Below are 57671 nucleotides of genomic sequence, written 5' to 3'. Positions count from 1 at the left end.
GATGATCTTGAGCCGCCGGTGCCCGAGAGCGATGGGCCCTTGCGACCAGACCCCGCTGTCGTCCGGGCCCCGGTCGCTCATCGTCGCCGCCATGCGCTCCACCGCCGCGACGTCGGCCCGTGAGCCGTCACGGCGGAACTCCCCAGCCAGTCCGCACATGCCAGGACATGCTGCCAGAGGTTGTTGCAGTCCGCCTGTTGAGCCGATGTCAGGACGGCCACCGATTGATAAGACGCCCCGCCCGTCCGCCTGCGGCGATGAGCAGTGTCCCTTTTCGTCCGTTCACCGGACGGTTGAGCCGATTCGGCAGGGTGCCGCGATGTGACAAGAACCGCTGCCGCGGTCGTGGCGTGGCCGGGCCGGTGGTCGCCCCCGGCGGGTGGCCTGAACCGACTGGTGGAAAGCCCCCGATCGTACGACCGGCATCGATCGAAGATCACTGTGGTGCATATCACTATCGGCCGTGATGGCGCAGGTCGGGGCGCCTTGGGGCCTTGAGCAGCATCAATTCGATTGAGTTCCGTGCTGTCGGTCGTTCGGTGGATGCCAGTTCATACTATCGGCGGCTGCGGATCTTCGAAGGGTGTAGTTCTCTGATCACTCCCTGTTCGATCTAGGAGGATCAGTGGAACCAAGAAGATCCGTCTGGGGCCCAGTGTCCCGGATCCCACGGCTGTCCCGTGGCCGGGGCGGCCGGGCGCTGGCGGCCGGGCTGTCCGTGCTGCTGGCGGCCACCATGGCCGATTGGGTCGCCGCGCCTCCGGCTGCCGCGTCACCGCAGCCGGCGACCACGCCCACCTCGCCCGGGCCTCAGGTGCTGGAGCGCCCGGACGAGGCGGCGGCGCTGGCGACGGCCCGGTTGACCAGGAAAAAGGTCCACATCACCGGGATGACGTCGGAGACGTCTGACTTCTGGGCGTATCCCGACGGTCGGGTGGAGGCGGAGGTCCACCTGGGCCCGGTGCGGATCCGGGACGAGAAGACCGGCGGCTGGAAGCCGGTCGACTTCTCGCTCGCGCCGGAACCTGACGGGTCGGTCGCGGCGAAGGCTCACCCGGCCGACCTGCGTCTCTCCGGTGCGGCGGGTGCCGGAGTGCACGACCTGGTGACAATGTCGACCGGCAGCGGGACGGTCTCTCTGGGTTGGTCCGGCCGGTTGCCGGCGCCCGTCGTGGAGGGCACGAAGGCCACCTACCCAGAGGTGCGTCCCGGCGTCGACCTGGTGGTCGAATCCACTCGGACCGGCTTCGAACAGTTCCTGGTGGTGAAGAACCGGGCGGCGGTCGCCCAGGTGAGCGCCCTCTCCCTGCCCCTGCGGAGCAAGGGCGTGGCGCTAACCGACGACAAGCGCGGCGGCTTCGAGATCCGGAACAAGGGCGGCGCCGTGGTGGGTGTCTCGCCCCAGCCGGAGATGTGGGACGCCCAGGTCGACCCGAAGTCGGGTGAGCGGGTGCGCCGGGCGAAGGTTGCCAAGAAGATCGGTGCGGCGAAGGCCGGTCGGCTGGCGATGACGCTGACGCCGGACGAGCGGTGGCTGGCCGATCCGAAGACCGTCTTTCCGGTCACCATCGACCCGGCGGTCACCCTCAAGCCGAACTACGACGCCTTCGTGCAGTCGGACTACACCTCGGACCAGTCGGCTGCCACTGAGCTCAAGCTCGGCACCTACGACAGCGGCACCACCAAGGCCCGATCGTTCCTGCGCTTCGACGGTCTGGACTGGCTGAAGGGCAAGCAGGTGCAGGCCGCCACGCTCTACCTGTGGGAGCACCACTCCTGGTCCTGCACCGGCCGGCAGTGGGAGACCTGGGAGACGTTGCACGCCAGCACCTCCACCCGGTGGACCAGCCAGCCCACGTGGGTGAAGAGGCTCGGCTACACCTCGTCCACCAAGGGCTACAGCTCGTCCTGCGCGGCCGGTTGGGTGAACTCCTCGGTGACCGGGGCGTTCGCGGACCACGCGAGTGGTGCGACCTGCTGCACGGTGAACGTTGGTCTGCGGGCCACCTCCGAGACCGACAACCTGGCGTGGAAGAAGTTCAACTCGATGGAGGGGGCGAACGACCCGTACGTCACGCTGACGTACCAGTCACCGCCCACGGTCAGCGCCCGGGCCACCGTGCCGTCGACGACGTGCGCGACCGGGTCGAGCACCCCCTACCTCAACTCCAAGACGCCACAGCTGCGGGCGCAGGTCAACGACGCCGAGGGTTCGCAGGTCAAGGCCGAGTTCGAGTGGACGACGGGTGGCGGCACCCGGATCGGCGGCGCGATCGTCGGCCCCGGCGCCTCCGGATCCTGGCTGTCGACGTCCGTGCCCGCAGGCGCATTCAGCGAGGGCAGCACCTACTCCTGGCACGTGCGGGGCAACGACGGTCTGGTCAACGGGGCGTGGAGCAGCTACTGCGCCTTCATCATCGACACGACCGCGCCGTCGGCCATGCCGTCGGTGTCGTCGACCGCATACCCGAGCGGCCAGTGGGCGGGCGCGGCCGGCACGGCCGGCAGCTTCACCTTCGGCGCCTCCGGCGTTGCCGATGTGGCCGCCTACGAGTATGGGCTGAACAGCAACCCGCCGAACCAGACGGTCAACGCGGCGACGCTCGGCGGCAGCGCCACGGTGTCGATCACGCCCACCGCGGACGGTCCCCAGACGCTCTACGTGCGCTCCCGGGACCGGGCCGGCAATCAGTCCGCGATCCGGACGTACACCTTCAACGTGGGTTCCGGTGCGGTCACCGCGCCTAAGGAGGGTGACGTCACCGCGGCGAAGACCGCGATCACCGGTGTCGGCCAGGCGGCGGCGACCGGCGTGACCTACCAGTGGCGGCGGGGCGACGCGGACGCCTGGGTGGACATCCCGGCCGGTCACGTGACGGTGGCGGCCGGTGGTGGCGCGGTCACCTGGCCACTGCCCACCAGCGGCGGCGGTGCCTTCCCGAAGCTGAACTGGGACGTCGAGGCCACCCTGGCGGCGGCCGACGCCGAGTCGATCCCCCGGGACGGGCCGCTGCAGGTGCGCGGCACCTTCGCCGGCGGCACCGGTGGCACCTCCAGCCCGATCCGGATCAAGTTCGACCGCACCCAGGCGTCGGCGGAGTCCGAGCAGATCGGGCCCGGGTCGGTCAACCTGATCACCGGCAACTACACCCTGTCCGACACCGACGTGTCGGTGGACTCGTTCGGCAGCGACCTGACCGTCGCACGCTCCTACAACACCCGCCGCGCCACCGAGACCGACTCGGCGAACATGTTCGGGCCGGGCTGGGTCTCCGGTGCGGTCGTGGACGAGGCCGACTCGCCGTACACCTCGCTGACCGTCTACGGCTCGCTCGTGCAGGTCGGGCTGCCGGAGGGGGACACGATCGGTTTCAGCAAGCGCACCGCTACCGCCTTCGACCCGGAGATCGGGATGGAGGCGCTGAAGCTGGCCTACGACAGCACCGGCGACAAGTACACGCTGACTGACGAGGACGGCAACAGCGTCCTCTTCACCCGGGTGACCGGCACTGCGGCAGGGAAGTACTTCCCGACCTCGGTGAACGTGCCGGGCAGCAACCAGACCACCACGTTGAGCTGGGAGAAGGTGACGATCAACAACAAGGAGATCGTGCGCCCGACCCGGATGCTGGCACCGGTGCCGGACGGGGTCAACTGCGCCACCCTCACCCGGGGCTGCCGGGCCCTGACCTTCACCTACGCGACCACCACCACCGCCACCGGCGGCAATGACACCACCTGGGGCGACTACACCGGTCGGGTGAAGGAGATCTCCTTCACCGCCTGGGACCCGGACCTGCCCACCCCCGCCATGCGGGCCGTGCCGATGGCCCGGTACACCTACGACGACGCCGGCCGGCTGCGGGCCAGCTGGGATCCCCGGCTGGACTGGAACGACGCCGGCACCACCCGGCACCTGTGGGACACCTACAACTACAACCTCGACGGCATCCTGTCCTCGGTCACCCCGAACGGCCAGGAGGCGTGGCAGCTCAGCTACACCACCATTCCCGGTGACCCGGGGCTTGGCCGGCTGAACAAGGTGAGCCGCTCGGCGCTGGCCGCCGGCACGGCGGTCACCAGCGTTGTCTACAAGGTGCCGGTTTCCGGTGCCGGCGCACCCTACGATCTGTCGGCGGCACAGACCAGCCGGTGGTACCAGACCGAGGCGCCGACCGATGCCACGGCGGTCTTCCCGGCCGACCAGGTGCCGGACGGCAGTCCCTCGGGCGGCAGCCTGCCGTCGTCGTACGAGCGGGCCACGGTCACCTACCTGGACGCCAACGCCCGCAAGGTCAACACCGCCGCTCCGGGCGGCCACATCGACGCCGCCTGGTACGACCAGCGGGGCAACACGGTGCGGACGTTGACCGCCGGCAACCGGGACCGGGCGCTGAACGCCAGCTCCACCGACGACGCGGCAACGGAGACCGGACGCGCCCGCGCCCTGTCCAGCCTCAACACCTACTCGTCGGACGGGCAGCGGCTCACCAGCACCTGGGGGCCGGAGCACGACGTGACGCTGCCGGACGACACCGTGGTGCGCGGCCGCCAGATCACCCTGAACACCTACGATGAGGGGGCGCCGACCACCGGCGGGCCCTACAACCTGGTCACGACGGAGAAGGTCGGCGTCCGCTGGTACCCCAACGGCGTCGAGACCGACTCTGACCTGCGGACCACCACCACTGCCTACGACTGGACGCTGCGTCAGCCGACCGTGGTGACGGTGGACCCGTCCGGCCTGGCGCAGGCCACCCGGACCACCTACGACCCGATCACCGGCCTGGTCACCTCGACCACGGCCCCGGCCGGCGGCACCAGTACCACCACCCCGGCCACCCGTAAGACGGTCTACTACCGGGCCACCTCCGGCTCCGGCTACACAGAGTGTGACCTGAAGCCGGAGTGGGCGAACCTGCCCTGCCGGGTCCAGCCCGGCGGCCAGGCGGCCTCCGGGCCGGAACTGCCGGTCACCGTGACCACCTACGACATGTTCAACCAGTCGCGGGTGGTGACCGAGAAGACCAGCGCCGGCACGCTGCGGACCACCACCACGACGTACGACGGCGCCGGGCGGGCGTACGAGACGTCGGTGACCGCAGCTACGAGTCTGGGCACCGCCGTCCCGGTCACCCGCAACGTCTACGATCCGGCCACCGGGCAACTCCTGCGCACCCAGTCGGTCGTGGGCGGCACGGTCACCGCGCAGGTGATCCGGGCGTACGACACGCTCGGCCGGCTCACCTCCTACACCGACACCGATGGCAACGTCTCGACCACGACCTACGACCTGCTGGGCCGGACGAAGACCAGCCACGACGGCAAGGCTCAGCGGACCTACACCTATGACGGCGGCACCGAGCGGCGCGGCCTGCTCACGTCGGTCGACGACACCCAGGCGGGTGTCTTCTCCGGCAGCTACGACGCCGACGGCAACCTGGTGTCGGAGACCTGGCCCAACGGCGTCCAGGTCAGCATGGAGGTCGACGAGTTGGCCACCCAGGTCGGCTTGACCTACGTCAAGCCGGGCTGCGCCGCCGCCGACTGCACGCTCTACAACGAGTCGGTGACGGAGTCGGTGCACGGGCAGTGGCGGGAGCACGTCTCGTCCTTGTCCGAGCAGAGCTACGGCTACGACCAGGCCGGGCGACTCACGAGCATCAAGGACGTGCTGGGCGACCAGTGCACCACCCGCTCGTACGGCCTGAGCTCGTCGTCGAACCGCAACTCGGTCACCGAGTACGCCCCGGCGTCCGACGGCTCGTGTCAGACCACGACCGCGGCGTCTTCGCGGACGTGGACGTACGACACGGCCGACCGGGTCAACACCACCGGATACGTCTACGACACCCTCGGCCGGACCACCACGGTCCCCGCGGTCGACACCGGCAACCCGGCGGGTGGCAACGTGACCGCCACGTACCACGTGACCGACCTGGTCGACACGATCAACCAGAACGGTCGCACCACCGACTACACCCTCGACGTCACCGGCGAGCGGGTCCGCTCCTGGACCGACAACGCCTCGGGCACGGCGGTGCAGGCGGTCAACCACTACGACGGAGACGACGACAGCCCTTCCTGGACCCAGGAGACGGCGGACAGCTTCACCCGACCGTTGTCCGGCCTCACCGGCATGGCGGGCATCTTCGACGGCGGAAGCGGCGAGGTCGCCTGGCACCTGACCAACCTGCACGGAGACCTGGTCGCCGAGCTGGACAACGCCGGTGAAGGGCTGGCCCGCACCACGGAGGCCGGCGAGTACGGCACCCCGCGCAACGCGGGCGACGTCGGCACCGAGCGGTACGGCTGGCTCGGAGCCAAGCAGCGGGCCGCGGATGCTCCCTCCGGGATCGTGCTGATGGGTGTGCGGCTGTACAACCCGACCACCGGCCGGTTCCTGCAGACCGACCCGGTCCCCGGCGGGAGCTGCAGCGCCTACGAGTACGGCTGCGGCGATCCGGTCAACTCGTTCGACCTGGACGGCAAGAGGTGGTGTTGGAAGGTCTGCGGATGGGGTCGGAACTCGGTCTGGCGAATGGGGTTCTATGGCACTCGTCTGGCGGGCCATGCAGCCGGCTTCTACGGCGGTTACAAGGAGTTCCGCGGTGGATACCGGGCGATACGTTCGGGGTACAGGATGTACAAGTCCATCAAGAGGAACGGCTACAAGGCGACCTTCCGCCCATTCCGAGCCAAGAGTAGGTGGAGGTATATGGCGGCCGGACTCGCATCCTGGATGGGTTACCACGACTTTATGACCGACTGGGGCGGTTTCCGTCGGGCCTCCGGTGACACCACTAGGGCAATCGGTCGCCACGCGTGTAACGGAGTTCGTGGCGTGAAGCGGTGGGTCAGTCATGTGTCCGGGGGAAGGGTGTACACAAACAGCAGTTCATGCAGATAGAAGGAAGCAGGCATGGGTGACGGTAGGGGAGTCTGGAAGGCGGTAGCGGATTTCTTCGATCCGGCCGATGTGAACCCCGCTTACGTGGTGATCTGGTTCCTGGTGGCCGCCGGGTTTGTGGCCAGCCATGATGAGCTGCATTACCAGCTCCTGGGTGGCGCGTTGATGCTGCTCGCAGGTGTGCAGCTCGTCCGCATGGCGTGGAGGAGGCTTCTCCGGAAGAAGTTTCGCCGAAGGGGTGGCGAGGCGGCTTATCAGGACGGCTCCGCCGATGAATAGGGCGGCGGCGTCCGCCTTCCAACCGATCGGTCTGAGTCGGTAGGGCGGAGGGCGACGCGACGACTGCCGTTCGCTGAGATCGAGGGTGGGTCCGGTGTCAACCTCCGGCCCCACCCTCGATTCACGCCTCCTAAAGGGCGGATGTCGATGCTTGATGGCCGGGTGCCTGACGGCGGTAGTGATCGCCCTGTTGGTGATGGCGGCGTTGCTGGCGTGCCTGCCGGGCGACCCCGATGGCTCCCCGAAGCGGACCCGGAGGGCGACGACGGGAAGTTGCCGCCGGAGAGCGAGGTCCTCTGGAAGGCGTCGGGTCTCCGGCAGCCGGGGTCGACCGGACCCTTCGTGGTCGGCGACACGACCAACTGGGAGAAGGCCAGCCGCTGGTCGGCGCGCTGCCCAGGAGCTTCCTGATCTCGGGCGAGACGACCCGGCGGCTGGCCTCGTCCCCGGTGGACCAGTCGGTCCGCAGCAAGCTCGGCGAGGGACAGGTGCTGATCGACGGGACCATCGGCTCGCTGGCAGCACTGTCCCAGAAGTGGGACTGCTGACCGCAGTCCGCGATCAACGGAGGCCTGTCGTACTCGGCGGTCGCCTTCAGACGGGAAGACCCGTAGCCAGGGCTACCGCCGACGGCTGAGAAACTCAGCGTGGGCCCGGTCCATCGACCGGGCCCACGCTCGGTCACGTCGCTCAGCCGGCGGTGCGCGCCACCCCGACCGGGCAGCTCAGCCCGTTCGGCCCGTGGTTGCAGTACCCGTTCGGGTTCTTCGTCGGGGCGAGGTACTGCTGGTGGTAGTCCTCGGCGAAGTAGTAGTCACCGAGCGGCGCGATCTCCGTGGTGATCTCGCCCTTGCCGGCCCGCGCCACGATCGGCGCGAACGCGTCCCGGGACGCCTGCGCGGTGGCCAACTGCTCGTCGGCGGTGGTGTAGATCGCCGAGCGGTACTGGGTGCCCACGTCGTTGCCCTGGCGCATGCCCTGGGTCGGGTCGTGGTTCTCCCAGAAGACCTTGAGCAGGTCCTCGTAGCTGATCTTCGCGGGGTCGTAGACCACCTGGACCGCCTCGGCGTGCCCGGTCATCCCCGAGCAGACCTCCTCGTACGTCGGGTTCGGCGTGGTGCCACCCGCGTAGCCGGCGGAGGTGGTGATCACCCCGGGCAGGGTCCAGAACAGCCGCTCCGCACCCCAGAAACAGCCCATGCCGAAGACGGCGACCTGGGAACCCTCCGGGAACGGACCCTTCAGGGTCGACGGCAGCACCTCGTGCCGGTCACCGATCGGCATCGCGATCGGGCGACCCGGCAGGGCCTGGTCGGGGGTGGGCAGTTCGGCCTTCATACGGCGAAGGAACACGGTGGGTCTCCTTTCGTACCTCTTCCGCCTGCAACGCCGCCGGACCCCGGTTCCTTACCCGGGCCTGGCGGAATCAGGCGGCGTCGGGTCACAGGGCGGCGGCGACCCGGTCGGCGTACCCCTGCGCCTCGGTGTCGTCGGCGTAGCGGGTACGCGGCCAGAAGAAGCCGCGCAGGCCGTCGCCCTTCGTCCGGGGCACCACGTGGGTGTGCAGGTGCGGGACGGACTGGGACACCTTGTTGTTCATCGCCACGAACGTCCCACCGGCCCCGAGCCCGGTCTCGACCGCCACCGCGAGGCGTTGCACCAGGCGGAAGTAGCCGGGCAGCGCGCCCGCCGGCAGATCGGAGAGGCTGATCAGGTGGCTGCGCGGCACCACCAGCACGTGGCCCTTGAACACCGGTCGGGTGTCCAGGAAGGCGACGCCGTCCGGCTCGTCGGCCACCCGGAACGCGGGCACCTCGCCCGCCACAATCCCGCAGAACAAGCACCCGTTCACCGACCCAGGCTAGGCCCTGCGCCAGCGGCCCGCCGGCCGCCGGAGCCTGCCTTCCCGGTCATGGCGATACGACGCAAAGGTCTCGTCGTCCAGTTCGTCGATGGCGCCCAGCCGGTCGGCCAGCTCCTGCAGAGAGAAGCCGACCGTGTGCCGGGCGCCCAGCGCCTCCAGCTCGGGCCAGCGCAGCCGGTCGTTGGCGGCGTGGATGTCGATGTAGTCGCGGTGAGCGGCCCGGTCGTGCAGCGCCCTGACCTTGAGGCCGATCGCGTCGTCGAAGGCGAGGACCGGCCCGATGCTCAGGGCCGCCGGTGGACCGATCGCCTCCTTCAACAGGTCCACCTCGCACGCCGTCGTCTCGCCGGACACCAACAGCCGAGCCATCCGGTTGCCGGCCTCGATGACGCGGCAGCGGAACCCGGCCCCGACGTAGGCCTCCGCCAGCCGAGCCGCCACCGCCTGTAGCGGTAGGGCCGTCGCGGTCGCGAAATCGATGTCCCTGGACGGTCGGCTGAGCAGGTTGTGCGCCGACAACGCGTAACCGCCCGCGAGCACCAGCCCGAGATCGTCGCCGGCTGCAAAGCCGACACGCAGCAGCCGCTGGTGCGCCTCATCCATGATCAGACGGCCAGCTCCGGTAGGCGCCGCTCCCAGAGCGCGATGAGACGACGAGCGGTGAGTCGTCGGATGCGTGGCCAGTCTCGGCGCAACAGTGCCGCGTTGACGTATCGGATGATGTCCTCGCGCTGGCCGCAGTCCATCAGCGTCCGGTAGAGCGTCAGCCGCTGTCGAGGATCGGCCACGTCGAATTCGCTCAGGCCCGACCAGCAGAGCCGCAATGGAAGGGTGACCCTGCCCTGGTCCGGGCCGGCCAGCAGCCCGAGGGACTCCGGAATCCGGTCAGCGATGCCGTTCATGCGGGACGGCAGCGGAGCGGTGTGGGTCACCGAGCAAGTATGGCCCACCCCTCCGACAGGCCGCCGCCACGACCCGCGGCCGGGTTCCGCCCGCCCCGGCGGACCGGCGGACTAACGTCTCGGGAATGAGTCACGGCTTCGAGACGCTCGCCATCCACGCCGGCCAGGACCCCGAGGCCCGCACCGGCGCGGTGATCCCACCGATCTACCAGACCAGCACCTACGCCCAGGACGCCGTCGGCGCGCCTCGGCACGGCTACGAGTACAGCCGCTCCGGCAACCCCACCCGGGACGCGCTCCAGGAGTGCCTCGCCGCCCTGGAGGGCGGCCCGGTGGCACTCGCCTTCGCCAGCGGCCTGGCCGCCGAGGACACCCTGCTGCGCACCGTCTGCAAGCCGGGGGACCACGTGGTGATCCCGGACGACGCGTACGGCGGCACCTACCGGCTCTTCGCCCGGGTCGCCGAGCGCTGGGGGCTGGACTACACCCCGGCCAAGGTCTCCGACACCGACGCCGTGCGGGCCGCCATGCGCGCCACCACGAAGATCGTCTGGGTGGAGACGCCGACCAACCCGCTGCTCGGCATCGCCGACATCGCCACCCTGGCCGCCGTCGCGCACGACGCCGGGGCGCTGCTGGCGGTCGACAACACCTTCGCCTCGCCGTACCTGCAGCAGCCGATCGCGCACGGCGCGGACGTGGTGGTCCACTCGACCACCAAGTACATCGGTGGACACTCCGACGTGGTGGGTGGCGCGCTGATCGCCGCCGACGCCGGCCTCGGCGACGAGCTGCGCTACCACCAGAACGCGATGGGCGCGATCAACGGGCCCTTCGACGCCTGGCTGACCCTGCGCGGCATCAAGACCCTCGGGGTACGCATGGACCGGCACTGCGACAACGCCGAGCGGATCGCCGCGTACCTGGACGGGCACGCCAAGGTCGCCGAGGTGATCTACCCGGGCCTGCCCTCGCACGCCGGTCACGAGGTGGCCGCGAAGCAGATGCGCCGGTTCGGCGGCATGATCTCCTTCCGCGCCTCGGGCGGCGAGGAGCACGCCGTGGAGATCTGCAACCGGGCCAAGCTCTTCGTGCTCGCCGAGTCGCTGGGCGGCGTCGAGTCCCTGATCGAGCACCCGGGCCGGATGACACATGCAAGTGCTGCCGGCTCGCCGCTTGAAGTTCCCGGCGATCTCGTGCGACTGTCTGTCGGCATCGAGACGGTCGACGACCTGCTCGCCGATCTGGAGCAGGCGCTGGGCTGACCGCTGGCTGGGGAGGGTGGCCGTGCAGGACATCATGCCGACCTGGGTCGGAGCGACCGCCAAGCAAATCGCCCGGGGCGTACGCCGGGGCGATGTCTCGGCCACCCAGGTCGTCGCCGACCACCTGGACCACATCGCCCGGGTCGACGCCGACCTCGCCGCGTTCCGCACGGTACGCGGCGGGGAGGCGATCACCGAGGCGGAGAAGGTCGACGAGCAGGAGGACCTGGCCAACCTTCCGCTGGCCGGGGTGCCGGTGGCGGTGAAGGAGAACACCGCCGTCGCCGGCGTACCCACCTGGAACGGCTCGGCCGCCGTGCGTACCGGCATCGCGGAGGCCGACCACGAGGTGGTCCGGCGGTTGCGCGGCGCCGGCGCGGTGATCCTCGGGGTGACCCGGATGCCGGAGCTGGGCCTCTGGGCCCTCACCGACGACGAGTCCGGGATCACCCGCAACCCGTGGGACACCCGCCGCACCCCCGGCGGCTCCTCCGGCGGCGCCGCCGCCGCGGTGGCCGCCGGGCTGGTGCCGATCGCGCACGGCAACGACGGGCTCGGCTCGATCCGGATCCCGGCGGCCTGCTGCGGCCTGGTCGGCCTGAAGCCGGGCCGGGGCGTGATCCCCACCCAGCTCGGCGCGGAGGACTGGTTCGGCCTCACCGAGCACGGGATGCTCACCACCACGGTGGCGGACGCCGCGGTCGGCTTCCAGGTACTCGCCGGGCGCCGGGCCGACAAGCTGGTCCCGCCGCCGCGGCTGCGGGTCGGCGTCTCGCTGCGCTCCCCGGTGCGCGGGGTCTCGCCGGACGCCCCCAACCGGGACGCGGTGGCAGCCGCCGGCCGGCTGCTCGCCGCCGCCGGCCACGACACCGTCCCCGCCGACCCGGTCTACCCGACCGCGCTCGGTCTCCAGGGCATCGCGACCTGGTTCGCCGCGGCCGCCACCGAGGTGCGCGCCGCCGGGATCGCCCGGCGTGACCTCCAGCGGCGCAGCCGCCGGCACGTCGCGCTCGGCGAGTGGGCGCAGCGACGGGGGTACGTCCGGGAGGCCGACCGGGCCGCCTGGCGCGAACGCTCGATCAACTTCTTCACCGACCACTCGGTCGACCTGCTGCTCACCCCGGCGCTGGCCGGCCCGCCGCCGGAGGCCGCCGCCTGGTCCGCCCGGTCGTGGGTGGCCAACATGAAGGCCAACATCCGGTACGCCCCGTACGCGGCGCCCTGGAACATCGCCGGCCTGCCGGCCATCGTGGTGCCGGTCGGCCGGCGCCCCGACGGCCTGCCCGTCGGCGCGCAGCTGATCGGTCCGCCCGGCTCGGAGCTGCTGCTGCTCTCCGTCGCCGGGCAGTTCGAGATGCAGGCGCCGTGGTCCCGGCACGCCCCCGGCTATCCGCGGGTCGGAACGGGGTCGCCGGCCGCCGCATGATCGTCTAGCGTGTGCGCGCACCCCCCTCGCCGCACCTCCCTGGACGGTCCCCATGCTCTGCCAGACCTGCGGGGACGCCACGTCCCCGAGCTTCAACGAGTGCCAGAACTGCTACACCCCTCTCGGGCAGCCGGCGGTCACGCCGGGGCTGGAGACCCACGCCGTGCGCGGCATCGGCCTGGCCGCCTCGATCGCGGTCGGTGTGGCCGCCGCGTTCTACCTGCTGTCCGCGCTCGCCCCGGTGGCCGGGATGGTGCTGGCGAGGCAGGCCGAGCGCGACGGCGACAGCGACGTGCTCTTCGGGGCGATGCTGTTCGAGGTCGCGGTGAGCCTGCCGTTCGTGGTGGCCTACCTGACCGCCGCCGTGCTGGTCATCATCTGGACCTGGCGGGCGCGCAAGAACATCGACGCCTTCCCCGGCGCGCTGCCCGTCCTCGGTCAGGGTTGGGCGATCGCCGGCTGGCTGGTGCCGTTCGCGAACTTCGTGGTGCCCGTCCGGGTGGTGGCCAACATCGCCCGGGACAGCCTCTGGCGCCGGAGCACCCCGTGGCTGGTCGTCGTCTGGTGGGCGGCGTGGCTGGTCTTCAGTCTCGGCGAGCGGCTGTTCAGCCGCAAGAACGACCTCGAGTACGCCCAGCTCCCGGAGACGGCCGTCGACCACGAGGACTTCCAGGCGTACGTGGACTACTACCAGGGCGCCCTCGGCCGCAACGCGATCCCGGCGATCGCCTGCGTGGTGGCCGCCGCGTCGTTCATCGTGCTGATCCGGAAGATCTCCGCCGCCCAGCAGGACCGGATCGCCCGCGCCACCCCGGCCTGGCCGTACGCCCCGGGGACCCCGGTGCCCGCCGGGTTCGCCCCCGGCGCGTTCGCCCCGCCGCAGCAGCAGCCGCAGCCGGTGGCCGCGCCCGCGCCGCAGGCCTCGGCCGACACGCCCCCGGCGTCGCCGCAGGTTCCCCCGGTGGCGGGTGGCACGATCGGGGCATGACGGAACTGGTCGGTCTCGCCGACGTACGGGCCGCGCGGGAACTGCTCGCCGGCGTCACCCGCACCACCCCGCTGGAGCCCTCCCGGCCGCTGAGCGCCAAGCTGGGCGGCCCGGCGTGGCTGAAGTGCGAGAACGTGCAGCGCGCCGGGTCGTACAAGGTGCGCGGCGCGTACGTGCGGATCTCCCGGCTGAGCGAGGAGGAGCGCGCCCGGGGCGTGGTCGCGGCCAGCGCCGGCAACCACGCCCAGGGCGTCGCCCTCGCCGCCGGCCTGGTGGGCGCCCACGCCACCGTGTTCATGCCGGTGAACGCGCCGCTGCCCAAGGTGGCCGCCACGAAGGGGTACGGCGCGCAGATCGAACTGGTCGGCAACACCGTCGACGAGTCCCTGGTGGCGGCGCAGACCTACGCCGAGCGGACCGGCGCGGTGCTGATCCACCCGTTCGACCACCCCGACGTGATCGCCGGTCAGGGCACCGTGGCGCTGGAGATCCTCGAACAGTGCCCCGACGTGAAGACGATCATCACCGGGGTCGGCGGCGGTGGCCTGATCTCGGGCATCGCGGTGGCGGCCAAGGCGCTGCGCCCCGACGTACGGGTGGTCGGGGTCCAGGCGGCCAGCGCGGCGGCCTTCCCGCCCTCGCTGATCGCCGGCGAGCCGGTACGCCTGCCGTCCTTCGCCACCATCGCCGACGGGATCGCGGTCGGCCGGCCGGGGGAGATCACCTTCACCCACGTCCGCAAGCTGGTCGACGAGATCGTCACGGTCTCCGAGGAGGACATCTCCCGGGCGCTGCTGATGCTGTTGGAGCGCGGCAAGCAGGTGGTCGAGCCGGCCGGCGCGGTCGGCGTGGCCGCGCTGCTGGCCGGGGTGGTCGAGGTGGAGGCGCCGGTGGTCGCGGTGCTCTCCGGCGGCAACATCGACCCGCTGCTGATGCTGCGCGTGATCGAGCACGGCCTGGCCGCGGCCGGGCGCTACCTGCGGTTCACGGTGCGCTGCTCGGACCGGCCCGGTCAGCTCGCCTCGCTGCTCACCGAGATCGCCGAGCACCGGGCGAACGTGGTCGACGTGGAGCACCAGCGGGCCAACCCGCACCTGCGCCTCGGCGAGGTGGAGGTGGCGCTGTCGGTGGAGACCCGGGGCGTCGAGCACTCCGACACGCTGATCAGCGCCCTGCGGGCCAGCGGCTACCAGGTGGTCTTCGCGGCCGAGGCGTGACACCGGCGACGGTGCCACGCCTCGGGGCGTACGCGATGGGAACCGCCGGGTCGCGCGGACCCGGCGGGGCCGGTCTCAGCCGGAGAACGGCTCGAAGCTGACCACGGTCACCTTGATGTCGGCGCCGCTCGGCGCCGTGTAGGTGCAGGTCTGGCCGGGGCGGCCGCCCAGGATCGCCTTGCCGAGCGCCGACTCCGGGCTGTAGACCGTCAGGTCGGTGGTGGAGGCGATCTCCCGCGAGCCGAGCAGGAACGTCTCGGTGTCGTCCTGGTCGTCGTCGAAGTAGATCGTCACGACCATGCCGGGCGACACCGAGTCGGCGGTCGGCGCCTCGCCGACCTTGGCGGTGCGCAGCAGCTCCTTGAGGTAGAGGATGCGCCCCTCGGCCTTGCCCTGCTCCTCGCGGGCGGCGTGGTAGCCACCGTTCTCCCGCAGGTCGCCCTCCTCGCGCCGGGCGTTGATCTCGGCGGCGATGACCGGCCGGTTGGCGATGTGCTGGTCGAGCTCGGCCTCCAGGCGGTCGTACGCGTCCTGGGACAGCCAGGCGGCGGGCGCCTCGTTGTCATTGGTGGACACAGGCGTACTCCTCGATCGTGCGGAACTGGCTGACAGGTGAGTTACCAAGTTACCAGTGCGGCACACCCGCGGGTGTCGTCGATCACCCCAGCGCCGGTACCCGACCGGTGGTCCCCGGCCGGCGGGTCAGCCGGCGGGCCGGCAGCGGACGACCTCGCCGATGAAGGGCCGCGCGGTGGTGGTGATCCGGTGCTGGGCGGTGGCGTGCCGCGCGCCGGGCCGCGCGCTCACCGCGACCTCGTCCCGACCCACCTCGGCACCGTCGTGGGAGCGGGCCCGCAGCACGCACACCGCGGCGCCGCCCTCGGGCAGGGTGACCCGGAAGTCGACCCGCACCCCGGAGTCGGTGAGGTCGGTGTAGGTGATCACTTCGGCGTCGTACGCCGGGTCGCCGTACCGGGCGTAGAGCTGCGCCGCGACCAGGGCCATCCCGGCGACCAGGGCGGCCGCCAGCAGCCAGACCAGCAGCGGCCGGCGGCGGCCCGGCTCGCGGCGGCGGCCGTACCGCCCGGGCGGGAACGCGGGCGCTCCCGGGGTGATTGTGGCGTGCGTCTCGGTCACCGGCGGGTATCTCCTGGCGTTGTTGTCGGAAGCATCGGCAAGAATGGGAGAGTTCCACGCTCCCAGCCCGTCCTGTGGTCAAGGATGACAGGTCGGCGCCGGCAGGGTCCGGCACGGGGGAGGATTCCGGCAGGTCAGCCGGGCGGCCCGGGGTGGGCCGTCGGCCGGCACAGACGAGGAGCGCCCACAGTGGCAGAGCAACTGCGTCTCATGGCGGTGCACGCGCACCCCGACGACGAGTCGAGCAAGGGCGCCGCGACCATGGCGAAGTACGTCGCGGAGGGTGTCGACGTCCTGGTCGTGACGTGCACCGGCGGCGAGCGGGGCAGCGTGCTCAACCCGAAGATGGACCGGCCCGACGTCTGGGCCAACATCGGCGAGATCCGCCGCGCCGAGATGGACGCCGCCCGGGCGATCCTCGGCGTCGAGCAGGCCTGGCTCGGCTTCGTCGACTCGGGGCTGCCCGAGGGCGACCCGCTGCCGCCGCTGCCCGAGGGCTGCTTCGCCCTGGCGGACGTCGAGGTGGCCGCGGGTCCGCTGGTGCGGCTGATGCGCGAGTTCCGTCCGCACGTCGTCACCACGTACGACGAGGAGGGCGGCTACCCGCACCCTGACCACATCATGACCCACAAGGTGAGCGTGGCGGCCTTCGAGGCGGCCGGCGACCCGGAGCGCTACCCGGAGCTCGGCGAGCCCTGGCAGCCGCTGAAGCTCTACTACGACATCGGCTTCTCCAAGGGCAAGATCATGGCGCTGCACGAGGGCATGCTCGCCGCCGGCCTGGCCTCCCCCTACGAGGAGTGGCTCAAGCGCTGGGACGACCGCCCCGACAAGGGCCCGCGGATCACCACCCGGGTGGAGTGCGCCGACTACTTCCCGGTCCGCGACGACGCCCTGCGCGCCCACGCCACCCAGATCGACCCGGACGGCTTCTGGTTCCACGTGCCGATGGAGCTGCAGCGGCACGCCTGGCCCACGGAGGACTTCCAGCTGGTCCGCTCGCTGGTCGACAGCCCGCTGCCCGAGTCGGACCTCTTCGCCGGGGTGCGCGAGACGGCCCATGCCCGCTGACCGGGCGGGGAGCTACGCTGAAACCCCACCGCACATCGGAGAAACACCATGCTGACCGCCGCTGCCCAGGTGCTCGCGGAGAACAACTTCGGTGACACCCGCACGGGTGGTCTGGCCGGGCCGATGGGCCTCTTCCTCATCCTGCTCCTGGCCGCCGCCACCATCCTGCTGATCCGCAACATGAACGCCCGGCTGCGCCGGCTGCCCGACCGGTTCCCCACCCAGGGGCAGGCCGACACGTCGGCCACCGATCCGGCGGGCGGGACCCCGACGCAGGATTCACCCACCGACACGCCCAACGGCCACCAGCAGCACCGAAACGGCTAGTCGGAGCGTGATTCACGCCGATCCGGGTCGTCAGCCCCTGTTGCGACCACCCGGATTGGCTTAGCCTTCCGCCGGGGGGACCGAAAAGTCCCTGAGCCGTGCGCGGGAGGGCGCGCCATGACCGTCGCAGCAGCGTCCGTCCCGGGCATCCCCCGTGTGCCGGCGGACGGAGCGGGCCGGTGACGTCCGGCCGGGCCGGCGACCAGGTCGACCGGCCCGATCCGGGCGGCACGCCGCCACGGGTGCTCCTGCTGGTCACCGCCGTCACGCTGACCGCCTTCACGGCGGTCCTGATCGGCCTGACCGTCCCCGTCACGCTGCCGCCGGACGATGCTCTTCCCGCCGCCGCGCGGTTCGGCATCGCCCTCGCCGCGTTCGCGGTCGCCCAACTGGCCCGGCTGAGGTTCCGCACCCCCACCGGCATGGTCAGCATCACCTGGGGCGAAGCCGCGCTGATCGTCTGCCTCTACCTGGTACCGGCCGGGTGGCTGCCGGCCGCGGCGCTGCTCGGCACCGGCCTGGCCTGGACGGGGATGTCCCTGGCCGTCGACCGTCGGCCCCCGCTCGAGGTGCTGCGGATCGCCGCCTCGCTGACCGCCGCCACCGCGCTCGCCGTCGCGGTCGCCACCGCGCTCGGCGCGCCGCTGCTGGCCGCGCCCACCCCCGGGCTCGCGCTCGCCCTGATCGCCGGCTCGGTGACCTACCTGCTCGCCACCGCCTGCCTCGGCGGCGCCACCCTGGCGCTGCGGCACGGCGTCGCCATCGGCCCGCCGGTGCTCGCCGCGCTCCGGGGCAAGCTGCTGATGTTCGTCGGCAACGTCGCGGTCGGCCTGGTCGTGGTCGCCCTGGTGGAGGCCGACGCCCGCTGGCTGCTGCTGCTCCCGCCCCTGCTCTGGCTGCTCCAGCAGACCTACCGGCACCGGCTCCGGGCCGACCAGGAACGGCGGGACTGGCGGGCCTTCGCGGAGGCGACCGCCGCGCTGAACCAGCTCGACGAGCGCGGGGTGGCCAGCGCCGCGGTGACCGGCGCGCTGACCCTCTTCGGCGCCGAGCTGGTCGACGTCGACGTGGTCCGGGGCGACGGCCGCTGGCGCCGGTACCGGGGGGACGCCTCCGGCCAGGTGCGCGACCGCGAGGTCGGGCCGCCCGCCCCGCCGTCCACCGCGGAGCACGAGCTGGCCCGCCCGCTGACCGTCGGCGACGTCGAGGTCGGCGAGCTGCGGGTCCGGTTCCCCGCCACCGCGCCACCGAGTGCCCGCGAGCGGGACGCCGTGGCCGCCTTCTCCGACGCCCTCGCCGCCGCGCTGCACGACGCGGCCACCCACCGGGAGCTGCGGCTGGTCAGCGCCCGGTCGTCGTACGAGGCGGTGCACGACGCGCTGACCGGGTTGGTGAACCGGGCGGCCATGCTCAGCAAGGGCGACCAGGCGCTGCGGCAGCTCGCCCACGACCACCCGGTGGCGCTGCTGCTGCTGGACATCAACCAGTTCAAAGAGGTCAACGACACCCTCGGACACGCGGCCGGCGACCAGTTGCTGCGGCTCACCGCCAACCGGCTCGGCACCCTCGCCCGCCCGGGCGACCTGCTGGGGCGCCTCGGCGGGGACGAGTTCGCCCTGCTGCTGACCTCGGTCCCGGTGATCGGCGACCGGTCCGCCCCGATGGCGTACGCGCTGCGCCAGGCCCGGGAGATCGCCGAGCGGCTGGCCGCCCCGACCGAGGTGGCCGGGGTGCGGATGTCCGTCGAGGTGTCGGTGGGAGTGGTGGTGGCCGGGGCGGGCACCGCCGACCTGACCGAGCTGCTGCGCCGGGCCGACATCGCCATGTACCAGGCCAAGGAGGGCGGCGGCAGCGTCGCCGCCTACGACAGCGCCCGGGACGCCGCGAGCACCGATCAGCTGGCGCTGCTGGCGGAGCTGCGGGAGGCGTTGCAGGCCGACGACCAGTTGGTGCTGGCCCTGCAACCGGCGGTCGACCTGGCCACCGGTGCCCCGACCGGCGTGGAGGCGCTGATCCGCTGGCGGCACCCGCGCCGCGGCTGGCTCGGCCCGGCCGACTTCATCCGCCCGGTGGAGAACAGCGAGCAGCTCGGCGCCTTCACCCGGTACGTGCTGGACAAGGCGCTCGCGGTGGCGGCCGACTGGGCCCGGGAGGGCCTGGACGTGCCGATCTCGGTGAACCTGTCGGCCCGTAGCCTGCTCGATCCCCGGCTGCCGGCCGAGATCGCCGACGCGCTGCGCCGCCACCAGGTGCCGCCGCAGCGGTTGGTCCTGGAGATCACCGAGACGGTGGTGATGAGCGAGCTGGAGGTGATCGACGAGGTGCTGGCCACGGTCCGCGCGATGGGCGTGCAGCTCGCCGTCGACGACTTCGGCACCGGCTTCTCGTCGCTGACCTTCCTGACCCGGATCGCGGTCGACGAGCTCAAGGTGGACCGCTCGTTCGTGATCCGGATGGCCGAGTCGCCGGAGGCCGCGGCGATCGTCCGGACCACCGTCGGGCTCGCCCACGAGCTGGGGCTGCGGGTGGTCGCGGAGGGGGTGGAGACCGCCGAGCAGCGGCTCGCGCTGGCCGAGCTGGGCTGCAACGCCGCCCAGGGCTACCACTTCTTCAAGCCGATGCCGGCCGACAAGATCGGCGCGGTGCTCGGCACGCTGCGCGAGTCGGCCGAGTCGAACGTCTTCCCGCTGCGCGCCGACGGCGCCTCCTGACCCACCGGCCGCAGGCTGCGGCGGGTCGCGGTGTCCGGACAGCGGAACACCGCGACCCGCCGCGACCGGTTCCCGGCTGGCGTCAGGCGCGGGGGAGGACCTCGCCGACGACGGTCGGCAGCGCCGCCCAGTCGGCGGAGACGATGCTGGCGTGCGCCGCCGCCAGTTCGGCGACGCGGGCCCGGGCGGTGTCCGGGTCGGTGTTCCCCACCTTCGGCGGCACGTTCTGCGCGTCGGTCATCACCAGCAGGTAGTGGTTGGTGGCGTACCAGGAGGTGTCGATGCCGCCGCCGACGTACGTGCTCGCGTCGCCGTCGAAGACGACGAACCACGGCCGCAGGCTCACCTCGGTGTAGCGGGTGCGTGGGTCGCCGGCCTGGGCGTTGTGCACGGCGGGGAACGCCTGGGCCCGGGCGAGGGTGCCGGCCGACGCCAGCCCGGCGAGGTGACGGGCGTACTCGACGTCGGTGCGGAGCGTGTCGGTGGGGTTGCCCTCCTCCACGGTGCCCGGGATCAGCTCCACGAGCACCTTGCCGGCGAGCTGTTGGCGGGTCGGCCAGGCGTCGGCCCGGGCGGCGGCGTCCAGCGAGGCGTACCCGCCGCGCAGGTCGACCGGGCGGAAGACCCGGTCGCCGAGCCGGGCGGCGAGCAGCGCGTCGAGCTGGACCGGTCCCTGCCCGGTCCGGGCGCTGAAGCCGGTCTTCAGCTCCAGCTTGAGTTGCACCGGCCCGGCGTCGGGGTGGGCGCCCAGCCAGAGCCGGATGTCGTCCAGGCAGTGTTCGAGGTTCTTGTTGCGGGTGCCGGTGTAGAGCTGCGCGGCGCTGGTGGCGGCGACGCAGTTGTTGTCGTTGCCGAGCGGGTTGGAGTGGCTGACCCGCCACTGGCGCGTGAGCACGTCCGGCCAGACGTCCAGCTCGATCATCCCGGGCCGGGCATCGAGCGCCTGCGCCAGGTAGGTGTAGGTGCCGCGCTCGTACGCGTTGTGGGTGCCGACGGCCGTGGTCCCGGAGATCCGGGTGGCGGGGTCGACGGCGGCGACCGCGGGTTGTCCGGTGAGGACGACCGCGAGCACCGCGACCGAGGTGAGTACGGACAGACGGGATCCGCGCATGCGTGCCTCCTCGCGAGGCCGGCGACGATCGCCGGCATGCACAGATATAAATAGATGAAAGTGAACTACGGAAGGCCCCGTGATTGCCGTCGGTCCGACCGGCGCGGGCCCGTCCGGCTGGATATGGTCGTCGGGTGAACCGACTCGCGGACGCGACCTCGCCGTACCTGCTCCAGCACGCCGACAACCCGGTCGACTGGTGGCCGTGGGGCGCCGAGGCGTTCGCGGAGGCGAAGCGGCGGGACGTGCCGGTGCTGATCTCCGTGGGCTACGCGGCCTGCCACTGGTGTCACGTGATGGCGCACGAGTCGTTCGAGAACGAGCAGGTCGGCGCGCTGGTCAACGACGACTTCGTGGCGATCAAGGTGGACCGGGAGGAGCGGCCGGACGTCGACGCGGTCTACATGACCGCCACCCAGGCGATGACCGGGCAGGGCGGCTGGCCGATGACGGTCTTCGCCACCCCCGACGGCACCCCGTTCTTCTGCGGCACGTACTTCCCCAAGGCGAACTTCGTCCGGCTGCTGGAGTCGGTCGCCACGGCGTGGCGCGACCAGCGCGAGGCGGTGCTGCGCCAGGGCGCCGCCGTGGTCGAGGCGATCGGCGGCGCCCAGGCCGTCGGCGGCCCGACCGCCCCGCTCACCGCCGAGCTGCTGGACTCCGCCGCCGACCAGCTCTCCGGCGAGTACGACGCGACGAACGGCGGCTTCGGCGGGGCGCCGAAGTTCCCGCCGCACATGAACCTGCTCTTCCTGCTCCGGCACCACGAGCGCACCGGCTCGCCGCGCAGCCTGGAGATCGCCCGGCACACCGCCGAGGCGATGGCCCGCGGCGGCATCCACGACCAGCTCGCCGGCGGCTTCGCCCGCTATTCGGTGGACGCGCACTGGACCGTGCCGCACTTCGAGAAGATGCTCTACGACAACGCCCTGCTGCTGCGGTTCTACGCCGAGCTCTGGCGGCTCACCGGCGACCGGATGGCCCGGCGGGTGGCCCGGGACACCGCCCGGTTCCTCGCCGACGAGCTGCACCGGCCGGGGGAGGGCTTCGCCTCCGCGCTGGACGCCGACACCGAGGGCGTCGAGGGGCTGACCTACGCCTGGACCCCGGCCCAGCTCGTCGAGGCGCTCGGCGAGGAGGACGGCCGCTGGGCCGCCGACCTCTTCGAGGTGACTGAGGCGGGCACCTTTGAGCACGGCACGAGCGTGCTGCGGCTCGCCCGGGACGTCGACGACGCCGACCCGGAGATCCGGGCCCGCTGGCGGGACGTCGTCGGTCGGCTGCTCGTCGCCCGGGACACCCGCCCGCAACCGGCCCGCGACGACAAGGTGGTGGCCGCCTGGAACGGCCTGGCGATCACCGCGATCGCCGAGTTCCTCCGGGTCGCCGCCCTCTACGCCTCGCCCGAAGACGAGGACGCCAACCTGATGGAGGGCGTCACCATCGTCGTCGACGGCGCGATGCGCGACGCCGTCGAGCACCTGGCCGCCGTGCACATCGTGGACGGGCGGCTGCGCCGGGCGTCCCGGGACAAGGTGGTCGGCGAGCCGGCCGGCGTGCTGGAGGACTACGGCTGCGTGGCCGAGGCGTTCTGCGCGATGCACCAGCTCACCGGCGAGGGGCGCTGGCTGGAGCTGGCCGGCGGACTGCTCGACGTGGCCCTGGCCCGGTTCGCCGCCCCGGGCGGCGGCTTCTACGACACCGCCGACGACGCCGAGCAGCTGGTCGCCCGGCCGGCCGACCCGACCGACAACGCCACCCCGTCGGGGCGCTCGGCGATCGTGGCGGCGCTGGTGGCGTACGCGGCGCTGACCGGGGAGAGCCGGTACCGGGAGGCGGCCGAGGCGGCGCTGGCCACCGTCGCGCCGATCGTCGGGCGGCACGCCCGCTTCACCGGCTACGCGGCGACGGTGGGCGAGGCGCTGCTCTCCGGGCCGTACGAGATCGCGGTGGCCACCGACGACGCGGTGGGTGATCCGCTGGTGGCCGCCGCCGTGCGGCACGCCCCGCCGGGCGCGGTGGTGGTCGCCGGTCGACCCGACCAGCCGGGGGTGCCGCTGCTCGCGGACCGGCCGCTGGTCGACGGGCGGCCCACCGCGTACGTCTGCCGGGGTTTCGTCTGCCAGCGGCCGGTGACCTCGGTCGACGAGCTGGTCGCCCAGCTCGGCTGACGCCCGGAGTCGATCTGGCGGGCCGGGCGGCCCTCGCGGCGGTGCTCGCCGGCGGCCCGGATAGGCTGGCGGCGCTATGGATTCCCGTACCGGTCTGCCCGTCGTCGGCATGGTGGGCGGAGGCCAGCTGGCCCGGATGACCCACCAGGCCGCCATCGCCCTCGGCCAGTCACTGCGCGTGCTGGCGCTCGCCCCGGACGACGGCGCCGCCCTGGTCGCCTCCGACGTCCAGTACGGCGACCACACCGACCTCTCCGCGCTGCGCACCTTCGCCAAGGGCTGCGACGTGGTCACCTTCGACCACGAGCACGTGCCCACCGAGCACATCCGCGCCCTCGCCGCCGAGGGCGTGAAGCTCTTCCCGGCCGCCGACGCGCTGCTGCACGCGCAGGACAAGCGGATCATGCGGGAGCGCCTCGCTGCACTGGGTGCGCCCAACCCGGCCTGGCGGCCGGTCGCCGAGCCCGCCGACCTGGTCGCCTTCGGCGAGGAGAACGGCTGGCCGGTGGTGCTGAAGGCCGCCCGCGGCGGCTACGACGGCCGGGGCGTCTGGATGGTCGACGACCCCACCCGGGCCGCCGAGCTGGCCGCGACGCTGCTCGCCGGCGGCACCTCGCTGATCGTCGAGGAGCGGGTGGCGCTGCGTCGGGAGCTGGCCGTGCAGGTGGCTCGCTCGCCGTTCGGACAGGTCGCCGCGTACCCGGTGGTGGAGACCGTGCAGCGGGACGGGATCTGCGTCGAGGTGCTCGCCCCCGCACCCGACCTGTCGGAGGAGCTGGCGCTCGCCGCCCAGCAGCTCGCCATCGACCTGGCCACCGCGCTCGGCGTCGTCGGCCTGCTGGCGGTGGAGCTGTTCCAGACCGACACCGGCCTGGTCGTCAACGAGCTGGCCATGCGGCCGCACAACTCCGGGCACTGGACCATCGAGGGCGCCCGCACCTCGCAGTTCGAGCAGCACCTGCGGGCCGTGCTCGACTACCCGATGGGGGACACCTCGCTGACCGCGCCGGTGGTGGTGATGGCGAACGTGCTCGGCGGCGAGCCGGGCGGCATCTCCATCGACGAGCGGCTGCATCACCTCTTCGCCGCCGAGCCGGGCGCCAAGGTCCACCTGTACGGCAAGCAGGTGCGGCCGGGCCGCAAGATCGGGCACGTCACGCTGCTCGGCAACGACCTGGACCACGTGCGGGCGCGGGCGGCGCGGGCCGCTTCTTGGCTGCGGGAGGGGCAGGCGTGAGCACCGTTGGGCTGATCATGGGCAGCGACTCGGACTGGCCGGTCATGAAGGCCGCCGCCGAGGCGCTGGACGAGTTCGGGGTGCCCTACGAGGTGGGCGTCGTCTCCGCCCACCGCACCCCGGTCAAGATGATCGAATACGGCCGCTCCGCCGCCGACCGCGGCGTCAAGGTGATCATCGCCGGGGCGGGCGGCGCGGCCCACCTGCCCGGCATGGTCGCCTCGGTGACTCCGCTGCCGGTGATCGGCGTGCCGGTGCCGCTCAAGCACCTCGACGGGATGGACTCCCTGCTCTCCATCGTGCAGATGCCGGCCGGGGTGCCGGTGGCCACCGTGTCGATCGGCAACGCCCGCAACGCGGGCCTGCTCGCCGTCCGCATCCTGGCCGCCTCGGACCCGGCGCTGCTGAAGCGGATGACCGCCTTCCAGGCGAGCCTGGAGGAGATGGTGGCCGAGAAGGACGCCGCCCTCCGCGCCTCCCTCGCCTGACCGCTCCACCCGACGACGGCGCTCACCGTCGGTGATCCCAGGGGGCATCACGCAGCGTGCCGGCTGTGACGCCCCTCCGGGTCCCAGGTTCGCTCCCTTTGCTCTGCTGCCCCGTAAGCAACACCGCCTTGAACAGCCGGAATGCGATACGCCCGGGAACCTGCCGCTCGACGGGTCGTCACTCGGCGTGACTGTTGCGTGAAGGGCAGCAGAGCAAAGGCGCTGCGGGGTGCGGCATGGGCCGGAGTTGACCGTCACCGCTGGTAGCCGCGACTCCTGATCACGTCGAGATCGACCGGGCCGCCCGGCGGCGACCACCGAGTGACCCCGGCATGATCCCGGCCGCGACGAGGCCCCCGGCACCGGGCTCGGCAACCAGTTCGTGATCTGCGACCACCCGGCACGCTCTGCGCAACACGGCACTCACGCCACAGGGACCCTCCGATTCACCGCATGCCGCGCAGCGCGCTCTGCAGCCGCTCCTGGGCGCGCCGGCGGCGCTCGTTGCTCGCGCCCAGCACCAGCAGCACCACGCCGACCGGGATCAGCACCAGCCACGGGCCGAGGCTGAACAGCGCGTGCACCGCGGCGATCGCGGTGACGGTGGCGCCGACGATCACCGGTGCCTGCTGCCGGCTGGTGGTGCCGAAGATCAGCACCGCCACCGCGCCGAGCAGCAGCAGTACCTGCCGCAGCATGCTGGACTCGGTCGCCAGCACGATCGCCAGGGTCGGCACGAACGCGGTGACCAGCGCCGGCCCGTACGCCACCCAGCTCGACAGGTCCGGGCGGTGCCGCAGCTCCAGCATCCCCACCAGCAGGGCGAGCGCCGCGAACGGCAGCGTGTACGCCTCCGGCAGCGCCACGTCGGCGACCCGCATCAGGATCCACCAGGCGGTGATCTCGCAGGCCACCACCGCCCAGAAGAGGATCTGCCGTTCCAGCGGGCGGCGCCCCGGCCGGCTCGCGGCCACCCCGAGCACGGCACCCCAGGCGGCCAGCAGGGCGGCGATGTGCCGGGGTGAGTCGTAGGCCAGCGCCAGGGCGATCAGCGCGGCCGCGTACCCGGTCCACTCCACGGTGGCCGCCTCGGGCTGCGCCTCGGGGCGGCGCAGCCTCGGCAGGGTCGCCGCGAACACCTGCAACACCGCGCCGACCGCCAGCACCCCGAACGCCGACCAGACGGCGGCGAACCCGGCCACCAGCCCGGCGGTGAGCACGAAGAGCTGCGCCATCAGCGAGGCGAAGAGCCAGCCGAGGATGCGCGCCCGCTGGGTGGTGCCGTAGAGCGCCGCGACGGTGCCGACGCCCACCGCGCCGCCCAGGGTGAACAGGGTCAGGCCCTGGGTGCCGAGACTGCCGGCCAGCCCGGCACCGCCGCCGGCCAGCCCGATCACGAAGACCAGCACCCGGGTCACCCGCAGCGACCGGGCCGGCTCGGCCAGCGGCGGCGGCGGGGTCAGCGCGAGCCCGAGCATCGAGATGGTGAAGACCGCGAGTGCCGCCAGGGCGCTCTCCGGCCAGGCGTGGCCGAGCGCCACCGGGGTGATCAACAGGGTCACCGCCAGCCCCGGCAGGACCACCGGTACCGCCCGCGCGCGCCGCCCGCCGCTGAGCCCGGTGGCGGCCAGCGCCGCGGTCGCGGTGAGCAGCAGCGCGGTCAGCACGTGGGTCGGGTCGACCGCCTCCGGCGGCGGGGTGAGCAGCTCCGGCGGCGGCCCCTGCCAGATGCGGGAGAGCATCCGGTGCGGCTCCACCAGGGCGATGTAGAGCAGCGGCGCGAGCGAGGCCAGGGCCAGCGCCGTCGGCAGCGCCGCCGCGGCGAAGGCGCCGACAGCCGGGCTGATGCGCCAGCGGCGTCGGGTGCCGTCGTCCGGCAGACGGCGCAGCGCGCCGTCCAGCAGGACCGCCCACCGGCGTACCGGCTGGGCCGAGCCGACCGGCGGGACGGTGGCGGCCCGGACCAGCTCGGCGAGCACCCCGAGCAGCGCCGCCGCGGCGGCGTACACCCCGGAGGGGAGGTGGGCGAAGATGGCGGCCAGCGCGCTGACCGTCGCGCCGCCGACGATCGCCGCGCTCGCGTACGGCAGGTACTGCGGCACCTGGCGGCGGACTGCGGCGACCCCGGCCAGCCCGATGCTGGACGCCGCCAGCGCACCGGTCAGCACCACCTGGGCCGAGTGACCGAACTCGGCGGCCAGCGCGGCGACTGCGCCCGGCAGCGCCAGCAGGGCCGCCCCGGCCGCCGCGCCGCCGATCCGCACCAGGTGCGGCGGCATCCCCTCGGTCTCCACGTCCTCCGTCAGCGACGGGGCGAGCCCCCGGGCCAGCGCCGCGACGACCAGGCCGATCAGCGCGATGGCGCCCAGCGCCAGCGCTGTGGTCCACGGCCGGACCAGCCCGGCGGCCGCCGCGTGCAGCGCCACCGCACCGGCCGCGACCGCCCGGGAGAGCCCCGCGCGCGGATCGGCCGAGGCCACCGCCGCCATGCCGAGGACCGTGGCGACCATCGTCCCGACCAGCACCGGCGACCACCAGGGCAGGTCGAAAGCGGCCGGCGCGCCGATGGTGGCGAGCACGACCGCCGCGCCGGCGATGTCGTACTTCCAGGGCGGCGGAAGCAGGATCCCGGCCGCCGTGCCGAGCATCGCCAGCGCTACCGGGGCCTGCCAGGTGGCGCCGCCGGTGGGCGCGGCCGGCCAGCCGGTGAGGTCACCGGCCCAGATCGGTCCGGGCGTGGCGAGCACGCCGACCCCGCCGCGCAGGGCCGACCAGCCGGCCAGCAGGCCGATCAGGGTGCCGCCGACGGCGATCCCGAGCACCGGCCCGCGGCGCCACTCCTCCGGCATCGCCCGGGCGGCGACGGCGACCAGCAGCACCAGCGCGGCGGCCACCGCGAGCTGCCCGCCGTTGGAGATCACCGCCGCGATCCGGGCCAGCGTGGCGATCAGCGCGGCGGTGACCGCCGCGGCGGCCAGGTCGGAGCCGTCGAGGGCGAGGTCGGACCGGCGGCCCGCGTCGATCCGCGGGGCGAGCAGCAGCAGCACGGTGGCGACCAGCAGCAGCCCGCCCACCCAGGCGTCGGCGGCGGTGGTGCCGGGGGCGCCGAAGGCGGCGGCGACGACCGCGAGCGCGCCGAGCGCCGTGCCGGCCGCGTGCGGCAGGGCGATGTGTCGCTGGGAGACCTGCACCATGGCCGCGTAGCCCAGCGTGACGCAGACCGCGAGGAAGCCGGCGGCCAGGATCGGGACGGTCAGCTCGCGCAGCACCGCCGGACTGGGCGCCGGGACGGCCGGCTCGGTGGCGGCGACGAAGGCGGCCACCGCGCCCGGCAGCGCGAACGACGCCCCGCCGGCCGCCCACCCGGAGAGCGTGTCGGCCGCCGCCGGGGTGATCCGCACCCGGGGCGCGAGCGCGACCAGCACCCCCGCCACGACGAGGGTGATCAGCGCCGCCGCGGTCAGCGCGGGCCGGCTCAGCGCGGCCCCGGCGCCGATCACGCCCACCACCGTCGCGGTGACGGCGTGCACCAGCGCGGCGCGGGTGGTGCCGGCGGAGAGGCCGAGCACCCCGATGCCGACTGCGGCCAGCACCATCGGCCACGGCGCGGCCGCCCAGCCGAGGCCGAGGGAGGCCGGCACGGCGAGCGCGGTCAGCCCCGCGCCGACCACGGCGAACTCGCGGCGGATCTCCGGCGGCAGGGCGAGCACCGCCGCCACGGTCAGCAGCAGGGCGCTGGCGGCCAACTGCCAGGCCGCCGGGCCGACCGCCGCCGCCAGCTCGCCGGGGAACCGGGTCAGGTCGGCGGACCAGGCCGGCAGGGCCGCGCGGGCCGGGGCCAGGCCGGCGCGCAGGGCGCCGCCGGCGACGACCACCCCGCTGACCGTGAGCGCCGCCGCGGCGGCGAACTGCGGCCCGCGTCGGGCCGCCTCAGGTACGGCCCGCACGGCCAGCCCGGTGAGCGTGATGACGGCGGCGATCAGCAGCAGCGCCCGACCGGGGTAGGCGACCGAGGCGATCCGGCCCAGCGCCCCGATGACGGCCAGCGTCATGATGCCGGCGGCCACGTCGGGCAGCGGGGGTCGCCGCAGCACCAGCGCGCCGGCGAGGGCCACCGCCGCGGCCAGCAGCAGCGCCGCGCCGGCCACCGTCGCCGCCGGTACGGTGGCCGCGCGTAGCAGCGCGGTGACCCCGTACGCCAGGGCGAGCGCCACCGCCGCGCCGTGCAGCAGCCAGGTCACCTGGGGCAGCCAGGGCACCGGCCGGACGACCTCGTCCGGTGCCGGGGTCGCCGCCGCGCCGAGCACCTCGTCGGCCTCTTCGGGCGCCGCCTCGGGCCGGCCCTCGGTGGCGGCGCGCTGTCGGGGCGCTGTCGGCGCGGCCGGCGGGTCGACCGGCAGGTCGCGGCGGACCGGGCGTTCCAGCAGCAGCGACGAGCGGGCCAGCCAGAGGTCGAGCACGGCGACGACGGTCAGCGCGAGCGCCCACCCGCCGGGACCGGTGATCCGGTCGTACGCCAGCAGCGGCACCACCGGTTGGGTGGCGAGCACGGCGGCGAAGCGGGGCGCGCGCAGGCCGGTGCCCCGGGCGTACCCGAGGGCGACGGCGGCGGTGACCGCGAAGATCACCCCGGAGAAGACCGCGCCGGAGGCGCCGCCGGCACCGATCCGGTCCACCGCCCACAGCGCGTACCCGGCCAGCGGCACCAGCAGCAGGCCGACCGTGGCGATCGTCTCGGCGGTCGAGGTGAGCCCGCGCCGGGCGAGCACGGGCGGGGCGAGCAGCAGCAGCACGGTGGCGACCAGCAGGATGCCCAGCCGGGCGAGCGCGTCCATCGAGCTGGTCGCGACCGCGGCGAAGACCACCGCGGCCACGGCCAGCAGCAGCGCGCCGAGCCCGAGCGGGATGTTCTGCACCTCGCGGGAGGACGCCTCCGGCGGGTGCTCCGGATCGTCGGCGTCCAGCCAGGTGGCGGTGGCGCGCGGGGGCGGCGGCGGGCCGTCGTCGGACCCGGGCGGCGCGGCGCCCTGCCGGGGCACCCGGGGCGGGGCGCCGGTGGCGGCGGTCGGGGGCCGGCGGCCGGGCTTGCGGCGCAGCACCCGGCGCGGGCGGGTGGCCTGCCTGGTCCGCTCCTCGCCGGCGTGGGCGAGGATGTCGCGCTGGAAGAGGGCGGCCTGCATCTTGGCGGCAATCTGCCGCTGCTCGGCGAGGATGGCCGCCTCGCGCGCCTTCATCTCCGCGATGGACCGCTCGATCTCGGCCAGGTGTTCCCGCCACTGCGGCTGCTCGGCGCCGCAGTGCGGGCAACGGGCGGCCGGCTGAATCTGCCGCCCACACGAGGAGCACTGAAAGCTCTCCACGACACCCCTCCACCCGGCCGGCCCGCACTGTGGACCTCCAGTGTCGAGCATGCCCTGCCCCGGCGCGGATTTCGACACCTGGCGCTGGCGATTCGGCACAACGACGAGCGCCGGCCGGGAAGCGGTGCTTCCCGGCCGGCGCATCGGCGCGGATCCGTCAGGGGCGGCCCATGCCGCGGTACTCCCAGCCGGCCTGGGTCCACAGTGTGGAGTCGAGGCAGTTGCGCCCGTCGACCACCTTGCGCCCGGCGGCCAGCTCGCCGAGGACGACCGGGTCGGCGTTGCGGAAGTCGGCCCACTCGGTGAGCACGCAGACCAGGTCGGCGCCGGTCACCGCGTCGTTCATGCTGGCCTCGTAGGTCAGCTCGGGGGCCACCCGGCGGGCGTTCTCGGTGCCCTGCGGGTCGTACACGTGCACGTCCGCGCCGGACTTGGCCAGCAGGGCGGCGACGGCGAGCGCCGGGGCGTCGCGGACGTCGTCGGTGTTGGGCTTGAAGGTGGCGCCCAGCACGGCGATCCGGGTGCCGGAGAAGTCCGGGCCGGCCGGGCCGGAGCGGCGGCCGAGCAGGTCGGCGGCGAGCTGGAGGACCCGGGTACGGCGGCGGAGGTTGATCAGGTCCACCTCGTGCAGGAAGCGCAGCGCCTCGCCGGCGCCCAACTCCTGCGCCCGGGCCTGGAAGGCGCGGATGTCCTTGGGCAGGCAGGCGCCGCCGAAGCCGAGCCCGGCCTGGAGGAACCGGTTGCCGATGCGCGGGTCGTACCCGATCGCCCGGGCCAGCTGGGTGACGTCGCCGCCGGACGCCTCGCAGACCTCGGCCATCGCGTTGATGAAGGAGATCTTGGTGGCCAGGAAGGCGTTCGCGGCGACCTTGACCAGCTCGGCGGTGGCGAAGTCGGTGACCACCAGGGGCACCTCGCGGTCCTCGGTGGCGGCCAGGTCGAAGACGCCCTTGTGGGCGGCGTAGAGCATGCCGTTGGCCCACTCGGTCTTGACGCCGACGACGATCCGGTTGGGGCGCAGCACGTCGTCGACGGCGAAGCCCTCCTGGAGGAACTCGGGGCTCCAGGCCACCTCGACGCCCAGGTCGGTGGGGGAGTGCTTGCCGACGAGCTGCTCCACCCACTCGGCGGTGCCGACCGGGACGGTGGACTTGCCGACGATCAGCGCCTTGCGGGTCAGGTGCTGGGCCAGGCTGGTCACCGACGCCTCGACGTACGACAGGTCGGCGCCCATCCCGTCGGCGCGCTGCGGGGTGCCCACGCAGATGAAGTGCACGTCGCCGAAGTCGGCGACCTCGCCGATGTCGGTGCTGAACCGCAGCCGACCGGCGGCGAGGTTGCGCCGGAGCAGCTCGTCCAGGCCCGGCTCGTGGATCGGGACCTCGCCCGCGTTCAGCTTGGCGATCTTGTCCGCGTCGACGTCGAAGCCGAGGACCTCGTAACCCAGCTCGGCGTAGCAGATGGCGTACGTCGCGCCGAGGTAACCGGTCCCGAGGAAGGTCACCCGCGGTCGCGGGGCACCCGAGGGCGGCGTCACCGGAGTGATGGCCGGCACCGGCTGGATGTTCGGGTACGGGATCGTCACGCCTGTCTTCTCCGCTCGCACTGGCGGCGCGTCGCTGCGTCGCGTTCGGCTGGGGCGCCAGGCCGGCGCCGAGGGAACTTTGTCGTCTTGTGTGAGGATAGTCGTGCCGTGTCGACGCTGGTCGTGCGCGAGCCTACCCGCCGGTAAGGTCCGGCCGGACCTGGTAGCTATCCTTCACCCTGCGGCAGTCGGCGGACCTTCAGGACGCCACAGACTGCGCATGATAGCGGTGAAAGGGGAGGGCCGACATGGCCGCAGAGCAGTCGTTCGACGTCTACCGGTTGCCGGAGGAGCACGAGGCGATCCGGGAGGCGGTCCGTGAGGTCTGTGCCGCGAAGGTGGCCCCCAACGCCGCCGAGGCGGACGAGACCGGTGAGTTCCCCAAGGCGTCCTACGACGCGCTGCGGGCCGCGGACTTCCACGCCCCGCACATCCCCGTCGAGTACGGCGGCGCCGGCGCGGACGCGCTGGCCACGGCCATCGTCATCGAGGAGGTGGCGCGGGCCTGCGGCTCGTCCTCGCTGATCCCGGCGGTGAACAAGCTCGGCACCATGCCGCTGATCCTGGCCGGCTCCGAGGAGCTCAAGCAGAAGTACCTGACCCGAGTCGCCTCGGGCGACGCGATGTTCTCGTACTGCCTCTCCGAGCCGGAGGCGGGCAGCGACGCCGCGTCGATGATCACCCGGGCGGTGCGCGACGGCGACCACTGGGTGCTCAACGGCGTGAAGCGGTGGATCACCAACGCGGGCGTCTCGGAGTACTACACCGTCTTCGCTGTGACCGATCCCACAGCCCGCTCCCGGGGCATCTCCGCCTTCGTGGTGGAGAAGGCCGACGCCGGGGTCAGCTTCGGCGCGCCGGAGAAGAAGCTCGGCATCAAGGGCTCCCCGACCCGCGAGGTCTACCTCGACAACGTCCGGATCCCGGCCGACCGCATGATCGGAGCCGAGGGCACCGGCTTCGCCACCGCGATGCAGACCCTGGACCACACCCGGGTCACCATCGCCGCGCAGGCCGTCGGCATCGCCCAGGGCGCGCTCGACTACGCCAAGGGATACGTCAGCGAGCGCAAGCAGTTCGGCAAGGCGATCGCGGAGTTCCAGGGCATCCAGTTCATGCTCGCCGACATGGGCATGAAGCTGGAGGCGGCCCGGCAGCTGACGTACGCCGCCGCCGGCAAGTCCGAGCGCGGCGACGCCGACCTGACCTACTTCGGCGCGGCGGCCAAGTGCTTCGCCTCCGACGCCGCCATGGAGATCACCACCGACGCGGTGCAGCTGCTCGGTGGCTACGGCTACACCCGCGACTACCCGGTCGAGCGGATGATGCGGGACGCCAAGATCACGCAGATCTACGAGGGCACCAACCAGGTGCAGCGCATCGTGATGGCCCGTCAGCTCCTCAAGGGCTGACGACGACCCGTCGGGCGGGCGGGCCGGGTTCTCCGGCCCGCCCGCAGCCGTCAACGGTTGTCGGTGCTGTCGCTCGCGGACCCGTAGCGGGGCGGCGCGGTCCACGGCGACTCCGCGCCGCTGCGCCGGGGCAGCGGCTCGGTGGGGGTGCCCACGTCCGGGTAGCCGAGGGTGAGCGGGGCGGTTTCCTGCTCGCTCCGCGCCCCGGACGACGGCCAGTCGCCGAGCGTGAAGGTGTTCTCCGGCGATGTGTCGTCGGCCGGGGTCAGCTCCGCCCCGGTCGACGGCGCCGCCGGCCACCGACGCCACCGCTGCCCGCTGAAGGTCGCCATCAGCAGCAGCAGGCCGATCAGGAACAGCGTGCCGTTCCGCACCGGCTGGTCCAGCGGCAGTGGGTCCCCGAGCACCTTCCAGCCGTCCGGAATCTTGTCGAGCACGGTGAACGGGGCGATGAACAACCCGACGTACGGGATGACCAGCAGCAGCCCGGCGACGAGGGGGCCGAGCGGCGAGATGCGCAGGGTGCCGAGCAGACCGAGCAGGATGCCGGCGACGCCGAGGTAGACGGCCGGCTCGATCAGGTTGGGCGTGCTGTACGTACCGATCTCCACCCAGCGGTTCACGGTCCGACCCGACCCGTCCTGCCCGAGAGTGATCAGCACCCAGGTGATGGGCGCCACCACCAACCCGGCGAGGAAGCTCCAGAGATGTCGCATCCGCGCACCGTACCGTTTCCGCCATGACCGAGCACCCCTCCGCCGCCCCGCCGGGCAAGCCCACCTCGTACTCCCGGGTCACGCTGAGCCGCATCATGACCGCCGTCGACGTCAACCTCTACGGGACGGTGCACGGCGGGGTGCTGATGAAGTTCGTCGACGACGTGGCCGGGGCCGCCGCGGCGCGGCACAGCGGGGGCACCGCCGTCACCGCCGCCATCGACGAGATCGTCTTCTCCGAGGCGGTCCGGGTCGGCGACCTGGTGCACGCGCACGCCCAGGTGAACTGGACCGGGCAGACCTCGATGGAGGTGGGCGTCCGGGTGGTCGCCGAGCGCTGGGACTCGGCCGAGGACGAGCCGGTCCGGGTGGCCACCGCGTACCTGGTCTTCGTCGGTGTCGACGTGGGCGGCGCGCCCCGGGCGGTCCGGCCCGTGCTGCCGGAGACCCCGGAGGACGAGCGCCGGTTCCGGGAGGCGGAGATCCGCCGGGCGCACCGGCTGGCCAGGCGCCGGGCCATCCAGGCGCACCGGGCCGGCTGAGGCGTCCGTCCCGCCCGCCCGGTCGCGGCGCGACCCACACAGGTGGCCGGTCCGGCGTGTGGACCGGCCACGCCCCCTCACCGGCGCCGGGTGCGGAGAATGACGCTTCGAGGTAGGGCAAGATGGCGCCACGGCCCATTCACAGTGTGGTGCGGGGCCCGAGGGAGGGTGGAGCAGTGGGTGACGTGCTGTGGACGCCGCCGGCGGACGTACTCCAGCGGTCGCGGATCGGGAACTACCTGCGTTGGCTGCGTGAGCACCGCGGGCTGGACTTCGCCGACTACGACGAGCTGTGGCGCTGGTCGGTCGAGGACCTGGCCGCATTCTGGCGCTCGGTCTGGGACCACTTCGAGGTCGTCGCGCACACCCCGCCGACGGCGACCCTGACCGACCCGGCGATGCCGGGCACCCGCTGGTTCCCCGGAGCGACGCTCAACTACGCCGAGAACGTGCTGCGGATGCCGGGACGCTCGGACGACGACCCGGTGGTGATCGCGCACGGCCAGACCCGCGCGCCGGTCACGCTGACCGCGGCCCAGCTGCGTGAGCAGGTCCGCCGGGTGGCGGCCGGGCTGCGCCGGCTCGGCGTGGTCGCCGGGGACCGGGTGGCCGCGTACGCCCCGAACATCCCCGAGACGTACGTGCTGCTGCTGGCCACCAGCAGCCTCGGCGCGATCTTCTCCTCCTGCGCGCCCGAGTTCGGCACCCGCAGCGTCACCGACCGCTGGCAGCAGATCGAGCCGAAGGTGCTGGTGGCCGTGGACGGCTACCGGTACGGCGACAAGCCGGTCGACCGGCGCGGCGAGGTGGCCGCCATCCGGGCCGCGCTGCCCTCGCTGGAGCACACCGTCGGCATCGCGTACCTCGACCCGGCCGGTGCCGACGGCCATAATTCGGCCTCCGCGCCGCTAGGCGGCACTCCGGACCGAATGAAGGCCGCGCCAGAGGGCGCGTTGGGCTGGGACGAGCTGGCGGCCGCGACCGACGAGCCGCTGACCTTCACCCCGGTGCCGTTCGACCACCCGCTCTACGTGCTCTACTCCTCGGGCACCACCGGCCTGCCCAAGCCGATCGTGCACGGGCACGGGGGCATCCTGCTGGAGCACCTGAAGATGCTCGCCCTGCACCACGACCTGGGTCCGGCCGACCGATTCTTCTGGTTCACCACCACCGGCTGGATGATGTGGAACTTCCTGGTCTCCGCCCCGGCGGTGGGCGCGACGATCGTGCTCTTCGACGGCAACCCGGGCCACCCCGACCTGGGTGCGCTCTGGCGGCTGGCCGAGGAGACCCAGACGACGTACTTCGGCACCTCGGCGCCGTTCCTGCTGGCCTGCCGCAAGGCCGGCCTGGTGCCCAGCGAGATCGCCGACCTCGCCGCGCTGCGCGGGGTCGGCTCGACCGGCGCGCCGCTGCCCGCCGAGGGCTTCACCTGGGTGTACGAGACGGTCGGCCAGCGCCTCCAGCTCCAGTCCCTCTCCGGCGGCACGGACGTCTGCACCGGGTTCGTCGGCGGGGTGCCGCTGCTGCCGGTGCACGCCGGTGAGATCACCTGCCGGGCGCTCGGCGCGAAGGTGGAGGCCCGCTCCGCCGACGGCACCCCGGTCATCGGCGAGCTGGGCGAGCTGGTGATCACCGCGCCGATGCCGAGCATGCCGGTGGGCTTCTGGAACGACCCGGACGGCCGCCGCTACCGGGAGGCGTACTTCGACGTCTACCCCGGGGTGTGGCGGCACGGCGACTGGATCACGATCAACGAGCGGGGCGGCTGCGTCATCACCGGCCGCTCGGACGCCACCCTGAACCGGGGCGGCGTGCGGCTCGGCACCGCCGAGTTCTACTCGGTGGTCGAGGGGCTGGACGAGGTCGTCGACTCGGTGGTCGTGCACCTGGAGGACGACGAGGGCGGCGCGGGTGAGCTGCTGCTCTTCGTGGTCCTCGCCGAGGGTCTGGAGCTGGACGACGCGCTGCGTCGGAAGATCTGCCGCGAGCTGCGCACCGCCCTGTCGCCGCGGCACGTTCCGGACGAGATCCACCAGGTCCGCGCCGTGCCGCGCACCCTGTCGGCGAAGAAGCTGGAGGTGCCGGTCAAGAAGATCCTCACCGGCACCCCGGTGGACTCGGCCGCCGCCAAGGGCGCGCTGGTCAACCCCGAGTCGCTGACCGCCTTCGCCACCTTCGCCCAGCGCCGCGCCAGCGACCACGACACCCCCACCCCCGCCTGACCCGCCCCGCACCGCGTCCGCGGCGCGGGGTGCGGGGCCGGGCTCAGGGGAGGATCCGGGTCACCTTCTCGGACGCCACCCGGCCGTCGAGCCGGGTGGCGTCGAGGTTGCCGCAGAGGACGATGCTGGCGCCCCGCACCAGCGGGGCGAGCAGCCAGTCGACCGGGTCGGGGTGCCGGGCGGCGTCGACCAGGAGGCGGTCGCCGGGGGCGACGCACAGCTCCATCGCGCGGTCGGTCGCCCGGGCCAGCAGCGCCGCGTCGCCCGGGCCGCCCGGCGAGTACGGCGTGAAGTGGTCGCCGTGGGTGCGTACCTCGACGACGTAGTCGGCGAAACCGGCCGGCACCGCGCGCAGCGGGGCGGCGAACGGGGCCAGCGCCAGGGCGTACCGGTCCCCGGCGGGCCAGGCGGCCGTCTCGGCGACCCGGTCGGCGGCGGCGAAGAGCACGTCCACGTCGCCCGGCGTGTCGGCCACCGTCACCCCCGCCGACCAGCAGCCCAGCAGCACCGCGGCGGTCTGCCAGTGCGGCGGGAGCAGCACCGCGGCGGCATCGCCGGGGGAGAGGGCGAGCTCGTCGACGAGCAGGTTGGCGGTCTTGGCCACCCAGTTCGCCAGGGTCGCGCCGGACAGTTCGGTGCGTTCGCCGGTGGCGTCGTCGTACCAGGTCAGCAGGGGGCGGGCGGGGTCGGTCGCGATCGCGTCGGCGAAGACCCGGGCAATGTTCTCGGCCATCGGCGCGAACGATACGCCGCCGGGACCCGTACTCGATGACGATGACAAGTCGGCGTACCGTCGGGTCGCAGTCAGCGTCCGGACCGGGCTCCGGCGTAGGCTTGCCCGGAGTGTTGTTCCCCACAGACCCGCCAGTTCAAGGAGTCGCCCCGTGACCGCCGGTCGCCCGCCCCGCGTGCTCATCGACGCCACGAGTGTCCCCGCCGACCGTGGCGGCGTCGGTAGATACGTCGACGGCCTCCTCGGCGCCCTCGGCACCGTGTGCGGTTCGGGGGTGGACCTGGTCGTGGTCAGCCTCCGCACCGACCTGGAGCGCTACACCCGGATGCTGCCGGGCGCGGAGGTCATCCCCGCCCCGGCGGCCGTCGCGCACCGGCCCGCCCGCCTCGCCTGGGAGCAGACCGGCCTGCCGCTGCTCGCCCAGCAGGTCGGCGCCGAGGTGCTGCACTCGCCCTTCTACACCTGCCCGCTGCGGGCCGGCTGCCCGGTCACCGTGACCGTGCACGACGCGACCTTCTTCACCGAGCCGGAGCACTACGACAAGTCCCGGCGGACGTTCTTCCGCAGCGCGATCAAGACCTCGCTGCGCCGGGCCGACCGGGTGATCGTGCCGAGCAAGGCCACCCGGGACGAGCTGATCCGGCTGCTCGACGCCGATCCCACCCGGATCGACGTCGCCTATCACGGCGTCGACCACGCGGCCTTCCACGCGCCCAGCGAGGAGGAGAAGGCCCGGGTCCGGGCCCGGCTGGGGCTGGGCAACAGCAGCTACGTCGCCTTCCTCGGCGCCAAGGAGCCGCGCAAGAACGTCCCCAACCTGATCCGCGGCTGGGCCCGCGCGGTGGGCGACCGGGACAACCCGCCGGCCCTGGTGGTGGCCGGCGGCCAGGGGCACGACGACGACATCGACCGCGCGGTGGCCGAGGTGCCGTCGCACCTGCGCCTGCTGCGCCCGGGCTATCTGCGCTACGCCGACCTGCCCGGCTTCCTCGGCGGCGCGCTGGTGGCCGCCTACCCGTCGTACGGCGAGGGGTTCGGGCTGCCGATCCTGGAGGCGATGGCGTGCGCGGCCCCGGTGCTCACCACCCCGCGCCTCTCCCTGCCCGAGGTGGGTGGCGACGCGGTCGCCTACACCAGCGAGGACCCGGAGCAGATCGCCACCGACCTGGCCGCCCTCCTCGACGACGAGCAGCGCCGGCTCTCCCTGGCCAAGGCCGGTTTCGACCGGGCCAAGGAGTTCACCTGGGGGTCCAGCGCCGAGGTGCACATCGCGGCGTGGAGCCGGGCCCGGGCCTGAGCGTGCGACGACCCGGCGAACGACCCCGCGTCCGCCCCGAAACGGTTCGGGCATGATGTGCTGATGCTCTACGCCGTCATCCCGGCGGGTGGCAGCGGCACGAGACTGTGGCCGCTGTCCCGCGCGGGGCACCCCAAGTTCCTCCACCCGCTCACCGGCACCAGCGCCTCACTGCTCCAGGCGACCGTCAACCGGCTGGCGCCGCTGACCACACCGGAGCACATCCTGGTCGTCACCGGAGCGGCGCACGCGGCGGCGGTGGCCCGGCAACTCGCCGGGCTGCCCGAGGAGAACATCCTGGTGGAGCCCTCGCCGCGGGACTCCTGCGCGGCGATCGCGCTGGCCGCCGCGGTGATCGCGCAGCGGGACCCGGAGGCGGTGATGGGCTCCTTCGCGGCCGACCACCTGATCCGCGACGCCGACGCCTGGGTGGACACGGTGCGCGCGGCGGTACGCGGCGCGGAGCGGGGTCTGCTGATGACGGTGGGCATCACCCCGACCCGTGCCGAGACCGGGTACGGCTACCTGGAGACCGGCGAGCCGATCGGCGACGGTCCACTGCGCCCGGTCACCGAGTTCAAGGAGAAGCCGGCCGCGCCGGTCGCCGAGGCGTACCTGCGCTCGGGGCGGCACCTCTGGAACGCCAGCATGTTCGTCTGGCGGGTGGACGTCTTCCTCGCCGAACTGGCCCGCCAGCAGCCGGCCCTGCACGCCGGGGTGAGCGCCATCGCCGCCGCCTGGGGCACCCCCGAGCAGGACGACATCCTGGGCACGGTCTGGCCGACGCTGCCGAAGATCTCCGTCGACTACGCGGTGATGGAGGGCGCGGCGACGGCCGGCCGGGTCGCGACGGTGCCCGGCGACTTCGGCTGGAACGACGTCGGCGACTTCCACACCCTCGGTGACGTGCTCCCCGCCGATCCGGCCGGCAACGTGGTGCTCGGCACCGACGCCAAGCCGGGCGTGCTGCTGCACGACTGCGCCGACCTGGTGGTGGTGCCGCAGTCCGGCCGGCTGGTCGCCGCGCTCGGGGTGCGGGACCTGATCGTGGTGGACACCCCGGACGCGGTGCTGGTCTGCCCGCGCGACCGCGCCCAGGACGTCAAGGTGCTGGTCGACGCGCTCAAGGAGCGGGGCGAAGAGGGACTGGTCTGACCCGCCTCGCCGCCGGTCGCCTCCTCAGGCGCGGCGGCGCAGCGCGGCCAGGGCCGGCGCGACGAGCTGGACCGTCCCGCCGGCCAGCGGCTCGGGCAGCCGGTCCGGCGGGAACCAGCCCAGCGCCTCGGACTCGTCGCTGACCCGTTCCACCGCGCCGGGCGGCGCGAAGACCGCGAAGCGTACGTCGTGGTGCAGCGAGCCGCCCTGGCAGGCGACCGGGTGGATGTCCACGTCGATCGGCACCGGGTCGACGACCAGCCCGGCGATCCCCGACTCCTCGGTCGCCTCGCGCAGCGCGGCCGCGGCGAGGGTGCGGTCGGCCGGCTCGCAGTGCCCGCCGAGCTGCACCCACCGGCGGAACTTGCCGTGCAGGCAGAGCAGCACCCGGTCGCCGGTGGCGTCCAGCACCAGCGCGCTGGCGGTGACGTGCCCGGGACGGTGGCTGCGGCCCATCGCCACCGGCCCGGCGGTCAGCAGCTCCAGGGTGCGGTCCCGCGCCTCGGCGGCGGCGGGGCTGGTCGCCGTCCATCCGCTCAGCAGCGCCACCGCGTCGGCGTGCAGCGCCGCCTCGCCGGCGGACGGGGACGGGGGGCGGGCGGGGTCGGTGGTGGCGGAGACGTCGGGCATCCCGACACTCTACGAGCGTCGGCTCCGTACCCTTGCCCGGTGACCCTGCGACTCGTCGAGTTCGTCGTGGCCGGCAACGAGGCCAGTGACCTGCTGCCGGTCCGGTCCCCGGCGCTGCTGCGCGCGCACGGCGCCCGGCGCGGGTTCTGGACGGTACTGGACGAGGGCCCGGTGGAGCGCTGCCTGGCCCTGCTGCTGGAACGCTCCGACGGCGAGTGGGTCGCCCGGCACGTGCCCGCCGACGCCGGCGTCGAGAACGGCCGCACCGAGGACGGCGAGGCGCTGGCCCACCACGACGGCTGGGTGTACGTCTTCGGCTCGCACTTCGGCTCGAAGGCCGGCCCGCTGCGCCCGCGCCGGGCGTTCGTGGCCCGGTTCCGGGAGGACGACGCGGCGGCGGGGACCCTGCCGGTGCGGGTGGTGCGCAACCGGTTCCGGGTGCACCGGGTGGTCAACGACGCGTTGGCGAAGGCGCCCTTCACCCCGCTGCCGCCCGGCGACCGGGTCCGCCGCCGGTTCATCGTCGAGACACTGGCCCGGGGCACCGCCCGGGCGAAGAGCTGGGTGAGCCGGCTCGCCGAGGACGACCTGCCGCTGAACGTGGAGGCCGCCGCGTTCACCCCGGACGGCACCGTGCTGCTCGGCCTCCGGTTCCCGGTGACCGCCGCCGGTGAGCCGATCCTGGTCGAGCTGGCCGGGGTGCCGGAGATGTTCGCCGGGGACGGCGACTGGCCGGTGGCCGGCCGGGCGTACGCGCTGACCGGGGTGACCCCGCCGGGCGCGCTGGTCGGCTTCCGCGCGATCGCCCCGACCCCCGACGGCGGCTACGCGGCGGTGGTCGGCTCGATCGACGCGCTGGGCAAGGGCTCGGTGCTGCTGGACGACCATCCGGCGGGGGGTGGGGTGACCTCCCGGCACGTCCGCTTCCGCTGGCGGCCGGGGGCCGAGGAGCACCTGGTCGCCGGGGAGCTGGTGGCCGACCTGGCACCCTTCCACCACGTGGAGGGCCTGGCCGAGCTGGACGGGAGCTGCTTCTACGTCACCGACGAGGACCACCGGGTCGCGCTCTGGATCGGCTGACTGGCCCCGCTCGGCGCGGAGCGCCCGGGGGACACCTCTGCGGACCAGGGCCGCAGACCCTCGTGGTGTCTCCCGGACGCGCCCACCGCCCCCGAGGCGTCCCGGTCGGGTGGCTGGTGGACCCCTTCGCACGCCGGACCGGGCAGTAGGAGCATGCCAACCCGCGGTCGGGGGCGTCGAGGTTTTTCAGCTCACGCTTAAAAGTGGAGGTAAGTGCCGGCCGGGTAGAGTGCAGAGGGTCGGTGGGCAATCCCCCTGCCCGCCCTCAGGAGCGCTTCCATGCTGACGATCCACTTCTCCCAGGAGGACATTCTCCGGACCAGGGTGGCCCCCGCGGCCGACCCGATCTGGGAGCTGGTGCTGAGTCTGCACCTGCTGCAGGGCCGCACCCGGGACCCGCTGATGGCGCACTGGCGCCGGGGCGTCGCCCGCGAGCTGCGCCGTGACGTCACCTCCCACCAGCTCCGGTTGCTCTTCGCGCTGAACCCGCCGCGCGGCTACTTCCCCGACTTCCTCACCCCGTACCAGAGCGTGGTGGGGTTCGAGGCGGGGCTGGAGGCGGTCCGGGCCACCCCGATCGACCTGCTGAACCGGGACCTGACCGTGCTGGCGGGGGCGAACTCGCTGCCCTCCTCCGCCGCCGCGCTGGCCCGCGGCGAGCCGGAGGTGCTGCAACTGCTGACCGACTCGATGACGCAGTACCGGTCGGTGGCGCTCGAGCCGTACTGGGGGCGGATCCAGGCGGCGGTGGAGGCCGACCGCAACCGCCGCGCCCGTGCCCTGCTCGACGGCGGGGCGGAGGGGCTGCTGGCCAGCCTGCGCCCCACCATGCGCTGGGACTCCGGCCGGTTGGAGGTGCACGACTACCCGTACAGCCGGGAGCTGCACCTGGACGGGCGCGGGCTGCTGCTGGTGCCCTCGTTCTTCTGCGCGCGTACCCCGGTGGCCCTGCTCGACCCGGCGCTGCCCCCGGTGCTGGTCTATCCGGTGGACCGGCTGGGCGGTCTGGTCCCGGCACCCGGCGAGGGCGCCGGCCCGAACCGCGAGGGGGCCGGGCGGGAGGCGCTCGCCGCGCTGCTCGGCCGGACCCGGGCCGCGGTGCTGGAGGCCAGCGACGACGGCTGCACCACCGGCGAGGTGGCCCGGCGGCTGCACATCTCGCCGGCCGCCGCCAGCCAGCACACCGCCGTGCTGCGCAACGCCGGGCTGCTGGTCAGCCAGCGGGACCGCAACACGGTGCTGCACACCCTGACCCCGCTGGGCCGGGCCATGCTGGAGGCCTGACCCGGCCCGGCGTCAGATCGCCAGGCAGGCGCTGGCCGTGCTGCCCGCCGGGGGCGGCAGCAGCGCCGAGGGCACCCCCTCGGCGGCCAGCGCGGTGCGCAGCCGTTGCAGGTCCGCGCCGAAACGCACCAGGTCCGGCCGGTCGACCGGGGTGGGCGCCGCGCCGAGGATCAGCCCGGTGGCCTCTGCCGGCCAGCCCGGGACGGTGGCGACCAGGCCGGCGCGTACCTCCTCGTCGGTGACGTGGGTGAAGGCAGTGCCGGGCGCGACCACGTCGGCGACCGCGGCGACGGCCCGCCGGACCGCCTCCGGGTCGGCCGGCGTCGGACCGGTGTCGTCGGCGAGGGTCGCGGCGGACCGGAGGCCGGCCGCCCGCGCCTCGGCGGTGCCGAGGGAGAAGAGGTCCATCGTCGCGTCCCGGACCAGGACGCTCGCGCCCGCGCCGTCGTCGCTGCGACCGACGCCCAGGTAGCCGCGCACCACCGCGACCGGCACCTGGTCGCACTTGCCCTTGATCAATTCGCCGGCGCCGGCCAGTTCGTCCACCACGGCCATCTGGGTCAGGTGCAACTCGTTGCCGTACGGGTCGACCTCGCCCCGGTGGTCGCGGATGGCGGACATGCCGGCCACGCCGAGCGCCACGTCGGTCAGCCCGTTGCGCCAGGGCCGACCCATCGTGTCGCTGACGATCACCGCCACGTCGACGCCGTACCGCTCGGCCAGCGCGGCGCGCAGCGCCCGGGCCGAGGCGTCCGGGTCCTTGGGCAGCAGCACCAGCCGGGTCTTGTCGACGTTGGAGGCGTCGATCCCGGCGGAGGCCATCACGAAGCCGTGGTGCGTCTGGACGATCCGGGTCCCGCCACGGGTCGCCACCACCCGGGCGGTCTCGGTGGCCAGCACCTCGTCGCGCGCGGCGAGCCGTTCCGGCCCGTCCGCCGGCACGTCGACCAGCCGACCCTCCGCCTTCGAGACGATCTTGCTGGTGACCACCAGCACGTCCCCGTCGCGCAGCCACGGCGCGGCGGTCGCGATCAGCGCCGCCAGGTCGTCGCCCTCGGTCACGTCGCCGATGCCCAGCACCGGCAGGATCTCGAGTCTCACACCAGCTCCAACGCGGCCCGCACCAGCTGCGCGGTCGCCGCCTCGTCGGTCATCCACAGCGGCGCGGACCGGACCGCCACCCCCGGCACCGAGGTGCCCTCGTCCTCCGGCGCGACCAGCCAGCCGTCGAGCAGGCCGCCCTCGCTCCGCCCGCCGTAGAGCCGGCCCACCCCGGCGGCGCTGCACTCCACACCCAGCACCGACAGGCACCGGTCGGCCATGCCGCGCACCGGGGCGCCGCCGATGATCGGGGAGACCCCGACCACCCGGGCCGGGCCCTGGGCGACCGCGTCGCGCAGCCCCGGCACGGCGAGCACCGGGGCGACGCTGACCACCGGGTTGCTCGGCGCGACCAGCACGGCGTCCGCGTCGGCGATCGCCTCCAGCACCCCGGGCGCCGGCTTGGCGCTCTCCGCACCGACGAAGACGAACCGGTGGGTGGGGATGTCCGCCCGGTAGCGCACCCACCACTCCTGGAAGTGGATCGCCCGCTGCCCCTCCTCGCCGTCGACCACCACGTGGGTCTCCAGCCGGTCGTCGGTGGCCGGCAGCAGGCGTACGCCGGGCTGCCAGCGGCTGGCCAGCGCCTCGGTCACCGCGGAGAGCGGGTACCCGGCGTTGAGCATGGTGGTCCGCACCAGGTGGGTGGCGATGTCCTTGTCGCCGAGCCCGAACCAGGTCGGCTCCGCGCCGTACGCGGCCAGCTCCGCCTTGACCGTCCAGGTCTCACCGACCCGTCCCCAGCCGCGTTCCGGGTCGGCCCCGCCGCCCAGGGTGTACATGACGCTGTCCAGGTCGGGGCAGACCTTGAGCCCGTGCAGGAGCAGGTCGTCGCCGACGTTGACCACGGCGGTCACCTCGGCGCCCACCTCGCGGGCGTACGCCCGGACGCCGAGCAGGAACCGAGCGCCCCCGATCCCGCCGGTCAGAACCACAATGCGCATGACGTCCATCCTGGCGTACGCGACGCCTGCGGTCCGTCGGTGGCCCGGGAGACTAGGCTCACGTCGGCATCTGTCCGTTTCGCCCGAGGGAGAACTCGTGACCAGCCCCGCCGAGCCGGCGCCGAAAGACGCGACGCAGGCCCGCCAGCTCACCGGTCCACTGCGCGAACTCGCCGCGCTCGTGCTGCTCGGCGCGAACGCCGTGCTGCTCTTCGTCGGACTGATCCGGCTGCTCGCGCCGGCCTCGGAGTACAGCACCTTCTCGAGCCGGGCCGGCAGCACCTTCTTCTCGTTCGTCGGCATCGAGGCGACGGTCCTGCCGCTGCTGGCCGTGCTGCTCGCCACGCACGTCTCGCCGGTCCTGCCGCGGGCGAAGCAGATCACCCAGGTCGCGGTCGGCGAGTACGCCTTCGGCGCGCTCTTCGGCACGCTGACCTTCCTGATCTGGCTGGTCAACCGGCTCGCCGACGCGGAGGTGCTGGACGCCCTACTCGGCCTGCTGACCCGGGCCGCCTGGTTCGCGCTCTTCGCCCTCGCCGCGTTCGTCGTCTACCGGGTCTGGCGGGCGTTCTACCACGTCCCCCGCCCCAAGCCGCAGCCCGGCGTGTACGGCCAGCCGCAGCCCGGTTGGCCGCAGCAGTCCGGCCAGGGCGGCTACCCCTCCGCCGGTTACCCGCCCCCGGGCCAGCCCGGCGGCCACCCCGGCCCCGGCTTCCCGCCCGCCGGTCAGCCGTCCGCCGGTTACCCGGCCGCCGGCCAGTACGGCCAGTACGGCCAGTACGGCCAGCCGGGCCCGTCCTCGGCCCCACCGTTCGGCGCCGCTCCGCAGTCCGCGCCGCCGTTCGGCACGCCGCAGTCGGTGCCGCCCTTCGCCGGCCCGAACACCGCGCCGCCGTTCGGCCAGCCGCCGTCAGCCGACCCCACCCAGACCATCCCGCGCCAGCCCGGCGAGGTGGGCGGGCCGGCCGTGCCGCCCGGTGGCGAGGACGTCGACCGGACCCAGCGCTTCCACCGCGACGACCCGAACTCCCCACGCTGAGCCGAGCCGCGCCCGTCCGCTGTCGCCCGGCAGGCGGGTCGGCTCAGCGAAGCGACACTGTGGTGAGCGTGATGCCTCAGCGGTATCAAGATGACTCTGAGGTATCACGCTCGATGTGCTGCGCCGGGACGCTTCCGGCGACAACCGACCCGCGCGGGGCGGGTTGATCTCACACCGTGTTCCGTGCCCGTCCGGCCGTCCGAGCCAGCGCATAGGCTGAGCGGATGGCTGACCGCACCGATCCCGCCCCGACCGAGGCGAGCGTGCAGCGCGCGCTGCGCCGGGCGGCCACCGGCCGCGCGCTGGACGTCGCGGAGGCGACCGCGCTGCTGGCGGCCCGGGGGACTGAGCTCGACGAACTGCTCCGCGTCGCCGGGGAGATCCGCGACGCCGGGCTGCGCGACGCCGGCCGGCCGGGCGTGGTGACGTACTCCAAGAAGGTCTTCATCCCGCTGACCCGGCTCTGCCGGGACCGCTGCCACTACTGCACCTTCGCCACGGTGCCGCACCGGCTGCCGGCCGCCTTCCTGGAGCAGGACGAGGTGCTGGCGATCGCCCGGCAGGGAGCGGCCCTGGGCTGCAAGGAGGCCCTGTTCACCCTCGGTGACCGGCCGGAGGAGCGCTGGCCGGCGGCCCGCGAGTGGTTGGACGAGCGCGGATACGACTCCACCCTGGACTACCTGCGCGCCTGCGCCGTCGCGGTGCTGGAGGAGACCGGCCTGCTGCCCCACCTCAACCCGGGCGTGCTGTCCTGGTCGGAGCTGCAACGGCTCAAGCCGGTCGCGCCGAGCATGGGGATGATGCTGGAGACCACCGCGACCCGGCTCTGGTCCGAGCCGGGCGGTCCGCACTTCGGCTCGCCCGACAAGGAACCCGCGGTGCGGCTGCGGGTGCTCGACGACGCCGGCCGGGTCGGGGTGCCGTTCACCACCGGAATCCTGATCGGCATCGGGGAGACCCCGGCCGAGCGGGTCGACGCGATCTTCGCGATCCGCCGGAGCATGCGGGAGTACGGCCACCTCCAGGAGGTGATCGTGCAGAACTTCCGCGCCAAGCCGGACACGGCGATGCGCGGCATGCCCGACGCCGAGCTGCACGACCTGGCCGCCACGGTGGCGGTGGCCCGGCTGCTGCTCGGCCCCAGGGCCCGGATCCAGGCCCCGCCGAACCTGATCGAGGGCGAGTACGACCTGCTGCTGCGCGCCGGGATCGACGACTGGGGCGGGGTGTCACCGCTGACCCCGGACCACGTCAACCCGGAGCGGCCCTGGCCGCAGCTCGACGAGCTGGCCCGGCACACCGAGAAGTCCGGCTTCACCCTGCGCGAGCGGCTGACGGTGTACCCCGAGTACGTCCGGGCCGGTGACCCCTGGCTCGACCACCGGCTGCTGCCGCACGTCGGCGCGCTGGCCGACCCGGAGACCGGGCTCGCCGTCGAGTCCGCCCGGCCGGTCGGCCGGCCGTGGCAGGAGCCCGACGAGACGTACGGCGGGCGGACCGACCTGCACGTCACCATCGACAGCACCGGGCGTACCGGAGACCGGCGGGGCGACTTCGACAGCGTCTACGGCGACTGGTCGGCGGTCGCCGGCAAGGTGACCGCGGGGGCCGCCGCCGGGGGTGACGCCGACGTACGGGCCGGGCTGCGGCTGGCCGCCGACGACCCGGCGGCGCTGCTGGAGCCCCGGCACGCCGATGCGGCGCTGGCCCTCTTCGGCGCGGACGGCCCGGCGCTGGACGAGCTGTGCCGCCTCGCCGACGACGTCCGGCGCGACGCCGTCGGCGACGACGTCACCTACGTGGTCAACCGCAACATCAACTTCAGCAACGTCTGCTACGTGGGCTGCCGGTTCTGCGCCTTCGCCCAGCGGGAACGGGACGCCGACGCGTTCCGGCTCTCGGTGGAGCAGGTCGCCGACCGGGCCGAGGAGGCCTGGGCGGCCGGGGCCACCGAGGTCTGCCTCCAAGGCGGGATCGACCCGAAGATGCCGGTGACCGGCTATGCCGACCTGGTCCGGGCGATCAAGGCACGGGTGCCGGGGATGCACGTGCACGCCTTCTCCCCGATGGAGATCGTCACCGCCGCCGCCAAGGCCGGCGTGCCGGTGCGGGAGTGGCTGACCCGGCTGCGCGAGGCCGGGCTGGACACCATCCCGGGCACCGCCGCGGAGATCCTCGACGACGACGTGCGCTGGGTGCTCACCAAGGGCAAGCTGCCGGCCGCCGCCTGGGTCGACGTGGTCAGCACCGCCCACGAGCTGGGCATCCGGTCCAGCTCCACCATGATGTACGGCCACGTGGACCACCCCGGGCAGTGGTTGGGGCACTTCCGGGTGCTGGCCGGGGTGCAGGACCGCACCGGCGGGTTCACCGAGTTCGTGGCGCTGCCGTTCGTGCACACCAACGCGCCGATCTACCTCGCCGGCATCGCCCGGCCGGGGCCCACCTGGCGGGAGAACCTGGCGGTGCACGCGATGGCCCGGCTGCTGCTGCACGGCCGGATCGACAACATCCAGTGCTCCTGGGTCAAGCTGGGCGACGCCGGCACGGTGGCGATGCTCCAGGGCGGCTGCAACGACCTGGGCGGCACGCTGATGGAGGAGACGATCTCCCGGATGGCCGGCTCCGGCAACGGTTCGGCGCGTACCGAGGAGCAGTTGCGGGCCATCGCGGCGGCCGCCGGACGACCGGCGCGCAAGCGGACGACCGCGTACGGTCACCACCCCGCGTAGCGTCGAACCTTTCCCCGGCACCGGCCGTACCACTGGTCGCCGGCGGCGGTTGAGGCGAGGGCCGCCGCCGGCAGCCCCTCGCGAGCCACCGCGGGCGCGTACGCGCCGCCGGAGGAAAGGTTCCCCATGACGAGTGACGAGCGGAAGCGGCCCTGGCCGCGACTGACCCGCCGGCAGACGTTGACCGCAGCGGCGAGCGCCACGCTGGGCGCCGCCGCCCTCACCGTGCCGGGCCTGTCGGCCGCGCAGAACGCCCCGTCGGCGGCCGGTGCGAAGGACGACCCGATCGTGGTCCACCTGCGCGACGCCGCCACCGGGACGATGGACGTCTTCGTCGGCACGTCCCGGATCGAGGTACGCGACCGCGGGCTGGCGGACCGGTTGCGGCGCGCCGCCGGGCGGCGCTGATGTCATCCCACCGCGAAGCACCGGAGATAAGCAAGGACCCGGTCGCCGACAGCTCCGACCTGTACGCGTTCGTCAGCCCCGACCGGCCCGACTCGGTGACGCTGATCGCCAACTACGTGCCGTTGCAGCTCCCCTCCGGCGGACCGAACTTCTTCGAGTTCGGCGACGACGTGCGGTACGAGATTCACATCGACAACGACGGTGACGGCCGTCCCGACGTGACCTACCGGTTCGAATTCAGCACCGAGATCACGAATCCGAACAGCTTTCTTTACAACACCGGCCCGATCGAGTCGTTGGACAGCGAGAACTGGAATCGGCGCCAGTTCTACAAGCTGACCCGGGTGGCCGACGGCCGGGAGCACGTGCTGGCGCACAAGTTGCCCTGCCCGCCGTGCAACGTCGGCCCGCTCTCCACCCCGAACTACGCCCAGCTGGCCCGCCAGGCGACGTACAGCCTCTCCACCGGGGAGCGGGTCTTCGCCGGGCAGCGCGCGGACGGCTTCTTCGTCGACCTCGGCGCCATCTTCGACCTGGGTACGCTGCGGCCGTTCCAGCAGTTGCACGTCGCCGGCAAGAAGCTCTTCAAGACCGAGGGCGAGCCGGTCAACGCCGTGGACCGGATGAACGTGCACAGCATCGCGGTGCAGGTGCCGCTGAGCAAGGTGCGCCGCAAGGCCAACCGGTACGCCCCCGCCGACCGCGCCTCGGTGATCGGCGTGTGGACGTCGGCCTCGCGGCAGCAGGTGCGCGTGCTCGGCGACCGGGTCGCCGCGGATACCGCCACCGGCCCGTGGACCCAGGTGTCCCGGCTGGGCAACCCGTTGTTCAACGAGGTCATCGTGCCGATGTCCAAGAAGGACCTGTGGAACACCCTGCCGCCGTCGGAGGACAAGCGGTTCGCCCGCTTCGTCGAGCAGCCGGAGCTGGCCGCCCTGCTGCCGGCCCTCTATCCGGACGTCTTCCCCAAGCTCGACGCGCTGAACAAGACCAAGAAGCCCCGAGCGGACCTGGCGGCGATCCTGCTCACCGGCATCCCGGCCGGGCTGATCGACGGCTTCACCAACAACACCGGCGACGTGCAGGCCGACATGCTGCGGCTGAACACCGCCATCAAGCCGACCGCCAAGCCGGACCGGTTCGGCGTGCTCGGCGGCGACCTGGCCGGCTTCCCCAACGGCCGGCGGGTCGGCGACGACGTGGTGAGCATCGCGCTGCGGGCCATCGCCGGGGTCACCGTGCCGCTGGTGGACAAGGCCTTCACCCCCGACGCGGCGGCCGGCGCGGTCACCCCGGGGCTGAGCGCCGCCGACGTGACCGCGCCCTTCCTGGCCGGCTTCCCCTTCCTGGGTACGCCGTACGACGGGTTCAACAACCCGCCGGTGGCGAAGTCCTGAGCGGAGGGAGGACGTCATGCACGGGCACGACCACCGGTACGGGTCGACGGGAAGCGGCACCGTCCTGCTCGACCTGGGCGCGGACACCGGTGCGCTGATCGTCCACACCGGCCGCCGGCTGCACGGGCGGGAGATCGAGATCAGCCGGGCGGACCAGCCCGGCGGGCCGCGTACCCATTCGGCCGTGCGGGAACGGATCGTCCGGGACGGGGTGTTCCACAGTGCCGTGTACCCGGACCTGCCGGCCGGTCGCTATACCGTCTGGTGGGACGAGCGGACACCCGCCGGCGCGGTCTCCGTCACCGGCGGCGTGGTCGCCGAGTTCGTCTGGCCGAGCAGCGCTCCGCCGGGGGTGAGCTGATCACCGCACCGCGTTCGAACCGTCGCGCCCCGTCCACATCCTGGACGGGGCGCTGTCGGCATTTTCGGCTCGACGGGCGGCTGTGGCCGAACCGCGTTAACCTGTGCCCCACCAAGAACTCGATCTTGATGGCTGGTCCACCGGAGCCTCCGCCGACGCACCCCGGCGGCGTCCACGATGGGCACGCCACGGCAGAAATCTCGGGCAACTCGCCGGAGAGGGCGTTACTCGGCCGGGGTCTGAATCGATATGGCAGGTTGCGAGGCGGGCGACCGAAGTGGTCGCTCGAACGTTGTCGGGAGGGCGACTCCATTATCAAGTTCAGCTTGACGGCGCACGCATTACACGCGTGTAATTTGATTGGGGTTGTTCGCACCGGAACGCAATAAATGGGGACCGTACGGACAAGCACGCCTTTCGCGTGGGGGGTTGCAGCGGCGATGACGCCGGTGCGCGACAAGGAGGCATCTGATGGACGGCCAGCTTGAGGTGGCCGACCTGCTCGGAAACGCGCCGGAGTGGCAGGAGCGGGCGCTCTGCTCGCAGACCGATCCGGAAGCGTTCTTTCCCGAGAAGGGCGGCTCGACCCGCGAGGCGAAGCGGATCTGCTCGCGGTGCGAGGTCAAGACGGAATGCCTCGAATACGCTCTCGGTCACGACGAGCGGTTCGGGATCTGGGGCGGGCTCTCCGAACGGGAGCGGCGCAAGCTCAAGCGGCGGGCCGCCTGAGCTGACGTGTGGGGTCGGGGCGGTGGGGGCCGCCCGGCTCACGCCCGGGTCGGTGCCGCGGGGGCGGCCCGACCGAGGGGGGTCAGGCCAGTTCGTCCGGGTCGACCCCGAGCAGGTTCGCCACCTGCTCGATGATCACGTCGTGCACCAGGTCGGCCAGGTCCTCGCGGTCCATCGCGCGGAACTCCAGCGGTCGGCGGTAGAGCACGATGCGGGGCGGCACCTCCTGCCGGCCCGGGCGCCCCGGCAGCAGGCGGGCCAGCGGCACCTCGCCGTCCTCGAGCACGTCCGAGTCGTAGACGTTCAGGTCCGGCGGGACGTCCTCGACGGCGAACTCGACGCCGGCCAGCTCCTTGGCGAAGCGGCGCTCCAGCGTCTCGACGGTGTCCAGCACCAGGTCGTCGAAGACCTCGGCCTTGGTGCGGGCCAGCGGGACGGTCGCCGGTACCAGCCGCCCCCGCAGGCCACGACCGTGGCGGTCGCGGTGGGTGCGCCGGCCGGAGCCGGGGCGGCGGTGTTCCGGGCTCGTCATGAGGCAAAGGGTAGCTGCCGGGCCGGCCTGGCCTGCGGCAGCGCCGCACTCCTGGCGCGGCGGGGCCGAGCGGGCACGAATTGTGATCACCCTGACGGGCGTGTCGCAACGCGAACCGGTGCGCCGGACCCGGTAATGGAGATACCCTGCCGCCGTGAGGTCACCACGGCGCTGCTCCCGTAACGGCTGCCCCCGGCAAGCGGTCGCCACATTGACCTATGTCTACAACGAGTCGACCGCGGTGGTGGGCCCGTTGGCGGCCTTCGCCGAGCCGCACACGTACGACCTCTGCGAGCCGCACGCCCGGAGCCTGACCGCTCCCCGCGGCTGGGACGTGGTCCGGCACGAGGGCGAGTTCGAGCCGCCGCCGCCCACCACCGACGACCTGGTGGCCCTGGCCGAGGCCGTCCGCGAGGCCGCCCGCCCCGTGACCCCCCGTCCCCCCGAGGACGACCACCAGACCGCCCACCCCTCCCCCCACACCGGCCGCCGAGGCCACCTCCGCGTAATCCCCCCCAACCACTAACCCCCACCCCCTCCCTGCCCGGCCTACCGCCCGCCCGCCTGCCCCGGTGATCAAGAAGTTTGCGTCAGGATCAGGACCCTGGATGACGCAAACCTCTTGATCACCGAGCCGGGACGGAGGGGGGAGGCGGTTAGTGGCCGAGGAGGCGGGAGAAGGCGGCGGCGCGGCGGGAGGGGCGGCCCTTGCGGGCCTCGGCAGCGTCGGCCGAGAACATCACCTTCAGGCCGGCGTTGACCGCCAGCCAGCGCAGGGGTTCCGGCTCCCATCTCGGGGAGCGGTGGTTGACCCAGGGGAGCGTCGTCAGGTCGCTGTCCACGCCGCGGATCAGGTCGGCGAGGGTACGGCCGGCCAGGTTGCTGGTGCCCACCCCGTCGCCCACGTAGCCGCCCGCCCAGCCGAGACCCGTCGCGCGGTCCAGCCCGACGGAGGCGGACCAGTCCCGGGCCACCCCGAGCGGGCCGCCCCAGGTGTGGCTGACCGGCACCTCGGGGCCGAGCACGGGGAAGAGTTCGCCCAGCACCCGGCGGAGCGCGCGGAAGACCGCCGGCTCCCGGTCGTACGCGGGGGAGACCCGGGAGCCGAAGTGGTAGGGCGCGCCCCGCCCACCGAAGGCCAACCGGCCGTCGGCGGTCCGTTGGCCGTAGATGATGACGTGCCGGTGGTCGGAGAACGTCTCCCGCTCGGCCAGCCCGATCCGGTCCCAGGTCTGCGCGGGCAGCGGCTCGGTGGCCACCATCAGCGAGTAGACCGGGGCGATGGCGCGGCGCTGCCCGGGCAGCCCCGGCGTGTACCCCTCGGTGGCCCGGACCACCACCGGCGCCCGGACCGTGCCGTACGGGGTGACCGCCGCGCCGGCCCGGATCGCGGTGACCGGGGTGCGTTCGTGCAGGCGTACCCCGTGGCGCTCGACCGCCCGGGCCAGCCCACGGACCAGCTTCGCCGGGTGCACCACCGCGCAGTGCGGGGTGTACGTCGCGCCGAGCACCCCCTCGGCCGCGCACCGGGCGGACGCCTCGGCGGCGTCGAGCAGCACCAGGTCGTCGGGATCGAGACCGTGCTCGCGGGCCGTGGCCACCTCGGCGCGGGCCCGGCCGAGCTGGGCCGGCGACCGGGCCAGCACTACCGTCCCGCCCTGGTGCCAGTCGCAGTCGATGCCCTCGGCGGCGACCACCCGGCCGACCTCGCGCACGGTCTCCTGCATGGCCCGCTGCATGGCCAGCGCCCGGTCCCGGCCGTGCCGGCGGGCCAGCGCGGGCAGCGAGGTGGGGAAGAGTGCGGAGCACCAGCCGCCGTTGCGCCCCGAGGCGCCGTACCCGGCGATCTCGGCCTCCAGCACGGTGATCCGCAGCGACGGGTCGGCGGTCGCGAGGTGGTACGCCGTCCAGAGCCCGGTGTAGCCGGCCCCGACGATCACCACGTCGGCGTCGGCGTCGCCGGGCAGCGACGGGCGCGGGTCCAGCGGCTCGTCCACCGTGGCCAGCCAGTGGGACAGCTCCTGGTAGCGCATCACCACTCCGGTGGGGTCAGGTCGTGGCGCAGCCGGCGGTCGGGCTGCGGGGTGCCGAGCGTTTCCTGCACCGGCACCACCCCGGCCCAGACCGGCCGGTCGAGGTCGTCGGCGGGGTCGTCCGGCGGGCCGGCGCTGACCTTCACCGAGCACTCGTCCAGCGGCAGGGCGAGCACCAGCGTGGCGGCCAGCTCCTTCGCCGACGGCGGCCGGATCGCCGCCCAGCGGCCGGGCAGCAGGTGCTCCGAGATTCGTGCCAGGGCGGCCAGCCGGTCGTCGCCGTCGACCACGCTCAGCTCGCCGAGGACGATGGCGCACCGGTAGTTCATCGAGGAGGCGAAGGCGCTGCGGGCCAGGACGAGACCGTCGAGCAGGGTCACCGTCAGGCAGGCCGGCGCGCCCGCCGCGAGGTGCCGGAACAGTCGGCTACCGGTCGAGCCGTGCAGCAGCACCCGCTCGCCGTCGCGGGCGTAGGCCACCGGCAGGGCGTACGGCTGATGCCCGTCGGCGATGGCCAGGTGACCGAACCGGCCGGCGTCGAGGACGGCGTGCAGGACGGCCCGGTCGTGGACGGCGAGCTCGGGCAGCCGGCGTACCCGGGTGCGGTCGGTGCCACCGACGGCCGCGCTGCTCGCGGGCGTTCCGGTGTCGGCGGGGGCCGCTACGACGGTGCGGGGCCGGCTCCCGGTGTCCCGGGAACCGGCCCCGTCCCGCGCGGGCCCGCCGCTCAGAGGCGGTTCCATGCCTCGGTCAACACGGCGCGCAGGATCTGCTCGATCTCGTCGAACTGCTGCTGATCGGCGATCAGCGGCGGGGCGAGCTGCACCACGGGGTCGCCCCGGTCGTCGGCGCGGCAGTAGAGCCCGGCCTGGAAGAGCGCGGTGGAGAGGTAGCCGCGCAGCAGCCGCTCGGACTCGGCGTCGTCGAAGGTCTCCCGGGTCGCCTTGTCCTTGACCAGCTCGATGCCGTAGAAGTAGCCGTCGCCCCGGACGTCGCCGACGATGGGCAGGTCGTTGAGCTTCTCCAGGGTGGACCGGAAGGCGCCCTCGTTGGCCCGGACGTGCCCGACGAGGTCCTCGCGGGCGAAGACCTCCAGGTTGGCCAGGGCCACCGCGCAGGAGACCGGGTGGCCGCCGAAGGTCACCCCGTGAGCGAACATGCCGGTCTCGGTGAGGAACGGCTCCATCAGCCGCTCGCTGGCGATCATCGCGCCGAGCGGGGCGTACCCGGAGGTGATGCCCTTGGCGGTGGTGATGATGTCGGGCTGGTAGCCGTAGCGGACGGCGCCGAAGTACTCGCCGAGCCGGCCCCAGGAGCAGATCACCTCGTCGGAGACGAGCAGCACGTCGTACTCGTCGCAGATCTCCCGGACCCGCGCGAAGTAGCCGGGCGGCGGCGGGAAGCAGCCGCCGGAGTTCTGCACCGGCTCCAGGAAGACCGCGGCGACGGTGTCCGGCCCCTCGCGTTCGATGGCGCGGCGGATCTCCTCGGCGGCCCAGCGGCCGAACGCCTCGGGCGAGTCGCCGTGCTCGGGGGCGCGGTAGAAGTTGGTGTTGGGCACCTTGATGCCGCCGGGCACCAGCGGCTCGAAGTCGCTCTTGATGCCGGGCAGGCCGGTGATCGACAGCGCGCCCATCGAGGTGCCGTGGTAGGCGATGTACCGGCTGACCACCTTGTGCTTGTTCGGCTGGCCGGTGCGCTTGAAGTACGCCCGGGCCAGCTTCCACGCCGCCTCGACGGCCTCGGAGCCGCCGGTGGTGAAGAAGACCCGGTTCAGGTCGCCCGGGGTGAGCGAGGCGATCTTCTCCGCCAGCTCGATCGCCTTCGGGTGGGCGTACGACCAGAGCGGAAAGTAGGCCAGCTCGCCGGCCTGCTTGGCGGCCGCCTCGGCCAGCTCGGTACGCCCGTGACCGGCGTTGACGACGAAGAGCCCGGCGAGTCCGTCCAGGTACCGGCGGCCCTGGGAGTCCCAGACGTACGCGCCCTCGCCGCGGACGATGGTGGGCACCTCGCCGGCGGAGTAGCTGGCCATCCGGGTGAAGTGCATCCAGAGGTGGTCGGTGGCGTTGGCCATGTCAGCCCCATCGGGTCTCGGGCCGGTCAGGGGGTGACACCGGCCGCTCTGCCCACGGTTATGTCACAGTCTGATGGCCCGAGGCAAGTGGGATCGGCAGTCAATCGTGTCCAGAGCAACGAATTCTGCGATCGACTACGGCTGGCGCTACGGAATCCGCACGAGCCGGCGAACGCGGGGCGGTGCTCAGGCCGTACCCCAGGTGTAGGTCTGCTTGCGCAGCTTGAGGTAGACGAACGCCTCGGTCGCCAGCACCCCGGGGACGGCGCGCAGCTTCTGCAGGATCTCCAGCAGGTGGGCGTCGTTGCGGCAGACCACCTCGGCGAGCAGGTCGAACGAGCCGGCGGTGATCACCACGTAGTCGATCTCCTCGAACTCGGCGAGCCGGTCGGCCACCGCCTCCAGGTCGCCGTCGGTCCGCAGGCCGATCATGGCCTGGCGGGGGAAGCCGAGCTGGAGCGGGTCGGTGACGGCGACGATCTGCATCACCCCGGCGTCGAGCAGCCGCTGCACCCGCTGCCGCACCGCCGCCTCGGAGAGCCCGACCGCCTTGCCGATGGTCGCGTACGGCCGGCGGCCGTCCTCCTGGAGCTGCTCGATGATCTGCTTCGCCACGTCGTCGAGCAGAACGTGGCTGGCGCCCTCACGGACGGTCACCCGCCGCCCGCCGTTGCCGTTCTCCTGCTGCCGGTTCGTCATCGACCACTCCCCATATCCGTTCCCCCGGGTGAGCCTAGTGCCATCGGCAGTGTGGCGTATTTCGTCGTGCATGGCTAATCCCGCAACGGAATCCCTTGTGGGGGCGGTCACCTCATGTCAGGATCAGTCGTCCCAGGCACCTGACCCCTCCCGCCGGCGCCGTCACCCCCGTCCCCGTCGCCGACGGACGACCCCCTAGGAGTCGTCACATGCGAACTCCCCTGAAGCCCTTCACCCGGCGTGGACTACTCACCGGCACCCTCTCCTCGGCCGCCCTGCTCGCCGCGGGCGGCGTGCTCGCCGGCTGCGGCACCAAGGCCGCGACCCAGACCGAGGAGGGCTGCAAGAGCGAGGACCTCTCCGCGACGGAGAAGAAGCTCGCCTTCGCCAACTGGCCGCAGTACATGGATGTGGACGAGAAGGACGAGTCGAAGCGGCCCAGCCTCGACGCGTTCGTCCAGAAGACCGGCATCCAGGTCACCTACACCGAGGACATCAA

Annotated in this window: 47 protein-coding genes (2 of these 47 only partly in view); 27 read left to right on the top strand and 20 right to left on the bottom strand. The window is 73.3% G+C overall.

What is annotated here, in order from left to right:
* On the bottom strand, nt 1-159 hold the 5' portion of the coding sequence (locus GA0074696_RS28350) for an N-acetylglutaminylglutamine amidotransferase (RefSeq protein ID WP_088963917.1). Its footprint begins 1626 nt before the window's first position; only the first 159 of its 1785 coding nucleotides appear in the window; it begins with the start codon at nt 157-159; its stop codon lies off the left edge, out of view.
* 466 nt (nt 160-625) lie between these two features.
* Between GA0074696_RS28350 and GA0074696_RS28345 the strand changes: the two genes are divergently transcribed.
* Together GA0074696_RS28345 and GA0074696_RS28340 are read left to right on the top strand one after the other, a co-directional pair.
* Complete coding sequence (locus tag GA0074696_RS28345) at nt 626-6910, top strand: DNRLRE domain-containing protein (protein ID WP_172894492.1); 6285 nt, start codon at nt 626-628, stop codon at nt 6908-6910.
* A gap of 12 nt (nt 6911-6922) precedes the next feature.
* Nucleotides 6923-7189 carry a hypothetical protein gene (locus GA0074696_RS28340; RefSeq protein ID WP_088963915.1) on the top strand — a complete coding sequence of 89 codons (267 nt, stop codon included), beginning with the start codon at nt 6923-6925 and terminating at the stop codon, nt 7187-7189.
* 690 nt (nt 7190-7879) lie between these two features.
* Here GA0074696_RS28340 and msrA read toward each other — a convergent pair.
* The 4 genes from msrA to GA0074696_RS28320 form a co-directional block, all read right to left on the bottom strand.
* Nucleotides 7880-8542 (bottom strand): peptide-methionine (S)-S-oxide reductase MsrA, encoded by a 663-nt coding sequence (gene msrA / locus GA0074696_RS28335; RefSeq protein WP_088963914.1) that lies wholly within the window; start codon nt 8540-8542, stop codon nt 7880-7882.
* Between the two features lie 88 nt (nt 8543-8630).
* On the bottom strand, nt 8631-9041 hold the full coding sequence (locus tag GA0074696_RS28330) for an HIT family protein (protein ID WP_088963913.1): 411 nt from the start codon (nt 9039-9041) through the stop codon (nt 8631-8633).
* A 9-nt stretch (nt 9042-9050) separates the two neighbouring features.
* On the bottom strand, nt 9051-9656 hold the full coding sequence (locus tag GA0074696_RS28325; protein ID WP_088963912.1) for a nucleotidyl transferase AbiEii/AbiGii toxin family protein: 606 nt from the start codon (nt 9654-9656) through the stop codon (nt 9051-9053).
* Between the two features lie 2 nt (nt 9657-9658).
* Nucleotides 9659-9985, bottom strand: a complete 327-nt coding sequence (locus GA0074696_RS28320) for a hypothetical protein (protein WP_088963911.1) — start codon at nt 9983-9985, stop codon at nt 9659-9661.
* A gap of 95 nt (nt 9986-10080) precedes the next feature.
* Between GA0074696_RS28320 and GA0074696_RS28315 the strand changes: the two genes are divergently transcribed.
* The 4 genes from GA0074696_RS28315 to ilvA are packed head-to-tail and all read left to right on the top strand — an operon-like array spanning nt 10081 to nt 14851.
* Nucleotides 10081-11220 carry a cystathionine gamma-synthase gene (locus GA0074696_RS28315; protein WP_088963910.1) on the top strand — a complete coding sequence of 380 codons (1140 nt, stop codon included), beginning with the start codon at nt 10081-10083 and terminating at the stop codon, nt 11218-11220.
* 16 nt (nt 11221-11236) lie between these two features.
* Entirely contained in the window at nt 11237-12646 is a 1410-nt protein-coding gene (locus GA0074696_RS28310; RefSeq protein WP_088963909.1) for an amidase, read from the top strand.
* A gap of 52 nt (nt 12647-12698) precedes the next feature.
* Nucleotides 12699-13634: a DUF4328 domain-containing protein gene (locus GA0074696_RS28305; RefSeq protein WP_088963908.1), complete on the top strand. Its 936-nt coding sequence runs from the start codon at nt 12699-12701 to the stop codon at nt 13632-13634.
* Entirely contained in the window at nt 13631-14851 is a 1221-nt protein-coding gene (ilvA, locus tag GA0074696_RS28300) for a threonine ammonia-lyase (protein WP_088963907.1), read from the top strand. Before GA0074696_RS28305 ends, ilvA begins: the two co-directional genes overlap by 4 nt.
* A 75-nt stretch (nt 14852-14926) precedes the next feature.
* Here ilvA and greA read toward each other — a convergent pair whose 3' ends face one another.
* Together greA and GA0074696_RS28290 are read right to left on the bottom strand one after the other, a co-directional pair.
* Nucleotides 14927-15427 carry a transcription elongation factor GreA gene (gene greA, locus GA0074696_RS28295; RefSeq protein WP_088963906.1) on the bottom strand — a complete coding sequence of 167 codons (501 nt, stop codon included), beginning with the start codon at nt 15425-15427 and terminating at the stop codon, nt 14927-14929.
* Nucleotides 15428-15553: 126 nt separating this feature from the next.
* Complete coding sequence (locus GA0074696_RS28290; RefSeq protein ID WP_088963905.1) at nt 15554-15988, bottom strand: DUF4307 domain-containing protein; 435 nt, start codon at nt 15986-15988, stop codon at nt 15554-15556.
* A 189-nt stretch (nt 15989-16177) separates the two neighbouring features.
* Between GA0074696_RS28290 and mca the strand changes: the two genes are divergently transcribed.
* From mca to GA0074696_RS28275, 3 genes are all read left to right on the top strand, one after another.
* The gene (gene mca, locus GA0074696_RS28285) at nt 16178-17059 is read left to right on the top strand and encodes a mycothiol conjugate amidase Mca (RefSeq protein WP_088963904.1); all 882 of its coding nucleotides are present in this window, start codon (nt 16178-16180) and stop codon (nt 17057-17059) included.
* Nucleotides 17060-17110: 51 nt separating this feature from the next.
* Nucleotides 17111-17386, top strand: a complete 276-nt coding sequence (locus GA0074696_RS28280; RefSeq protein WP_407940626.1) for a hypothetical protein — start codon at nt 17111-17113, stop codon at nt 17384-17386.
* Between the two features lie 179 nt (nt 17387-17565).
* A complete protein-coding gene (locus GA0074696_RS28275; RefSeq protein WP_088963902.1) occupies nt 17566-20097 on the top strand; it encodes a putative bifunctional diguanylate cyclase/phosphodiesterase in 2532 nt (843 codons plus the stop codon).
* 82 nt (nt 20098-20179) lie between these two features.
* On the opposite strand, the gene GA0074696_RS28270 is transcribed toward GA0074696_RS28275, so the two are convergent.
* Nucleotides 20180-21208 carry a phosphatidylinositol-specific phospholipase C domain-containing protein gene (locus GA0074696_RS28270; RefSeq protein ID WP_088963901.1) on the bottom strand — a complete coding sequence of 343 codons (1029 nt, stop codon included), beginning with the start codon at nt 21206-21208 and terminating at the stop codon, nt 20180-20182.
* 134 nt (nt 21209-21342) lie between these two features.
* Between GA0074696_RS28270 and GA0074696_RS28265 the strand changes: the two genes are divergently transcribed.
* The 3 genes from GA0074696_RS28265 (at nt 21343) to purE (ending at nt 25104) form a co-directional block, all read left to right on the top strand.
* Entirely contained in the window at nt 21343-23379 is a 2037-nt protein-coding gene (locus GA0074696_RS28265; RefSeq protein ID WP_088963900.1) for a thioredoxin domain-containing protein, read from the top strand.
* A gap of 76 nt (nt 23380-23455) precedes the next feature.
* Nucleotides 23456-24616, top strand: a complete 1161-nt coding sequence (locus tag GA0074696_RS28260) for a 5-(carboxyamino)imidazole ribonucleotide synthase (protein WP_088963899.1) — start codon at nt 23456-23458, stop codon at nt 24614-24616.
* On the top strand, nt 24613-25104 hold the full coding sequence (gene purE, locus GA0074696_RS28255; RefSeq protein WP_088963898.1) for a 5-(carboxyamino)imidazole ribonucleotide mutase: 492 nt from the start codon (nt 24613-24615) through the stop codon (nt 25102-25104). The genes GA0074696_RS28260 and purE overlap by 4 nt, the downstream gene beginning before the upstream one ends.
* A gap of 446 nt (nt 25105-25550) precedes the next feature.
* Here purE and GA0074696_RS28250 read toward each other — a convergent pair whose 3' ends face one another.
* A complete protein-coding gene (locus tag GA0074696_RS28250) occupies nt 25551-30464 on the bottom strand; it encodes an SCO7613 C-terminal domain-containing membrane protein (protein WP_088963897.1) in 4914 nt (1637 codons plus the stop codon).
* A 157-nt stretch (nt 30465-30621) separates the two neighbouring features.
* On the bottom strand, nt 30622-32049 hold the full coding sequence (locus GA0074696_RS28245; RefSeq protein WP_088963896.1) for a UDP-glucose dehydrogenase family protein: 1428 nt from the start codon (nt 32047-32049) through the stop codon (nt 30622-30624).
* A gap of 248 nt (nt 32050-32297) precedes the next feature.
* Between GA0074696_RS28245 and GA0074696_RS28240 the strand changes: the two genes are divergently transcribed.
* Nucleotides 32298-33461 (top strand): acyl-CoA dehydrogenase family protein, encoded by a 1164-nt coding sequence (locus tag GA0074696_RS28240; protein ID WP_088963895.1) that lies wholly within the window; start codon nt 32298-32300, stop codon nt 33459-33461.
* A 50-nt stretch (nt 33462-33511) separates the two neighbouring features.
* Here GA0074696_RS28240 and GA0074696_RS28235 read toward each other — a convergent pair whose 3' ends face one another.
* A complete protein-coding gene (locus GA0074696_RS28235) occupies nt 33512-34177 on the bottom strand; it encodes a hypothetical protein (RefSeq protein ID WP_088963894.1) in 666 nt (221 codons plus the stop codon).
* Between the two features lie 23 nt (nt 34178-34200).
* On the opposite strand from GA0074696_RS28235, the gene GA0074696_RS28230 reads away from it, so the two are divergent.
* Both GA0074696_RS28230 and GA0074696_RS28225 read left to right on the top strand, forming a co-directional pair.
* Nucleotides 34201-34719, top strand: a complete 519-nt coding sequence (locus tag GA0074696_RS28230) for an acyl-CoA thioesterase (RefSeq protein ID WP_088963893.1) — start codon at nt 34201-34203, stop codon at nt 34717-34719.
* Between the two features lie 176 nt (nt 34720-34895).
* Nucleotides 34896-36944 (top strand): acetoacetate--CoA ligase, encoded by a 2049-nt coding sequence (locus GA0074696_RS28225; protein WP_088963892.1) that lies wholly within the window; start codon nt 34896-34898, stop codon nt 36942-36944.
* Nucleotides 36945-36987: 43 nt separating this feature from the next.
* Here the strand turns inward: GA0074696_RS28225 and GA0074696_RS28220 are convergent, their stop codons facing one another.
* Nucleotides 36988-37677 carry a TIGR03089 family protein gene (locus GA0074696_RS28220; RefSeq protein WP_088963891.1) on the bottom strand — a complete coding sequence of 230 codons (690 nt, stop codon included), beginning with the start codon at nt 37675-37677 and terminating at the stop codon, nt 36988-36990.
* A 151-nt stretch (nt 37678-37828) separates the two neighbouring features.
* On the opposite strand from GA0074696_RS28220, the gene GA0074696_RS28215 reads away from it, so the two are divergent.
* Both GA0074696_RS28215 and GA0074696_RS28210 read left to right on the top strand, forming a co-directional pair.
* Nucleotides 37829-38974 carry a glycosyltransferase family 4 protein gene (locus GA0074696_RS28215; RefSeq protein WP_088963890.1) on the top strand — a complete coding sequence of 382 codons (1146 nt, stop codon included), beginning with the start codon at nt 37829-37831 and terminating at the stop codon, nt 38972-38974.
* A 63-nt stretch (nt 38975-39037) separates the two neighbouring features.
* Nucleotides 39038-40129, top strand: a complete 1092-nt coding sequence (locus GA0074696_RS28210; protein ID WP_088964860.1) for a mannose-1-phosphate guanylyltransferase — start codon at nt 39038-39040, stop codon at nt 40127-40129.
* Between the two features lie 24 nt (nt 40130-40153).
* On the opposite strand, the gene GA0074696_RS28205 is transcribed toward GA0074696_RS28210, so the two are convergent.
* Complete coding sequence (locus GA0074696_RS28205) at nt 40154-40759, bottom strand: NUDIX hydrolase (protein WP_088963889.1); 606 nt, start codon at nt 40757-40759, stop codon at nt 40154-40156.
* Between the two features lie 39 nt (nt 40760-40798).
* Between GA0074696_RS28205 and GA0074696_RS28200 the strand changes: the two genes are divergently transcribed.
* Both GA0074696_RS28200 and GA0074696_RS28195 read left to right on the top strand, forming a co-directional pair.
* Nucleotides 40799-41839 (top strand): hypothetical protein, encoded by a 1041-nt coding sequence (locus GA0074696_RS28200; protein ID WP_088963888.1) that lies wholly within the window; start codon nt 40799-40801, stop codon nt 41837-41839.
* A gap of 279 nt (nt 41840-42118) precedes the next feature.
* Nucleotides 42119-43123, top strand: a complete 1005-nt coding sequence (locus GA0074696_RS28195) for an ArsR/SmtB family transcription factor (RefSeq protein WP_088963887.1) — start codon at nt 42119-42121, stop codon at nt 43121-43123.
* 12 nt (nt 43124-43135) lie between these two features.
* On the opposite strand, the gene GA0074696_RS28190 is transcribed toward GA0074696_RS28195, so the two are convergent.
* Both GA0074696_RS28190 and cofD read right to left on the bottom strand, forming a co-directional pair.
* Entirely contained in the window at nt 43136-44224 is a 1089-nt protein-coding gene (locus GA0074696_RS28190; RefSeq protein WP_088963886.1) for a coenzyme F420-0:L-glutamate ligase, read from the bottom strand.
* The gene (cofD, locus tag GA0074696_RS28185) at nt 44221-45168 is read right to left on the bottom strand and encodes a 2-phospho-L-lactate transferase (RefSeq protein ID WP_088963885.1); all 948 of its coding nucleotides are present in this window, start codon (nt 45166-45168) and stop codon (nt 44221-44223) included. Before cofD ends, GA0074696_RS28190 begins: the two co-directional genes overlap by 4 nt.
* 97 nt (nt 45169-45265) lie before the next feature.
* On the opposite strand from cofD, the gene GA0074696_RS28180 reads away from it, so the two are divergent.
* The 6 genes from GA0074696_RS28180 (at nt 45266) to GA0074696_RS28155 (ending at nt 51834) form a co-directional block, all read left to right on the top strand.
* Nucleotides 45266-46207, top strand: coding sequence for a hypothetical protein (locus GA0074696_RS28180; protein ID WP_088963884.1), 942 nt, complete (start codon nt 45266-45268; stop codon nt 46205-46207).
* 224 nt (nt 46208-46431) lie between these two features.
* Complete coding sequence (locus GA0074696_RS28175) at nt 46432-48939, top strand: bifunctional FO biosynthesis protein CofGH (RefSeq protein WP_088963883.1); 2508 nt, start codon at nt 46432-46434, stop codon at nt 48937-48939.
* Nucleotides 48940-49065: 126 nt separating this feature from the next.
* Nucleotides 49066-49347, top strand: a complete 282-nt coding sequence (locus GA0074696_RS28170) for a hypothetical protein (RefSeq protein ID WP_088963882.1) — start codon at nt 49066-49068, stop codon at nt 49345-49347.
* Nucleotides 49347-50744, top strand: a complete 1398-nt coding sequence (locus tag GA0074696_RS28165; protein WP_088963881.1) for a DUF4331 domain-containing protein — start codon at nt 49347-49349, stop codon at nt 50742-50744. Before GA0074696_RS28170 ends, GA0074696_RS28165 begins: the two co-directional genes overlap by 1 nt.
* Nucleotides 50745-50760: 16 nt before the next feature.
* Entirely contained in the window at nt 50761-51105 is a 345-nt protein-coding gene (locus tag GA0074696_RS28160; RefSeq protein ID WP_088963880.1) for an eL34 family ribosomal protein, read from the top strand.
* A gap of 471 nt (nt 51106-51576) precedes the next feature.
* Nucleotides 51577-51834 (top strand): WhiB family transcriptional regulator, encoded by a 258-nt coding sequence (locus tag GA0074696_RS28155; protein WP_007455784.1) that lies wholly within the window; start codon nt 51577-51579, stop codon nt 51832-51834.
* 82 nt (nt 51835-51916) lie between these two features.
* On the opposite strand, the gene GA0074696_RS28150 is transcribed toward GA0074696_RS28155, so the two are convergent.
* Complete coding sequence (locus tag GA0074696_RS28150; RefSeq protein WP_088963879.1) at nt 51917-52366, bottom strand: metallopeptidase family protein; 450 nt, start codon at nt 52364-52366, stop codon at nt 51917-51919.
* Between the two features lie 154 nt (nt 52367-52520).
* Between GA0074696_RS28150 and GA0074696_RS28145 the strand changes: the two genes are divergently transcribed.
* Complete coding sequence (locus GA0074696_RS28145) at nt 52521-52892, top strand: DUF3499 domain-containing protein (RefSeq protein ID WP_088963878.1); 372 nt, start codon at nt 52521-52523, stop codon at nt 52890-52892.
* 130 nt (nt 52893-53022) lie between these two features.
* On the opposite strand, the gene GA0074696_RS28140 is transcribed toward GA0074696_RS28145, so the two are convergent.
* The 4 genes from GA0074696_RS28140 to GA0074696_RS28125 form a co-directional block, all read right to left on the bottom strand.
* Nucleotides 53023-54399, bottom strand: coding sequence for an NAD(P)/FAD-dependent oxidoreductase (locus GA0074696_RS28140; RefSeq protein WP_172894490.1), 1377 nt, complete (start codon nt 54397-54399; stop codon nt 53023-53025).
* Nucleotides 54399-55142 carry a pyridoxamine 5'-phosphate oxidase family protein gene (locus GA0074696_RS28135; RefSeq protein WP_088963877.1) on the bottom strand — a complete coding sequence of 248 codons (744 nt, stop codon included), beginning with the start codon at nt 55140-55142 and terminating at the stop codon, nt 54399-54401. Before GA0074696_RS28135 ends, GA0074696_RS28140 begins: the two co-directional genes overlap by 1 nt.
* Nucleotides 55127-56473 (bottom strand): aspartate aminotransferase family protein, encoded by a 1347-nt coding sequence (locus GA0074696_RS28130; RefSeq protein ID WP_088963876.1) that lies wholly within the window; start codon nt 56471-56473, stop codon nt 55127-55129. Before GA0074696_RS28130 ends, GA0074696_RS28135 begins: the two co-directional genes overlap by 16 nt.
* A gap of 186 nt (nt 56474-56659) precedes the next feature.
* Entirely contained in the window at nt 56660-57172 is a 513-nt protein-coding gene (locus GA0074696_RS28125; protein WP_088963875.1) for an Lrp/AsnC family transcriptional regulator, read from the bottom strand.
* A gap of 209 nt (nt 57173-57381) precedes the next feature.
* On the opposite strand from GA0074696_RS28125, the gene GA0074696_RS28120 reads away from it, so the two are divergent.
* Nucleotides 57382-57671: the start of an ABC transporter substrate-binding protein gene (locus tag GA0074696_RS28120; protein WP_088963874.1), read on the top strand. It continues 895 nt past the right edge of the window; 290 of the gene's 1185 nt are visible here — the first part of the coding sequence; its start codon is at nt 57382-57384; the stop codon falls past the right edge of the window.

Origin of the sequence: Micromonospora purpureochromogenes (genome assembly GCF_900091515.1) — a bacterium.
Taxonomy (GTDB): domain Bacteria; phylum Actinomycetota; class Actinomycetes; order Mycobacteriales; family Micromonosporaceae; genus Micromonospora; species Micromonospora purpureochromogenes.
Note: the sequence above shows the minus strand (reverse complement) of the source record. Positions and strands in the feature narration are given on the sequence as shown.

Excerpts from the sequence above, each read along its gene's own strand:
- GA0074696_RS28125 (WP_088963875.1), bottom strand. The coding sequence starts at position 57,172 with ATGACGAACCGGCAGCAGGAGAACGGCAACGGCGGGCGGCGGGTGACC.
- GA0074696_RS28315 (WP_088963910.1), top strand. The coding sequence starts at position 10,081 with ATGAGTCACGGCTTCGAGACGCTCGCCATCCACGCCGGCCAGGACCCC.
- GA0074696_RS28160 (WP_088963880.1), top strand. The coding sequence starts at position 50,761 with ATGCACGGGCACGACCACCGGTACGGGTCGACGGGAAGCGGCACCGTC.
- GA0074696_RS28195 (WP_088963887.1), top strand. The coding sequence starts at position 42,119 with ATGCTGACGATCCACTTCTCCCAGGAGGACATTCTCCGGACCAGGGTG.
- GA0074696_RS28210 (WP_088964860.1), top strand. The coding sequence starts at position 39,038 with ATGCTCTACGCCGTCATCCCGGCGGGTGGCAGCGGCACGAGACTGTGG.
- ilvA (WP_088963907.1), top strand. The coding sequence starts at position 13,631 with ATGACGGAACTGGTCGGTCTCGCCGACGTACGGGCCGCGCGGGAACTG.
- GA0074696_RS28135 (WP_088963877.1), bottom strand. The coding sequence starts at position 55,142 with ATGGAACCGCCTCTGAGCGGCGGGCCCGCGCGGGACGGGGCCGGTTCC.
- GA0074696_RS28340 (WP_088963915.1), top strand. The coding sequence starts at position 6,923 with ATGGGTGACGGTAGGGGAGTCTGGAAGGCGGTAGCGGATTTCTTCGAT.
- GA0074696_RS28170 (WP_088963882.1), top strand. The coding sequence starts at position 49,066 with ATGACGAGTGACGAGCGGAAGCGGCCCTGGCCGCGACTGACCCGCCGG.
- GA0074696_RS28305 (WP_088963908.1), top strand. The coding sequence starts at position 12,699 with ATGCTCTGCCAGACCTGCGGGGACGCCACGTCCCCGAGCTTCAACGAG.
- GA0074696_RS28165 (WP_088963881.1), top strand. The coding sequence starts at position 49,347 with ATGTCATCCCACCGCGAAGCACCGGAGATAAGCAAGGACCCGGTCGCC.
- GA0074696_RS28270 (WP_088963901.1), bottom strand. The coding sequence starts at position 21,208 with ATGCGCGGATCCCGTCTGTCCGTACTCACCTCGGTCGCGGTGCTCGCG.
- GA0074696_RS28220 (WP_088963891.1), bottom strand. The coding sequence starts at position 37,677 with ATGGCCGAGAACATTGCCCGGGTCTTCGCCGACGCGATCGCGACCGAC.
- cofD (WP_088963885.1), bottom strand. The coding sequence starts at position 45,168 with ATGCGCATTGTGGTTCTGACCGGCGGGATCGGGGGCGCTCGGTTCCTG.
- GA0074696_RS28130 (WP_088963876.1), bottom strand. The coding sequence starts at position 56,473 with ATGGCCAACGCCACCGACCACCTCTGGATGCACTTCACCCGGATGGCC.
- GA0074696_RS28155 (WP_007455784.1), top strand. The coding sequence starts at position 51,577 with ATGGACGGCCAGCTTGAGGTGGCCGACCTGCTCGGAAACGCGCCGGAG.
- GA0074696_RS28230 (WP_088963893.1), top strand. The coding sequence starts at position 34,201 with ATGACCGAGCACCCCTCCGCCGCCCCGCCGGGCAAGCCCACCTCGTAC.
- GA0074696_RS28175 (WP_088963883.1), top strand. The coding sequence starts at position 46,432 with ATGGCTGACCGCACCGATCCCGCCCCGACCGAGGCGAGCGTGCAGCGC.
- GA0074696_RS28150 (WP_088963879.1), bottom strand. The coding sequence starts at position 52,366 with ATGACGAGCCCGGAACACCGCCGCCCCGGCTCCGGCCGGCGCACCCAC.
- GA0074696_RS28260 (WP_088963899.1), top strand. The coding sequence starts at position 23,456 with ATGGATTCCCGTACCGGTCTGCCCGTCGTCGGCATGGTGGGCGGAGGC.
- GA0074696_RS28325 (WP_088963912.1), bottom strand. The coding sequence starts at position 9,656 with ATGGATGAGGCGCACCAGCGGCTGCTGCGTGTCGGCTTTGCAGCCGGC.
- GA0074696_RS28235 (WP_088963894.1), bottom strand. The coding sequence starts at position 34,177 with ATGCGACATCTCTGGAGCTTCCTCGCCGGGTTGGTGGTGGCGCCCATC.
- GA0074696_RS28240 (WP_088963895.1), top strand. The coding sequence starts at position 32,298 with ATGGCCGCAGAGCAGTCGTTCGACGTCTACCGGTTGCCGGAGGAGCAC.
- GA0074696_RS28205 (WP_088963889.1), bottom strand. The coding sequence starts at position 40,759 with ATGCCCGACGTCTCCGCCACCACCGACCCCGCCCGCCCCCCGTCCCCG.
- GA0074696_RS28140 (WP_172894490.1), bottom strand. The coding sequence starts at position 54,399 with ATGCGCTACCAGGAGCTGTCCCACTGGCTGGCCACGGTGGACGAGCCG.